The organism is Atopobacter phocae ATCC BAA-285, from assembly GCF_000526675.1.
Taxonomy (GTDB): domain Bacteria; phylum Bacillota; class Bacilli; order Lactobacillales; family Aerococcaceae; genus Atopobacter; species Atopobacter phocae.
This window is the reverse complement of the sequence record NZ_JAGN01000008.1, coordinates 1-44,284: the sequence shown is the minus strand read 5'-3', so window position 1 is coordinate 44,284 and position 44,284 is coordinate 1. Positions and strand designations below refer to the sequence as shown.

At 37.9% G+C, this 44,284-nt stretch carries 46 protein-coding genes; 8 read left to right on the top strand and 38 right to left on the bottom strand.

The genetic code is table 11. The features are described from left to right. From L866_RS08440 to pepA, 12 genes are all read right to left on the bottom strand, one after another. Positions 1-548, bottom strand: a 548-nt coding sequence (locus L866_RS08440; protein ID WP_035446010.1) for an albumin-binding GA domain-containing protein, incomplete at its 3' end; no start/stop codon positions are given. 229 nt (positions 549-777) lie between these two features. Further along, positions 778-2,712, bottom strand: a complete 1,935-nt coding sequence (gene thrS, locus L866_RS0102635) for a threonine--tRNA ligase (protein WP_025728893.1) — start codon at positions 2,710-2,712, stop codon at positions 778-780. A gap of 397 nt (positions 2,713-3,109) precedes the next feature. After that, a complete protein-coding gene (gene dnaI / locus L866_RS0102630; protein ID WP_025728891.1) occupies positions 3,110-4,039 on the bottom strand; it encodes a primosomal protein DnaI in 930 nt (309 codons plus the stop codon). After that, the gene (locus tag L866_RS0102625; protein WP_025728889.1) at positions 4,026-5,468 is read right to left on the bottom strand and encodes a DnaD domain protein; all 1,443 of its coding nucleotides are present in this window, start codon (positions 5,466-5,468) and stop codon (positions 4,026-4,028) included. The genes dnaI and L866_RS0102625 overlap by 14 nt, the downstream gene beginning before the upstream one ends. Continuing rightward, positions 5,455-5,925: a transcriptional regulator NrdR gene (nrdR, locus tag L866_RS0102620; protein ID WP_025728887.1), complete on the bottom strand. Its 471-nt coding sequence runs from the start codon at positions 5,923-5,925 to the stop codon at positions 5,455-5,457. Before nrdR ends, L866_RS0102625 begins: the two co-directional genes overlap by 14 nt. 26 nt (positions 5,926-5,951) lie before the next feature. After that, positions 5,952-6,551: a dephospho-CoA kinase gene (gene coaE / locus L866_RS0102615; RefSeq protein ID WP_025728885.1), complete on the bottom strand. Its 600-nt coding sequence runs from the start codon at positions 6,549-6,551 to the stop codon at positions 5,952-5,954. 31 nt (positions 6,552-6,582) lie between these two features. Further along, positions 6,583-7,428 (bottom strand): DNA-formamidopyrimidine glycosylase, encoded by an 846-nt coding sequence (mutM, locus tag L866_RS0102610; protein WP_025728883.1) that lies wholly within the window; start codon positions 7,426-7,428, stop codon positions 6,583-6,585. A 50-nt stretch (positions 7,429-7,478) separates the two neighbouring features. After that, positions 7,479-10,169, bottom strand: a complete 2,691-nt coding sequence (gene polA / locus L866_RS0102605; protein ID WP_025728881.1) for a DNA polymerase I — start codon at positions 10,167-10,169, stop codon at positions 7,479-7,481. Positions 10,170-10,408: 239 nt separating this feature from the next. Next, the gene (gene murC, locus L866_RS0102600; RefSeq protein WP_084030255.1) at positions 10,409-11,737 is read right to left on the bottom strand and encodes a UDP-N-acetylmuramate--L-alanine ligase; all 1,329 of its coding nucleotides are present in this window, start codon (positions 11,735-11,737) and stop codon (positions 10,409-10,411) included. Next, positions 11,737-12,147 carry a hypothetical protein gene (locus L866_RS0102595; RefSeq protein ID WP_025728877.1) on the bottom strand — a complete coding sequence of 137 codons (411 nt, stop codon included), beginning with the start codon at positions 12,145-12,147 and terminating at the stop codon, positions 11,737-11,739. Before L866_RS0102595 ends, murC begins: the two co-directional genes overlap by 1 nt. Further along, positions 12,144-12,779, bottom strand: a complete 636-nt coding sequence (gene ytpR / locus L866_RS0102590) for a YtpR family tRNA-binding protein (protein ID WP_025728874.1) — start codon at positions 12,777-12,779, stop codon at positions 12,144-12,146. The genes L866_RS0102595 and ytpR overlap by 4 nt, the downstream gene beginning before the upstream one ends. A 43-nt stretch (positions 12,780-12,822) precedes the next feature. Then, positions 12,823-13,911 carry a glutamyl aminopeptidase gene (gene pepA, locus L866_RS0102585; protein ID WP_025728872.1) on the bottom strand — a complete coding sequence of 363 codons (1,089 nt, stop codon included), beginning with the start codon at positions 13,909-13,911 and terminating at the stop codon, positions 12,823-12,825. A 382-nt stretch (positions 13,912-14,293) separates the two neighbouring features. Between pepA and L866_RS0102580 the strand changes: the two genes are divergently transcribed. Then, positions 14,294-14,689 carry a hypothetical protein gene (locus L866_RS0102580; protein ID WP_025728870.1) on the top strand — a complete coding sequence of 132 codons (396 nt, stop codon included), beginning with the start codon at positions 14,294-14,296 and terminating at the stop codon, positions 14,687-14,689. A 73-nt stretch (positions 14,690-14,762) separates the two neighbouring features. Here L866_RS0102580 and trmB read toward each other — a convergent pair whose 3' ends face one another. Genes trmB through L866_RS0102560 form a run of 4 tightly spaced genes read right to left on the bottom strand, consistent with a single transcriptional unit; the run spans position 14,763 to position 18,122 of the window. Then, positions 14,763-15,413, bottom strand: a complete 651-nt coding sequence (trmB, locus tag L866_RS0102575) for a tRNA (guanosine(46)-N7)-methyltransferase TrmB (protein WP_025728868.1) — start codon at positions 15,411-15,413, stop codon at positions 14,763-14,765. A 45-nt stretch (positions 15,414-15,458) separates the two neighbouring features. Then, positions 15,459-16,256: a phosphotransferase family protein gene (locus L866_RS0102570; RefSeq protein WP_025728866.1), complete on the bottom strand. Its 798-nt coding sequence runs from the start codon at positions 16,254-16,256 to the stop codon at positions 15,459-15,461. A 36-nt stretch (positions 16,257-16,292) separates the two neighbouring features. Then, the gene (locus L866_RS0102565) at positions 16,293-17,360 is read right to left on the bottom strand and encodes an ABC transporter permease (RefSeq protein WP_025728865.1); all 1,068 of its coding nucleotides are present in this window, start codon (positions 17,358-17,360) and stop codon (positions 16,293-16,295) included. A gap of 12 nt (positions 17,361-17,372) precedes the next feature. Further along, the gene (locus tag L866_RS0102560) at positions 17,373-18,122 is read right to left on the bottom strand and encodes an ABC transporter ATP-binding protein (protein ID WP_025728863.1); all 750 of its coding nucleotides are present in this window, start codon (positions 18,120-18,122) and stop codon (positions 17,373-17,375) included. A 225-nt stretch (positions 18,123-18,347) separates the two neighbouring features. Here L866_RS0102560 and L866_RS0102555 point away from each other — a divergent pair, with 225 nt between their 5' ends. The 4 genes from L866_RS0102555 to brnQ all read left to right on the top strand — a co-directional run bounded on the left by L866_RS0102555 (position 18,348) and on the right by brnQ (position 21,854). Beyond that, positions 18,348-19,334: an alpha/beta hydrolase gene (locus L866_RS0102555; protein WP_051452844.1), complete on the top strand. Its 987-nt coding sequence runs from the start codon at positions 18,348-18,350 to the stop codon at positions 19,332-19,334. A 128-nt stretch (positions 19,335-19,462) separates the two neighbouring features. Further along, positions 19,463-19,894, top strand: coding sequence for an HIT family protein (locus L866_RS0102550; protein ID WP_025728859.1), 432 nt, complete (start codon positions 19,463-19,465; stop codon positions 19,892-19,894). 2 nt (positions 19,895-19,896) lie between these two features. Beyond that, positions 19,897-20,259, top strand: coding sequence for a YtxH domain-containing protein (locus tag L866_RS0102545; RefSeq protein WP_025728857.1), 363 nt, complete (start codon positions 19,897-19,899; stop codon positions 20,257-20,259). Between the two features lie 230 nt (positions 20,260-20,489). Continuing rightward, positions 20,490-21,854, top strand: a complete 1,365-nt coding sequence (gene brnQ, locus L866_RS0102540) for a branched-chain amino acid transport system II carrier protein (RefSeq protein WP_025728855.1) — start codon at positions 20,490-20,492, stop codon at positions 21,852-21,854. A 68-nt stretch (positions 21,855-21,922) separates the two neighbouring features. On the opposite strand, the gene L866_RS0102535 is transcribed toward brnQ, so the two are convergent. From L866_RS0102535 to L866_RS0102525, 3 genes are read right to left on the bottom strand one after another with little or no spacing between them, the layout of a single operon-like run. Further along, the gene (locus L866_RS0102535) at positions 21,923-22,729 is read right to left on the bottom strand and encodes an ABC transporter ATP-binding protein (RefSeq protein WP_025728853.1); all 807 of its coding nucleotides are present in this window, start codon (positions 22,727-22,729) and stop codon (positions 21,923-21,925) included. Positions 22,730-22,738: 9 nt separating this feature from the next. Then, entirely contained in the window at positions 22,739-23,638 is a 900-nt protein-coding gene (locus L866_RS0102530; RefSeq protein ID WP_025728851.1) for an ABC transporter permease, read from the bottom strand. Between the two features lie 55 nt (positions 23,639-23,693). Further along, positions 23,694-24,863, bottom strand: coding sequence for an ABC transporter substrate-binding protein (locus L866_RS0102525; RefSeq protein WP_025728849.1), 1,170 nt, complete (start codon positions 24,861-24,863; stop codon positions 23,694-23,696). A 319-nt stretch (positions 24,864-25,182) separates the two neighbouring features. Here L866_RS0102525 and L866_RS0102520 point away from each other — a divergent pair, with 319 nt between their 5' ends. Together L866_RS0102520 and L866_RS0102515 are read left to right on the top strand one after the other, a co-directional pair. Next, the gene (locus tag L866_RS0102520) at positions 25,183-25,665 is read left to right on the top strand and encodes a nucleoside 2-deoxyribosyltransferase (RefSeq protein ID WP_025728847.1); all 483 of its coding nucleotides are present in this window, start codon (positions 25,183-25,185) and stop codon (positions 25,663-25,665) included. A gap of 18 nt (positions 25,666-25,683) precedes the next feature. Then, the gene (locus L866_RS0102515; protein ID WP_025728846.1) at positions 25,684-26,118 is read left to right on the top strand and encodes a NusG domain II-containing protein; all 435 of its coding nucleotides are present in this window, start codon (positions 25,684-25,686) and stop codon (positions 26,116-26,118) included. Between the two features lie 338 nt (positions 26,119-26,456). On the opposite strand, the gene L866_RS0102510 is transcribed toward L866_RS0102515, so the two are convergent. From L866_RS0102510 to L866_RS0102425, 18 genes are all read right to left on the bottom strand, one after another. After that, positions 26,457-27,488, bottom strand: coding sequence for a 1,4-dihydroxy-2-naphthoate polyprenyltransferase (locus L866_RS0102510; RefSeq protein ID WP_245578425.1), 1,032 nt, complete (start codon positions 27,486-27,488; stop codon positions 26,457-26,459). Continuing rightward, entirely contained in the window at positions 27,442-28,530 is a 1,089-nt protein-coding gene (locus tag L866_RS0102505) for an FAD:protein FMN transferase (RefSeq protein ID WP_025728842.1), read from the bottom strand. The genes L866_RS0102510 and L866_RS0102505 overlap by 47 nt, the downstream gene beginning before the upstream one ends. Before the next feature lie 152 nt (positions 28,531-28,682). Next, positions 28,683-29,234, bottom strand: coding sequence for an FMN-binding protein (locus L866_RS0102500; protein WP_035446007.1), 552 nt, complete (start codon positions 29,232-29,234; stop codon positions 28,683-28,685). Positions 29,235-29,371: 137 nt separating this feature from the next. Then, positions 29,372-30,340: a polyprenyl synthetase family protein gene (locus L866_RS08435; protein ID WP_025728840.1), complete on the bottom strand. Its 969-nt coding sequence runs from the start codon at positions 30,338-30,340 to the stop codon at positions 29,372-29,374. Between the two features lie 162 nt (positions 30,341-30,502). Further along, a complete protein-coding gene (locus tag L866_RS0102490; RefSeq protein WP_025728839.1) occupies positions 30,503-32,356 on the bottom strand; it encodes an FAD-dependent oxidoreductase in 1,854 nt (617 codons plus the stop codon). Positions 32,357-32,603: 247 nt separating this feature from the next. Next, on the bottom strand, positions 32,604-33,158 hold the full coding sequence (locus tag L866_RS0102485; RefSeq protein WP_211236676.1) for a Gx transporter family protein: 555 nt from the start codon (positions 33,156-33,158) through the stop codon (positions 32,604-32,606). Between the two features lie 52 nt (positions 33,159-33,210). After that, complete coding sequence (locus L866_RS0102480; protein WP_156919500.1) at positions 33,211-33,618, bottom strand: arsenate reductase ArsC; 408 nt, start codon at positions 33,616-33,618, stop codon at positions 33,211-33,213. A gap of 208 nt (positions 33,619-33,826) precedes the next feature. Beyond that, positions 33,827-34,957 carry a sodium ion-translocating decarboxylase subunit beta gene (locus L866_RS0102475; RefSeq protein ID WP_025728835.1) on the bottom strand — a complete coding sequence of 377 codons (1,131 nt, stop codon included), beginning with the start codon at positions 34,955-34,957 and terminating at the stop codon, positions 33,827-33,829. 10 nt (positions 34,958-34,967) lie between these two features. Next, complete coding sequence (locus L866_RS0102470) at positions 34,968-35,312, bottom strand: biotin/lipoyl-containing protein (protein ID WP_025728833.1); 345 nt, start codon at positions 35,310-35,312, stop codon at positions 34,968-34,970. Positions 35,313-35,363: 51 nt separating this feature from the next. Next, on the bottom strand, positions 35,364-35,645 hold the full coding sequence (locus L866_RS0102465; protein ID WP_025728831.1) for an OadG family protein: 282 nt from the start codon (positions 35,643-35,645) through the stop codon (positions 35,364-35,366). Further along, on the bottom strand, positions 35,646-37,058 hold the full coding sequence (locus tag L866_RS0102460) for an oxaloacetate decarboxylase subunit alpha (RefSeq protein ID WP_025728829.1): 1,413 nt from the start codon (positions 37,056-37,058) through the stop codon (positions 35,646-35,648). It lies immediately after the preceding gene. A 187-nt stretch (positions 37,059-37,245) separates the two neighbouring features. After that, positions 37,246-38,061, bottom strand: a complete 816-nt coding sequence (locus tag L866_RS09010) for an SH3 domain-containing protein (protein WP_025728827.1) — start codon at positions 38,059-38,061, stop codon at positions 37,246-37,248. 82 nt (positions 38,062-38,143) lie between these two features. Beyond that, positions 38,144-38,362: a DUF2922 domain-containing protein gene (locus L866_RS0102450; RefSeq protein WP_025728825.1), complete on the bottom strand. Its 219-nt coding sequence runs from the start codon at positions 38,360-38,362 to the stop codon at positions 38,144-38,146. Between the two features lie 55 nt (positions 38,363-38,417). Beyond that, on the bottom strand, positions 38,418-38,630 hold the full coding sequence (locus L866_RS0102445; RefSeq protein ID WP_025728823.1) for a DUF1659 domain-containing protein: 213 nt from the start codon (positions 38,628-38,630) through the stop codon (positions 38,418-38,420). Between the two features lie 71 nt (positions 38,631-38,701). Further along, positions 38,702-39,199: a sigma-70 family RNA polymerase sigma factor gene (locus L866_RS0102440; RefSeq protein WP_025728821.1), complete on the bottom strand. Its 498-nt coding sequence runs from the start codon at positions 39,197-39,199 to the stop codon at positions 38,702-38,704. Positions 39,200-39,641: 442 nt separating this feature from the next. Further along, the gene (locus L866_RS0102435; protein WP_025728819.1) at positions 39,642-41,594 is read right to left on the bottom strand and encodes a PTS fructose transporter subunit IIABC; all 1,953 of its coding nucleotides are present in this window, start codon (positions 41,592-41,594) and stop codon (positions 39,642-39,644) included. A 22-nt stretch (positions 41,595-41,616) separates the two neighbouring features. Continuing rightward, positions 41,617-42,537 (bottom strand): 1-phosphofructokinase, encoded by a 921-nt coding sequence (pfkB, locus tag L866_RS0102430; RefSeq protein ID WP_245578424.1) that lies wholly within the window; start codon positions 42,535-42,537, stop codon positions 41,617-41,619. Next, positions 42,534-43,283 (bottom strand): DeoR/GlpR family DNA-binding transcription regulator, encoded by a 750-nt coding sequence (locus tag L866_RS0102425; protein WP_025728816.1) that lies wholly within the window; start codon positions 43,281-43,283, stop codon positions 42,534-42,536. Before L866_RS0102425 ends, pfkB begins: the two co-directional genes overlap by 4 nt. A gap of 169 nt (positions 43,284-43,452) precedes the next feature. Here L866_RS0102425 and gloA point away from each other — a divergent pair, with 169 nt between their 5' ends. Then, entirely contained in the window at positions 43,453-43,845 is a 393-nt protein-coding gene (gene gloA / locus L866_RS0102420) for a lactoylglutathione lyase (RefSeq protein WP_025728815.1), read from the top strand. A gap of 111 nt (positions 43,846-43,956) precedes the next feature. On the opposite strand, the gene L866_RS0102415 is transcribed toward gloA, so the two are convergent. Beyond that, positions 43,957-44,157, bottom strand: coding sequence for a cold-shock protein (locus L866_RS0102415; protein ID WP_025728813.1), 201 nt, complete (start codon positions 44,155-44,157; stop codon positions 43,957-43,959). Between the last annotated feature and the right edge of the window lie 127 nt (positions 44,158-44,284).

Below are 44,284 nucleotides of genomic sequence, written 5' to 3'. Positions count from 1 at the left end.
ATTGTTTTAGCTTCGTTAATTAAATCTGTATAGAATTCAGACATAACGCCTGCTTCTTGAATTTTCTTGATTGCTGCTTCTTTTGCTTCTTTTAAATCTTGAGCTTCACGTGTAGAAATTACTTCTTCAGCTAACATATTAACCGCATCAATTGTATTAGCTTCGTTAATTAAATCAGTGAAGAATTCAGCTGTAACGCCTGCTTGTTTCATTTTTTCAATAGCTATTTCTTTTTGAGCTTGTAATTTTTCAGCAGCTTCAGCTTTTTTAGGGTTGTCATTTTTAAATGACGCTATAACTTCAGTAGATAAATTTTGAATTCCTTGAACCGAATTAGACGCTTTAATTAAGTCAAAGTAGTATTTGTTAGTAATTCCAGCTATTTCCATATCTTTAATAGCTTTATCTTGAGCAGATTTAACCTCTGGGCTAACTTCCGCTACTGTTGCATTGCTGTTTTCTTCAGCTGCATGCACAGAATGAGCATTTGAGAAGGCAAAACCTGTCAAGGCAACGGCACTTAATGTTAATAATTTTTTAGTTTTCATTTTCAATCTCCTTATTTTTTATGATTGTAGTATAATTTTACTATATCTTAAATAAAAAACAACCTTTATACACTCTTTTAAAACAAATATGTTATTTTGTAATATTAACGAAACATTACTGTAATTATTGTTTAATATGTAAATTTATTTTTTCAAAAAAGTATTATTATTCTATAAACTTTTCCTTTTTAAATGTTATTTAATAATTAAACTCATGATAAATAGATAATTAGTTACGGCTCTTAGTTGCTATATCTTCTTGAATCATTTGTAAGAAAGATTCGATGCTTAGCGTTTCTGTTTCTTTTGATCCATAGCGACGAACATTCACTGCTTGTTCTTCTATTTCTTTGTCCCCTACTACTAATTGATACGGTACTTTTTCTTTTTGTGCTTGGCGGATTTTGTATCCTAATTTTTCATTTCGTCCATCAACTACAACGCGTAAGCCGTGACGAGCTAATTTTTCTTTCAATTCATAGGCGAAGTCACCATGTGCATCTAAGTTTACTGGAATCACTGTTGCTTGCACTGGCGCTAACCAAGTTGGGAAGGCTCCTTTATATTCTTCGATTAAATAAGCTGTAAAACGTTCCATTGTCGATACAACTCCACGGTGAATTACCACTGGACGATGTGTATTCTCTCCATCTTCTCCTACGTAAGTTAATTCAAAACGTTCTGGTAATAAGAAGTCTAATTGGATTGTAGACATTGTTTCTTCAATACCAATCGCCGTTTTAAATTGAATATCTAATTTTGGTCCGTAGAATGCTGCTTCTCCACGTGCTTCGAAGTATTCTAAGCCTAATTCATCCATCGCTTCTTTTAACATACGTTCTGCACGTTCCCACATGGCATCGTCATCATAATATTTTTCTTTATCTTCTGGATCACGATAGCTTAAGCGGAAGCGATAATCATTAATGTTAAAGTCATGGTAAACAGCTTTCACTAATTCGATTGTTCGTTTGAATTCGTCTTTAATTTGATCTGGACGTACGAAAATGTGCGCATCATTTAACGTCATTTCACGTACACGTTGTAATCCGGATAGTGCACCACTCTTTTCATAACGGTGCATCATGCCCAATTCAGCAATACGTAATGGCAATTCACGGTAACTACGTACACGGTCTTTATAAATCATCATGTGATGTGGGCAGTTCATCGGACGTAAGACTAACATTTCACCATCACCCATATCCATTGGTGGGAACATGTCATCTTGATAATGCGCCCAGTGTCCACTTGTTTTGTATAAGTTCACATCGGCCATAATTGGTGTATAAACATGTTCATAGCCTAACTCCACTTCTTTATCGACAATATATCGTTCAATCGTGCGACGAATGGTTGCACCTTTTGGTAGCCAAATTGGTAAGCCACTACCCACTTCTTGACTTGTAATAAATAAGTCGAGTTCTTTTCCTAATTTACGGTGGTCACGTTCTCTTGCTTCTTGGCGACGTGTCAATTCTGCTTGTAAGTCTTTCTTATTGAAGAAAGCTGTTCCGTAAACCCGTTGCATCATTTTATTGTCAGAGTTACCGCGCCAATAGGCTCCTGCTAGTGACAATAATTTAAACACTTGAACGTAGCCCGTACTTGGTACGTGAATGCCACGACATAAATCGACAAATTCACCTTGTTTATAAATCGTTAATTGCTCGTCTTCTGGTAAGTCTGAAATAATTTCTACCTTATAAGGATCCTCTTTAAATAATTCTAACGCTTCTGCACGTGACACTTCTTGACGTTCAAATGGTAAATTTTCTTTAACGATTTTCATCATTTCAGCTTCTACTAATGGCAATTGTTCTTCTGTCAATTGTTTTTCCATATCGGTATCATAATAGAAGCCATTTTCAATCGCTGGTCCAACGCCTAAATGAATATTAGGGAATAAGCGTTTTAATGCTTGCGCCATTACGTGAGCAGCAGAGTGACGAACGATGGATAACGCACGCTCGTCATCTTTTGTAATGATTTCCAAAGACCCGTCAACCATTAATGGCTGAGTAAAGTCCACCATTTCTCCATTAAAGACACCGGCGATACTTTGTTTCATTAACCCTTTACTAATTGATTCTGCTACTGATTTAGTTGTCACGCCTGCCTCGTATTGACGCTGAGCGCCATCTGGTAATGTAATTGTAATCATAATCTTCTCTCCTTTATCTTTTGTCCGTTAGTTGTTCCATCATGGCATAAAAAAAAGCCCATAATAGTCCAATGCAACTATTATGGGACGTGTTCACGTGGTTCCACCCATTATTTCCGATGCGAATATCGGCTTTCGTCTTCGATAACGGGAAGTCCGGACTTGTTTCCAAGTCGTACTCTAACAGTGGTCAATGAACAAGGTTGCCGAAGCGTTGCACCACCCGCTTCTCGCTGAAGACAATTCCTTACTATTGTATGCAGTTAGATATGTAACAATTAACGTTTCCATTCATTGTCAATATTTTAAGTAAAAATGAATCACCTGTCAACTGTTTCTAAGAAAAACATTATTTTATCAAACAATTGATTGTTTCACTTTAATAAATGTATCGTCATTACTCACTTGAGCGATAATTTTTCCCTGTGACATGACACTCTTCCGTTAGAAATTTAATGCGTTCCATTAAACGAAGAGCTTTTAACGGTTCTTTCTCACCGCGTTGCGTGACGGTAAAATGTCGTTCCAATTCACTCCACGTTAAATTACTAGAGAAACAAGTTAGCAACTCTTCTTGCATACGATGTTGTAAAATAACCGATAAAATATCATCACGTACCCAGCTCGAGTTGCTTTCCGCACCAATATCGTCAATCATCAGTACTTCCACCGTTTTCATTGTATCGAGGAGCTGACTCATCGATCCATCGGTTGTGCCGATTGTTTGCTTCACTTCATTCACTAACGTTGGATAATGAACTAAAGTCACTTCAAATCCACTCAACGTTAATTCATGCGCTAATGTGGCTAACAAATACGTTTTCCCTGTACCGAAAGGACCGGTTAAATACACACCTTTTTCAAATAAATGACCATCTGTCATACCGTTATAGACGCGCGTTAACGCTTGGATGGCTTGTGCGCGTTCAGCTTCTGGATAAATCGCCTCAAAACTCGCTTGCTTTAAAGATTTCGGTAAATATAATAAACGCAGTCGCTTCGCATCTTTTTGACGTTTCATCTGCTGTTTGTATTGTGTCGTTAAACGATATTCACAATCGATGAATTGACCCGTCCACTTGAGCACGGGTTCTAAATGCGGATTGGCCACTGGTTCATTATGTTGTCGTTTCATGTCTTCAGACATAAATTCATATAAGCGCGAAGAACTAGAACGAATAATTGCATCGGTTAAAACGTCTTCATGATCAGCTAAGAATGCTTTAATCTTAGGATAGTTCAACGTCTCTTTTAATTTTTGTTCCAAACGCTGCGATAAGTCACTTTTGTCAAGATGTGATTGCATCACTTTACTAATCGGTTCCATGCGCGCCTCCTTTATCTTTATCCTTACGTTTCTTCCGTTGAATCGACTGAATATGCTGTTCTAATTGTTGTTTTTCTTCAGGCGACACTTCTTTTGGCTGGTAGGCTTCTTTCGCCCAATCCGGCAATTTCTCTTCTCGTACAAATCGCTTATTAGATTGGCGCGCCGGTTTTACATCCGGGGTACTTTGAGCCTTTTTGAAATGAATTGTTGCTTCAATGGCTTCTTCTGCACTACTAATTTTTTCCATGCGCCACGTATTTAAAATGGCATCAAAGAAATTTTGATGAATTTTTTTGTTTTGATAGATGACTAAAATATAGTAAATCAAAACATTGATCACTTCGCTTGGAATATCTTCGTATCCTAATGCATTTCGAACTAACGATTCTTCGCTTGATTCCACAATGCCGTTCATTTGATTTTTTAAAGTACTTAAAAACAGTTGCGGCGGAATTTCTTTAAAGGCTTTTAACAATTCCGTACTCACTGCAATAGCTTGCTTCTTTTTAGCAGGTTGTTTGGCTATTTGAGATGGCACCACCGCTGGAGTTGTTTCCGCTTGTTGGCGATATTGTTCAAAGTCCTCGCTCATCCGTTGTCGAATGACTTGTTGATTAACATCATTGACTGGATGTGCGGCAATAATGACGTTTTTTAATTTAGAGACATCCACCTCATCTTCTTCTTCGTCAAAGCTAGCTAATAAATAATGCGGAATATCAATGGCATTTAAGCGATAATAACGATGCAATACGTTCAATGTTTGACGCACCTCATTCGTGAGATGATTCACTGTCATTCCATAAGGTACTAATCCTTGCAAGATGAAACCCCAATCAATCGGTTCTTCTAACTGACTTGTCTTCAAAAAACGCATACCCGTTGGCGCTTCTTCTCCGCCACGATTCGCTTGAATACTAACCGGCAACGAAAAGATTGATTCAAAAGGTCGTGTTACTTCCACGACATGGCTCGGTAAATCAGTAATCGTACAGCGTGCTTTTAATTGGTGAAAATGTTCATGCGACAAAGTATCTTTTAATAAACTCACGAGTAACTCATCTTTAAAGAAAACTTCTGGTGCAAGTGGTCCTTGCAGTTCAATCCAATATTGTTCAATTTGTTGATCCCAATAGACTTTCACTAAGCGAAGGGACTCCAGACGATTTAAGGCACGCGAAAAATGAGCTAATGACATATCACATTGTTCCAACCAAAAAGAGACACTCATCACTTCGCTTTCCCACATTTCTTCATAAATCCATGCACAGAAAGAATGATAAAGCTGTGTCGATACGACCCCTAAAAACGGTTGATAGAGCAACGTCAACCATTTCAAATGAAGTGGCGTAATCCACTCGACCTGTCGTAATTGAATCGGGGTCATCGGTGTAATACGAAGGTCTTCTACTTTAATTTTCGTCATGTTTCTTACTTGCCTCCATACGCTCCAATTCTTGAATAAACATCGTACGGTCGGTAAATTGACGATACACACTTGCAAAACGGATGTATGCCACATCGTCAATTAATGCTAAGCGTTCCATTACTAAATCTCCAATTTGGGCCGTTTCCATCTCGCCTTCACCACTTTGACGAATTTGATGTTCTACTTCTTGGACGACTTGCTCCAAACGTTCCAATGTAATGGGGCGTTTCTCCGCCGAACGAATCAATCCTTGTAATAATTTTTTTCGATTAAATGCTTCACGCACCCCACTTCGCTTAATGACGACAAGAGGGGGTTGTTCGAGTCGTTCAAATGTCGTGAAACGAAACTCACACGATTCACATACGCGACGACGGCGAATAGTACGACCGTCTTCACTTTGTCTGGAATCGATGACACGTGTACCAATTTGTTGACATTTCGGACATAGCATGGCGTTCTTCCTTTCCGATTTATGGATTAACGGGATGAGACGCTTTCTAACCACGCTTCGACTTGCGCTTTTGTCTCTTCTCTCGTTTTCGAATTATCAATTACTACATCGGCCAAGGTTGCTTTATAACTTAGTGGCAATTGACTTTTTATTTTTAATTGTGCGAGTTCTTGATCAATCTGATCACGAGCCATTAGACGTTGAACTTGAATCGCTTGATCCACAAAAACGAGCACGATTTGATCCACCTGTTGATCATAATTCGTTTCAAATAACAATGGGACATCCATGACAATCAAGTGCGCCCCTTGCTTTTTATAGCGTTCAATTTCATTGAGCATGCGTCGTTTTATTTCAGGATGGGTAATTCGATTCAATTCATAGCGTTTGTCATCATTATGAAAGACAATCGCTCCCAATTTTGAGCGATCGATGGCTCCTGTCTCTGTAAACACTTCTGCCCCAAACATGGCGCGAATTTGTTTTAAAACTGCTTCATCATCCACTAACACTTGATGACTAATTCGATCGGCGTCAACCACCGGAATCTGTTTTTCTTTTAATAGCGTCGCTACATATGATTTCCCCGAAGCAATGCCGCCAGTAAGTCCAATAATACGTGCCATTTTATCTCTCCTTAATTGATATCGCTGTTTGTCACTCATTTACTGTAGAGTGCTCGATTTGACAAGTGGGACAATAGTGTGTCCCGCGTTGTGCTACTTTTATTTTTTGTATAGGGGTTTGACAGCGAACGCACGGCTGTCCCGCTCGTTGATAGACTTTTAATAATTCTTGAAACGTCCCTGCTTCCCCCATTGTGTTCTTATACGTTCGTATCGTGCTTCCTTTTCGTTCGACTGCTTCTTTCAAAATTCGCCGAATTGAATCGAATAATCGTTCAGCTTCAGTGGCTGTCACACAATTAGTTAATGTTTGCGGATGCAACTGCGCATCAAACAATACTTCGTCACAATAAATGTTGCCAATGCCAACCACAGCACGCTGATCCAATAAAAAAGGTTTGAGCATGCGTTGACTTTGATTTAATGCCGCTCGGAAATCATCTAATTTAAAACATTCTGTGAGTGGTTCCGGACCTAAATGTTTTTGGATAAAAAATTCCGGCATGCTCGGTAATGGAACAAGTGTCATTCGTCCAAACTTACGCACATCTAAATACCGCAAGTCGCGACCATCCGCTAAATGGAAAATGACGTGTGTATGTTTAGCATGTGGGGCATCCGTATCAACTACTTGATACTTACCTTCCATTCGTAAATGTGAAATGATTGCCCAATCATCCAGTAAAAAGATTAAATACTTTCCGCGTCGTAACACATCATGAATCGTTTGATTCATTAATGTTTTTGCGAACTTTTCACTTGAAAAAGGCGGAGTAATAATTCGTTCCCAATAGATGCTAACGCCAACTATTGTCGCCTCTTTAACGAGTTCCACTAAACCACGTCGAACCGTTTCAACTTCTGGTAATTCTGGCATCTCATCACCTCCATTGCATTCTTTCCCTATCGTCGTCACAACGTCATGCTTTATTTAGCGTCATACCACGTTGCTCCGTAACTTGTATCACTAATTAACGGAATGGCTAATTCGACTGCGGATTGCATCCATTGTGGAATGAGACGTTGCATCTCTTCTAATTCATCTTCTGGCACATTAAATACGAGCTCATCGTGCACTTGCAGTAACATCGTCGTTTTGTAATTTTGTTCGGTTAAATGACGATCAATTTGAATCATTGCTATTTTAATGATATCGGCTGCCGTTCCTTGAATTGGTGAATTCATCGCTGTTCGTTCTGCGAAGGAACGCACGTTGAAATTCGATGAGTGCAAATCAGGTAAGTAGCGTCGACGATTAAAGAGCGTTTCTACATACCCTTTTTCACGCGCTTCAACAACTACATCTTTCATGAATTGTTCGACTTGTGGATAAGTTTTCAAATAATTATCGATAAATGTTTTTGCTGTTTTGCGCGGAATGTTTAAGTTTTGTGACAAGCCGTAATCGCTAATACCATAGACAATTCCAAAGTTAACAGCTTTCGCTTGACGACGTTCTAATGCCGTCACTTCACTTAACGATTCTTTGTGGAAAACTTTCATCGCCGTTAGCGTATGAATATCATCGCCATGCATAAAAGCCGCTTGCATTGCTTGGTCTTGACTAATATGCGCCAGTACGCGTAACTCAATTTGTGAATAGTCACTGGCTAGTAATACACTGTCCGGTTCATTCGGTTCGAGTGCTTGACGAATCAAACGTCCTTCTGCCGTTCGGATAGGTATATTTTGTAAGTTAGGATCAGCTGAACTTAAACGACCTGTTTGAGTTAACGTTTGAATGAAACGAGTATGAATACGTCCATCACTTTGTTGCGCCTCTTTTAAACCGGCAACATACGTTGATTGCAGTTTACTTAACATGCGATACGTTAAAATTGAATCGATAATTGGATGCTCACCTTGTAGTTTCTCCAATACATCTGCTGCCGTAGAATATCCCGTTTTTGTCTTTTTAATCACAGGTAATTTTAATTGTTCGAATAGCACTTCACCTAATTGTTTCGTAGATTTAACATTGAATGGTTCCGTTGCATACGATTGAATGGTTGCTTCTAGCTCGTCCAATCGCTCACCGAAAGTTGCTTCCAAATCACTTAGTGTTGCTTCGTTTAATTTGATACCTTCGATTTCCATTTTCGCTAGTACACGGGCTAACGGAAGTTCCATATTGTGGACTAAATCCCATTGCTCTAACTGCTCTAATTGTGCTGGTAAGAAACTTAATAATTCAGCAATCACGTGCATCTTTTGAGCTAAAAATGCGCCCCACTTGTCTCGATCAGCAGGAATCTTTTGTTTCGCTCCTTTTCCATAGAAGCTTTCATTCGTTTCATAATGTTCATCTTTTAATTGATTTAACGTCACGTTTGGATCAAAATGCGCCGAATCGGTATGAGTAATATAAGCTTCTAATAATGCATCACGTTCAATCGTTAAAACCGGCCATCCCATGAATCGTTCAGCTAGGACCCAGTGTCGTTTCGCATCGAAAGTTTGAATAGTAACATCTTCCAACCACTTTTTAACGGGTTCACTTTGCGCTAATTCAATGGATAATCCATACGTTTCTTTTGTCGCTACATCATAAAAACAAACAGCTTCTAATGCTCCGGTTTGATAATTTTCATTTAATGATTCAATCCATAGTACGACTTCTTCTAATGCAGTCAATCGATTGAGATCACCGGCTTCAAGCCATGTAAAGGGATTATTCACGGTTGTATTAGCAGCTGAACTAGCGGCCATCGCTTCTGATTGCCACAATTGTAAAGTAGTCTCAGGCATCTGTTGTAAAAACTGATTAAAATTCAATTGTCGATATAATTCAATTAATTTGCTTGTTGACTGGTCCACCAATTGTAAGCGATCTACTGTTATCATTTCATCTAGTGGTGCATCTATTCGGATTCGAGCTAAGTCTTGCGCGAGAAAAGCAACTTCTTTTTCATTTTGTAAGTTTTCTTTTCGCTTACTCTTCTTCATATCGTCGACGTGTTCATATAAGTTTTCTAACGTTTCGTATGTTTGAATCAATTGTAATGCTGTTTTAGGACCAATACCGGTGACCCCTTTATAATTATCAGATGAATCACCTTGTAAAGCTTTCACATCGATTAATTGTTCAGGGCGTAAGCCCATCGTTTCTTTTAACGAAGCTACCGTATGCGTTTCAAGTTCGGACACACCCGATTTCGTAATATCCACGCGTACATACTCATTGACTAATTGAATTAAATCACGGTCTCCCGTTAAAATGACTGTCTCCATTTGCATCGCATTCGCTTGGTGAGCCAATGTACCAATAATGTCGTCCGCTTCGTACTGGTCTAAACGATAATGGACAATTCCCATTGCATCTAACAGCTGACTGAAATAGGGCAACTGTTCGCGCATTTCATCGGGCATACTTTTACGTCCGCCTTTATATTCGGCGTACTTTTCTGTTCGGAAGGTTGTCCGTCCCGCATCAAATGCCACTAAGACGTGTGTCGGTTGCTCAATTTGCATGACCGTCTGTAACATACGAACGAACCCAAATAAGGCATTCGTATGTAAACCTGAACTTGTTTTAAAACTTTGAATATTCATAATGGCATAAAACGCCCGGAACATTAAACTTGATCCATCGACTAATAATAATTTTTTCTTTGACATATTGTCTTCCTCTCTTTTGGTCCATGCCGCTTGTTAGGTTGACATGACTTTTCATTGTGCTATATCATACGTCCCTTGCATCATCTCTAATGATTTGAATAGTTTAAGTATATCATAGAAAAGGAGTTGACCATAGAACTAGGCGATGAGTTTCCACGTATAAAAAAAGTCCAAGTGAGGTCTCCGAATGATCTGATTACACAGAGCATTTGGCGCCTACTTAGACTAATCATTTTATTTTATAGTTGATTTGGCGTTGTTTCGCTTAATATTTTTTCATAAGCACGTTCGAATTTTTGAACATCGCCGGCTCCCATAAAGATACATACCGCATCTTTGAAATCAAGTAACGGACTCATATCGTCTAATGTTAAGACATTGGAGCCTTCAATTAAACGAGCTAAGTCAAAGATTGTAACATCACCTTTGTCTTCACGAACTGAACCAAAAATATCACATAAAAAGACGTGATCGGCTGTTTTTAAAGCATCAGCGAAATCACTCATTAAAGCCACTGTTCGAGTAAACGTGTGCGGTTGGAACACGGCAACGATTTCTTTATCTGGATATTTTTGATGTGCTGCATCTAGTGTCGCCCGAATTTCTTGTGGGTGATGTGCATAGTCATCAATAATAATCATATCGTTCACACGTTTTTCGCTAAAACGTCGTTTTACTCCTTTAAATGTGAGCAATTGTTCTTTAACAGCCTGTTTATCTACCCCCTCTAAATACGTAATAGCAATGACTGCTGTCGCATTTAAAATGTTATGCGTACCAAATGTTGGAATCGTAAAACGATCATATAAAGCACCGTCTACATATAAATCAAAGGCAGAACCTGTTGTCATTTTTTCAACGTTTTTAATTTGGAAATGGTTCGTCTCATTAAAACCATAATGATATACTGGTAAATCACTTTGAATTCGACTCGCATAAGGGTCATCTCCTGCAACGACTAGCGCCTTCTTCACTTGATGACTGAAACTTTGGAAGGCATCAAATACATCTTCGATATCTAAGTAATAATCAGGATGATCGAAGTCAACATTCGTAATAATCGCATAATCAGGATGATAAGACATAAATGTCCGTTTATATTCACAAGCTTCTAAAATAAAGTAATTGGAATTCAATGCCCCAAATCCGGTCCCGTCTCCGATTAAATAGCTGGTTTGATCCAAGCCTTTTAATACATGAGCGAGTAAGCCAGTGGTACTTGTTTTCCCATGTGACCCAGTGATAGCTACACTCGTATGGTGACTCAATAAGCCACTTAAAAATTCTGGATAGCGTGTAATTGATAACCCAAGCTCCATCGCACGCATCACTTCTTCGTGTGTATCTGGAAAAGCGTTACCGACAATTAACGTTAATCCGGGCTGGATATTGTTCGCATCAAAGGGATAAATCGGAATGTTGGCGTCGTCTAATCCTTTTTGTGTAAAGAAATAATTATCTAAATCGGATCCTTGAACGTTGTATCCCATTCCCGCCAAAATTAAGGCAAGTGCGCTCATTCCAGAACCTTTAATCCCAACAAAATGATAGGTTGTATCACGATTCATTATTTTTCCTCCTCATTAGCGACAAAATAAATAAGAGCTTCTTTTGGACGTGTCAAATAGTCAATATATGGTTGATAGTTGATTGTGTCCAATTTAGCTGGTCCAATGCCGCTTCGTGGTTTTGGTAATGGAGTTACTTGAAACGGTTGACGCTGATACTTTTTAAAGGAATCAGCTGCAACATACGTATCGAACTCTTTTTGAAATGGTTGATCGTCTTCATAACGGACTAACGTTGGTTGTTCTTCTCTTTTATGATGATTCGTTTCAATCAATGGTTGATCCGGCAATTTATGATGTTGATCTAATTGTCGCGGGATACCACGATGCGTTTGAACCGGTTGTTGACTCATATAATTCGGAAAAGTTACCCGTTTCGTTTCATCAAAAGATTCACGTTCGTCAATCATTGCTCAAGCTCTTCTTTTATGGCAGCCATCGCTGACATGCCTGGTTGATAAGCTTTATTAAAGACATATATCCCACGTTCTGTTGATGCTTGTTTAATTCCTAATTCACGCAGCGAACAAATCATTCCCTCACTTTTTACTCCGCGTAATTCACCGGTGTAGATTTCAACACCGTTAGGCATAACTGTACCAGGTGTTGCAACAATCACTGTTTGCTCCGCATCAATATTAGGTGCGCCACACACAACTTGTAAGTCACGTTCACCTCCAACATTAACGGTTGTCACGTGTAAATGATCACTATCTTCATGATCACGACAGCTTGTCACGTATCCAACGACTAAAGCTGATTCAAAACGTAAACTAATTGGTTCAAAGCCTTGTTCGCTTAATAATTGATTAATGACCGCTTCGTCTTGTTCAGTCAATGTCACATGTCCTGCCCCTTCAATCGTTAAATAATCCGAAATCGATTGAATATTATAACCAACAATTGTATCATCTGATACACGTTTTAATTGTGTAACTGAACCTTTTGTTTGAATAGCTACGTCATCTCGATGACCTTGTCCACTCGATAAAAGGAGTACGTCACCGATACCATTTGAATTGTAAAATGTATTAAATTTCATTTTTTTCTCTCCATTCGTTTATTAACATCCGTTATTTTTGAAGTTATTTAGCTGGGTTCAAACGGATGTTACTAATTGTGTCTTTATCTAATGTTTTAATCACTTCAATGATCATACTTAATGCCGCTTGATAATCTGCAATTGAAAATAACGTTTGATGTGTATGAATGTAACGACCAGGAACACCAATCACTGCACTTGGAATACCGTTACCTACTAAATGCGCTGCTCCTGCGTCCGTTCCACCTTTTGAAATAAAGTCTTGATATTTAATACCGTGCGCATCCGCTGTTTCTCTAAGGAATTGAACCATTTGTGGTAAAGTAATCATTCGTGGATCTTGAATACGCATTAAGAATCCATCATCTAAACGCCCTTGCACATTCTCTTTACCTGTTAAATCATTAGCGGGTGAACAATCCACTGCAAAGAATAAATCAGGTTGGAATTGATGTGTTGATACTCGCGCACCACGTAGTCCAACTTCCTCTTGCACGTTTGCCCCAATGACTAATGTATAAGGTAATTCGATGTCTTTAATAGCATGTAACGTTTCAATTAATGCAATACAACCATAACGATTGTCCCATGCTTTACTAATAATTCGTTTCTTATTAGCAGTTAAAACTGTTTCAGATTGCGGTACAATTGCATCGCCAATTCGTACGCCATATTCATGCGCTTCTTCAGCCGATTCAAAACCAGCGTCAAACAAAATGTCATCAACCGTAATATCTTTCTTCCCGCTTGTGCCACGTAATAGGTGAGGTGGAACAGAACTTGAAATACATGGATATGTCCCTTTTTGAGTAAATAAGGTAAAGCGTTGGCTACTCACCACGTGTGGATTCCACCCGCCAAGTGGTGCAACATTAAACAATCCTTGTTTATTGATGTTTGTCACCATGAAGCCGACTTCGTCCATATGACTCGCAAACATAACAACCGGCGTGTCTTCGTTATGATTTTTAGCTCGTTTAATACCAAAAATCCCACCTAACCCATCTTGTTGAATTTCATCTACAAATGGTTCCATAGCTTCACGCATCATTTCACGAATCGGTTTCTCAAAGCCACTCGTTCCTTGTGCCTCTGTAAAAGTTTTAATTAGTTGCCAAGATGTGTCACTCAATTCCATCTGTCTTCCTCCTTATTTTTACTTTTGTAAATCCTTCATTTTTGACTAAAAAATAGCGTCCATCTATTTGCTTTTTTTATTCGTATAATTCGCTAACTTATTATAGCGAATTTCAAGTAAAATCGCAAAGTCCTAAGAGTTTTTCTTTACAAGCGACTTCGCGATATATCTTGATATGACTACAAAATTGAGTATGACTAGCTATATTTTCCTTTTCAACTGTCTAAAAAAATTCTTAAAAATAAAATTTTAATGAAAAGCCTTTTTTTAATTTATTTTTTGTTATAATAATTTTACAGGTGTTATGTATTTTCAGCTTTAATATCCACCGTTTACACCCACTATTTGATGAAATTCGTATAGAAAGGATGTTTATATGCCGAAATCTCAAAGAAAAGAACTCTCACCTCTTGGTCTAGGAATTACCGCAGCGTTATCTGTTTTAACTGTTATTGGATCAATTAGTTATTACTTTTACAATAAACGAATTGACCCTGAAGATGCGCTAGAACGGGTTATGGCTTATTGCAAGCATTCCCCTTGTATTGTTGGCTCATGGATTAGTCACATTCCGCAAGATTTACCTGGTCGATTTAGTAATTTGGAAGTCTATCATGGCGCTATTCAAATTAAAGATTCAACTGACGATAGCGTTTTGAACTATCACTTTACCGTTGATACGCACACTGGACGCATTTGTTCTTTCCAGCTGACTGCGGTTGAAGCGTCTGAAAATAACACAACTTTATTAACTAAAAATAAAAAGAGTTGAGTAATTACTCAACTCCATTTTTTATAAGCACTCATTCGAACTTGATTCGACATGAGTTTTTTTATACTTATTTTTAGTCTAATTCAACGGGTTTAAATTGATAACGCGCACGATAAATCGGCCCGTTTGGACTAAATTTTTGTTCATACTCAGTCATGACATTGTCTGGGTCTTGATCACGATGTAAGTCAAGCGACACTTCTGTTAAGTGCAAACCTGTTGCATTAAATGAAACGAGTGAATATTCAAATAATTTACGGTTGTCCGTTTTTAATTGAAGCTGCCCATTCTCGTTTAATATTTTTTTGTAAGTTTTGATGAAAAGCGGGTGTGTTAAACGACGTTTCGCATGACGTTTTTTAGGCCACGGATCCGAAAAGTTTAAATAAATTTGGTCCACTTCACCATCATTAAAATATTGCGTTAATTCACTACCATTTGAATGTAATAAACGCACATTTGGCAATGGATCGTCTAATAATTTTTGTAGTACAACCACTAATACACTTTCTTGTAATTCCACACCGACAAAATTAATTGTTGGATGCAAGCGAGCCATTTCTACTATAAATTGCCCTTTACCCGTTCCAATTTCTACATGAAGAGGCTGCTCGTTACCGAATAACTCATGCCACTTACCACGCCATTCAACCGGATGATCTAATACCCATTCCGGATGGCTATCCATTAAATCTTTCGCCCACGGTTTATGTCTTAAACGCATTTCTATTCTCCTTTACTTTCATGAAAAAACAAAGCAATCTTGGCTTTATACGTCCATGATTGCTCGCTCATTATAGATGTGTTTCATTAAAATAATTTTTTCATTGACTTCTCTTAACCGTCCTTCAAAATGTCCCTGTTTAATAAATAAAAGTAAATTCATCAAACAAAACCATTCAAAACGTTGGTATAAACTGTTCGTCATTTCTAATCCGTATTGTTCAAACCAAGCTTCCCATTGGTTTAATGGAACATAATTCGTTACCACATACGCCACGTCATACATGGGATCAGAGATACGGACTTTCTCCCAATCCACTAAATAAAGTGATTGGTTATCTGTCTCAATAAAGTTTTTGCGATTCAAATCACCATGACATACTGTCTTATGATAACAAGTAATCACATCTTGTGTTTCAATTAAGTAATCGAGCACCCGATTCACCCATTGATGGGTTTGTAAATCACGATGCAAATTTTCTTTAAATTCCACTACAAAATCTCGCGGTTCGTAAACTCTTCCTTGAAGCTGTTCTAACATACTCAGCAATCGAGTACTCAGATGAACGTTCTTAATAATATCAACGACATCTGGGCGACTCATATCTTCTGGTTCTAACGTTCGCCCTTCTAACCATTCTTGGGCAGTCAAAATGTCGCCATTATGTGCTCGTCTCGTCCAGATTAAGCGAGCTGTAATCCCTTCGTTCGACAAAGCCGCTAAGAAAGGTGAAGAGTTTTTCTTCAAAAAAATTCGTTGGTTTTCTTTTGTTCCCATGTAAGCTTGTCCCGTATCGCCACCAACAGGATGTAGTTGCCAACCCGAGTCCATATTGTAATCCATAACTGTTCCACCTTAACTCACTTAAAATTTATTCGCTTATTGTCCGTGTTTTTTTATCTTCATGCGCGAAGATAAGATGCCAATAATAATGACACCTCCACAATAAATAGCTAGTTGTTCGATTGATAAATGTTTCAAATGAATGACTCTATTAACTATACCTAAAATTATCGCCTGTGACAACAAAACAATCCAAATCATTCGTTTAAAATCGAGTCGAAATGATTCTACATGATCCAATCGACTCAAAATAGATGATTTATTAAGTTCTAAATCCTTTAATTGACGCCATTTTAAACTTAATATAACTAAACTCGTCCACGCAATTAATCCATTCAACCAAATTGATGAAATGGTTGCGCTGATCACTATACTACCAAATAAAACGCCTAATGAAAACAGAACATAGCCTCTTTCACGAAAAGCATGGGTTAAAACGTACCATCCTTTAATACTTGCCATTCGCTTTCTTATCGGAATAAGTATCGAATTCAAGCCGTTAAACGGTTCGGTCATTTGCCGTTGATATTCCCGAACGGTTGTAAATTGACTGAAAAATAATAGCACACGTTGCATGCGCTCATTTTCTTCTTGCACCCAGTCTGGCCATGTTTGTTGTTGGAATCGTTTATTTTTCCACATGTACCGTCCAATTAAAAGAAGTCCGCTCACTAATACGGCAACTATTAATTCCATCGTATACACTTTGAACAACCCGCTCAATACGAGCCAATATACGCCCCACATTAGAATTCGTGTCCATAATGTTTGTCGCTTAGCTCGCTCAAAATAATTAGCCCAAAGCTTTTCATCTGCTCGCATAAAAAACATGTCCGCTGGTTTAATTAATAATACGAATGAAAAAGCTAAGGTTATGAATAGACTACCTAAGAAAAAAAATAACAGTAACATACGTCCGACAAACGTTGGCTCATTTAAAAACGGTTGAGCAAAATAAACAAAACCACCAAGTAAAAAGAATAACATCAACATGGAATGATCATTCAATACATACTTTAAATAGTGCGACATTTGCTTTACATACTTCTTTTGTCGTGCCGCATAAAGTTGCCGACCGCGCTCCTTTTGATTCAATGTATCCATTAGTCACTCACCTCACACTTCTCGTAATAAGTCAGTCGCTACGCGTTGACTTTGACCGACTAAGTGGAAGTAAGCGTCGGATAGGTTGTGGGTATGAGTAGTTGCTAATAATTCATCAAGTGTGCCTGTATTAATAACTTGGCCTGCATCAATAATAATAAAGTGATCACAAAAGCGCTCCGCTGTATCTAACACATGCGTTGAAAGTAAAACTGCACGCCCTTCTTGTTTCTTTATCGTAATGATTTCTAATAACGTTTGAATGCCCAACGGATCTAACCCGAGAAACGGCTCATCAATAACGTAAAGTGGAACGTCTAGCATTAAAGCGCAAACTAACATCACTTTTTGTTGCATGCCTTTTGAAAAGTATGCCGGATAAGAAGTCCACTCATGTTCTAGACGAAATGCTTTTAAATAATTTAGCGCACGCTTTTTAATACGTTCTTTGTCGTCAACGTGATATGATGTAAGCACAAGTTCCACGTGCTCTTGTACGGTTAACTCTTGATAAAGCATTGGCATCTCTGGTACATAAGCTAGTTGCTTTAAATAATTAGGCGCATTTAATGATAGCCCATGATTTATAATTTGTCCTTGACGCAATGGTAATAAACCCAAAATGTGTTTAATCGTCGTTGATTTCCCCGCTCCGTTTAACCCAATGAGGGCTGTAATACTAGCGGTTGGCACTTGAAACGATACATCATGAAGTACCTCTTTATTTAAATATCCACCACTAACATGCTGTAGCTCTAACATTCGTTCACCTCATTCAATTGCTCAATAAATAGTGTAATTATTGTATCACAAATTAATTGGAAGCTAAAACATGAACATCAACTTTTCATTAATTTATTTTTTTACTTTTTTATAATATTTTTACTTGTAATTATACAATATTTAAAATTATAATTGACATTTTATTGAATATAAGTATGATTAAATTATCAAAAATCAAATAAATACTAGGAGGAACCCTCGCTTTTGAAAACAAAACGAAAAAAAATTATCAAGCGTATTTCGCTTTCTGTTATTGCTATTATTTCTTTAACAGTCGTCATTGGACTAGGTTATGGGACAGTTTATTTACATAATTATGCCATAAAAACTTCCCCTGGATCATTCGAATCAGACAAACGTTTACCTAATGATGAAGAAAAAAGTACTATCGAACAGTTTGACTTAGGCCCCCACCAATTGGAGTGGCTAACACAGATGAGTCAAGATAACCTTAAACTTTCAGCTGCGTTGTTTACCCACCCACATAAAAAAAGTACACCGAATCGTCTAGTGATTATAGCACACGGTTATGCAAGAAGCCCTGCTGCTATGGAACGATATGCTAAATTATTCTACAAAATGGGCTATGACGTATTATTACCCGCTGCTCGTGGACATGGATTGAGTGAAGGCGAATATCGTGGTATGGGGTGGATGGATCGATTAGACTACAAGCAATGGATCGATAACATTACCAGTCAATATGCTTCAAAGCATCCTGAACAAAAAACGGTAGAAATTGGACTATTTGGATTAAGTATGGGAGCAGCAACTGTAATGATGACAAGTGGTGAGGATTTACCTGACAATGTAAAATTAATTATTGAAGACTGTGGTTATACAAGTATTGATGACGAATTCACTTATCAATTAAAAGAAACTTATAATTTACCACGTCTTCCGATGATTCCTCTCACTTCCTTCTATACACAGTTTGTCGAAGGATTTAATTTTAAAGAAGGTAGCGCAACTAACCAATTACGCAACAATCGTCGCCCCATTCTGTTCATTCATGGTGATACGGATGACTTCGTTCCTACAAAAATGGTAAATGAGTTATATGAGGCCACACAAGGACCAAAAGATATTTGGATTACAAAAGGCGTTGGCCATGCTAAATCATTAGAAACTTATCCAAAAGAATACGAAGAACGTGTCGCGCAATTTTTAACAAACTATTGGCCGGAATAATATAATTATAATAAGGAAGAAGTCCAACGTTTAATCGAGGGCTTCTTTTTTTCTAACCATCTCACTCTCAGTCGTGTACGATAATATGTTATAATTGATTTAGTTAACCGTTTAAAGGAGGAACGCTCATGAGTGAAACTATTTTTGAAAAGATTATAAAAAAAGAAATACCTGCACATATTGTTTATGAAGATGATGAAGTGTTAGCTTTCCTTGATATTACTCAAGTGACAAAAGGCCATACTTTAGTCATTCCTAAAGAACATGTTGCTACTATTTTTGACTATTCGGATGAACTAGCTGCGACGGTATTCAGCCGTGTTCCTAAAATTGCACGCGCATTACAACGCGCCTTTCCAGAAATGGTCGGATTAAATATTTTGAATAACAACGGCGAACAAGCGTATCAAAGTGTCTTTCACTCACACCTTCATCTCATTCCACGTTATGGAGCGACTGATGATTTCGGATTAAAATGGGGCACTAACAACGATCACTATACAGCGGAGGACTTAAAAGCATTAGCTGAAACTATCCGCGCCGCACACGAGGAGGCTTAATGATGTTGAAACAGTTTATGAAAGGGATTATCTTTGGTAGCTTATCAGGTAGTATTATTGCGTTACTATTGAATCCTAATGATGGCGAAACAAACCGTAAGCAACTCAAAGAAAAATTAGATGAGTTAAGTGGTGATGTACAAGAAGTTACGAATAGTACGAAACAATTAACGCAATCACTTGAGCAATTACAAAACGAAGGTCTACGTGGTGTTAAAGATTTTACTGAAGAAGTACAATACAAAGCACTTAACTTCGAGAAAGAAATTGAACCGCGTATTCAACGTATTCAAGAAGCGATTATGCGCTTAAAAGGTAACGTTGAAGAAGCAACTGAAAAAATTGCATCATCTGACAAATCTTAATTCAAAAGATCAACTGCACCTCGACTAGACTTTGTCGGCTGGTGCAGTTTTTTATTTGGAATGACTTATATTTTTTATTGGAAATGTTTCATTTTTCTTGTTGTAATTTCCACTCATTAAATTTTAATTTTTTAAACAAATTCTCATTTTTTACTTGATTTTTCACCCTATCTGTTTTAAATTAACAGTAATTCAAATTTGTTCGAAGGAAAGAAAGGAGCGTTTGTTTCATGACAAACACTACAAAAAAGTTTTCTTTTTTGGACTATGTCGGCATCGCCTCGATGTTGTTTGGTCTATTTTTCGGAGCAGGTAATTTAATCTTTCCTATTTTTTTAGGGAAGCAAGCCGGCTCATTAGTTTCGATTAGTATTTTAGGATTTCTTGTCTCTTCCGTTGGATTTCCTCTTTTAGGGGTGATTGCAATTGCGATGACTAGAAGTAATGGATTATTTGACTTAACGTCTAAAGTTCATCCCGCTTATGCCTATTTTGTAACGATATTGCTGTATTTAACGATTGGACCACTTTTTGTTGTACCACGTTTAGCAACAGTTTCTTATGAAGTAGGATTAAGTCAAGTGTTTGATTCTCCCTCGCCATTATATTTAATGTTATTTACCATTATATTTTTTGTGCTTGTTTTAATTTTTTCATTGAAACCGGGAAATATTTTAGACATTGTGGGTAAATTTTTAAACCCGCTCTTTTTATTCTTTTTAAGTTTCTTAATTATTGCTTCCTTTGTCTTTCCGATGAGTAGTTTAGATCAAGCCATCCCTACACCTGTTTATGCGAGCACCCCTTTCTTAAAAGGATTTTTAGATGGGTATAACACTGTAGATGCATTAGCAGCATTAGCCTTTGGTATTATAGTTGTAAATACAGTGAAAGCAAAAGGTGTGACGCATCCAAAAGACGTTTCTTCACACGTTATTAAATCAGGCGCATTGGCCGTTGTCGTAATGGGTATCATTTATGTTGCTCTAGCGTATATCGGTGCGTTCACTGCCCCCGTATATGGTGATACGCAAAATGGCGGTCAAATTTTAAGTTTAGTGGCGAGTCATTATTTTGGTCGTTTTGGTCAAGTTATACTCTTCCTAACCGTTGCATTAGCCTGTTTAAAAACTGGTATTGGTTTAATTACTGCTTTTTCTGAAACTTTTATTGATATGTTTCCTAATGGACCAAGTTATAAAACGTACGTTATTTTAACAACAAGTTTTTCATGTGTAGTAGCTAACATTGGTTTAACGCAGTTAATTCAATTAAGTGTCCCATTACTCATGTTCCTTTATCCATTAGTCATTGTTTTAATTTTTCTATCGATTTTATCGCCACTATTTAATCATGCGCCGTCTGTCTTTTTATTGACGTCATTATTTACATTGCCGGTCGCTATTATCGATGGGTTAGCACAAACACCTGAACACATTCAACAAATGATTGGCTTCGTTCGTTTTTACGATCAAGCAAAAGAAACGGTACCGTTCTTATCGGTTGGAATGGGTTGGATTATTCCATCACTGATTGGCTTTATTTTCAGTTTCATTCTCTACCGCATCAGACAAAATCGTTCAGTCTCTCCGTAACATTGTTAAATCCTTCATACAATAAAATTTGAACAAAAAAAACACGACATTATGTCGTGTTTTTTATTTTATGCTAACAATAAACTGTCATCAGATAACCGCTCGCCTACACTTTGATAAAATAAGTCAAGTAATTGCGGCATCGTCAAGTTGGCTTTATCCGCTTGATTCAAATCTAAGGCGATACGTCCTTTGTGGAGCATAATTAAACGATTACCGTATTTAAGCGCATCACTCATATCATGTGTAATCATTAAAGTTGTTAATTGATGTTTTTGGACCACGCGATTCGTCAATTCCATAACAATTGCGCTCATGCGCGGATCTAAAGCAGCTGTATGCTCATCTAGTAGAAGCAACTCAGGCGTTTGTAAGACGGCCATCATTAAGGTGACGACTTGGCGTTGCCCTCCGGATAAAAAGCCCGCATCCGTCTCTAAACGATCTTCTAAGCCCATATTTAATTCCGCTAGCTGCTCACGAAACATATTACGCATCGCTGGTGTCACACTTTTACGAAGTGTATGACGTTTGCCTCGACTTAATGCAATGGCTAGATTTTCTTCGATTTTTAAGTTTCGCGCTGTACCGAAATTAGGATCTTGAAACACCCGTCCTAACCATTTCGCTCGTTGCGTGGCATTCGTGCGTGTTATAGGTTCGCCTTTTAACAGTAATTCTCCTGCATCAGGAAATAACGTACCCGCTATCATATTCATTAGCGTTGACTTACCCGCACCGTTCCCACCAATTACTGTAATAAAATCGCCTCGTCGAATATCAATGCTTAGTCCCTTTAACACGTGATTCTCATTAATCGTTCCAGCACCAAAAGTTTTTTGTATGTTAGTTAAACTTAATATATTTTCAGTCATCGCTTTCTCCTATCTATTATTTCGCTTGATGTTACGATTCGTTTGAAAGGCTTTCGTGGCATGAGGCGCCCATAAAATAATTGCTAAGGCGATGGCAGAGAGCCCTTTTATATCGCTTGGTGTAATCGGAATAAATGCTTGTTGCATGACAAAATCAATCACTAATCGATAAATAATTGAACCAGCGACAATTGTTAAGAATCGTTGCCCAATCGTTAAATTGTGGAACAATACTTCCGCAATAATGACTGAAGCTAATCCAATCACAATCGTTCCAATCCCCATACTAATATCCGCATAACCGTTATTTTGAGCCAGTAATGCACCCGATAAAGCAATTAATCCATTACTAATCATATACGCTAATACCATCATTTTTTTCACGTTAATGCCATTAGCCGTACTCATCATTTGATTATCACCAGTTGCTCGTAATGCCAAACCAAAAGATGTATTTAAAAACCAAACTAATACGCTAATGACTAAAATAACCATTAATAGTCCGACGATAAAACCGGCCCATTCATCCGAAATTCCTAATGATTGCACTTTTAAAATTAAAGTCGGTGTAGTCATTAAAGGAATATTCGCCCGTCCCATTAATCGTAAGTTAAAAGAATACAAACCGGTCAACACTAAAATTCCTGTTAATAAAGAAGGAATGTGCATCTTCGTATGAAGAAATCCGGCCACTCCACCCGCTAACATCCCACCAATAAAACTAGCTAATGTGGCGACAATTGGTGAATAACCATGTACGAGTAATTGCGCACAAATGGCTGCCCCCAATGGAAAACTTCCTTCTGCTGATAAATCAGCAATATCTAACAATCGAAACGTCATATACACCCCGATTGCCATTAATGACCAGAAAAACCCTTGTGATACACTTGAAATTATAATATCCATTCCATCCCTCTTCCCTTTATCTTTTTCATTTATTTTGTCTTATCATGCGTCGTTATTATTTGAGTTGATCCGTCACTTCTGTTGGAATATTCAATTGATTCGCAATCGATTGATTAATATGTAAATCAAAAGTTGCGGGGGCTTCAACTGGTAAATCTTGAATCGTTGCTTTACCTTGATAAAGTTGAACCGCCATTTCTCCCGTTTGATACCCTAATTGATAGTAATCTACACCATACGTCGCTAATACATAATCAAACATCGCATAATCTGCGCCGACAGTTGGCAATTGATACCGTGTTAAGATTGGTCCAATCGTTGCGATTGATGATGTAATCGTATTATCTGTCGGTAAATACATGCCATCGACTTGTCGCGCTAAATTAATAGTAGCTTGTTGCACGTCATTCGTTGAACTCACACTCATTGCTTTCACTTGAATTCCTTTTTGCTTAGCCACTGATAATAGTTCGTTCAATTGTTGGATGGAGTTTTGCTCTCCTCCGTTGTAAATAAATCCAATCGTCTTTAAAGTCGGTTTCACTTGTAATAAAGTATTGACACTACGTTCAACAGGAATCGCATCTTTTGTCCCAGTTATATTTGCCTCTGGATGCTTTTCATCTTGAATTAATTGAGACGAAACTGGATCAGTCACCGCTGTAAATAAAATAGGTGTTTCTTTTTCATTCATCGCCATCGCTTGTGCTGCAGGTGTTGCAATAGCAAAAATTAAATCTTGCCGACCTTTAAATTGCTGACCAATACTTTGTAAGTTAGCTTGATCTCCTTCAGAACTTTTGTAATCAATTTGAATCGTGTCACCATCTACCAGTCCATTATCGGATAATGCTTGCTCAAATCCCTCTACTGCAGCATTGAGTGAAGCATGATCCATAAATTTAGCAATTCCTATACGGTAACCGGTCGTCTCGGTTGAACGCTTTTGATTGGATACATAGTGGCCAGCCAATATAATTAAAATGAGCCCCCCTACTATGACAAACATTTTTGTCATCAATTGTATATATTGTTTCAACATATCATTCATCCTTTCATTTCGGTTATAAAAAAAGACACCTATTAAAAAATAGGCGTCACTATCAATGGTTTGATTGGTGCGTTCGCCTTTATTGAATTGATCTACAAGGCAAACAGAATTCATCATATCAACCACATAGATACAAACCGATTCAATTCGTTTGTATCCATGTTTTGAAAACATTTTTACAAACTGTATCTCATGTAGTAATAATAAGAAAGTAACTCGAATGACGGAATAACATTTAATTGAATACTTCTTTTATTAAAAATTCTCATCATTTATCATCCTTTCTTATTTGTATGCTCATTATTTTATAATAGTTTTCTCATTTTGTCAAGACGACTTTCATTTTCAAAGATGACTCATAAGTATCGATGAATACTCTTTAACGCAAGATTTCTTTCTCTTCTCTTTTTGATACGCTAACAAAACATTAGAAAATAAAGAATGAATTCGGTATACTAAGTTCAAAATGATTAATACTCAAGGAGGAAAATGAATGAAGATTTATTTTGCTGCACCGCTTTTTTCAGAATCTGAACAACTTTACAACGCAACAGTTGTCGAAAAAATTCGTGCAACTTACCCAGAAGTAGCTGTTTACTTACCACAGGAAGCAGTCGCCATTAATGACAAGAATTCATTCGCGAATAGTCAACAAATTGCACAATATGATACCGACGAACTACTCGCTTCACAGTTAGTAATTGCTGTGCTAGACGGAATTACGATTGATGCAGGTGTTGCGAGTGAGATTGGCGTGGCTTTCCAAGCAGGAATTCCGATTTTAGGATTATTTACCGATGTGCGTCAAAACGGGGCAACGAACCAACAAAAGCTTGATGCATTACAAGAGGTAGCAGAATCACAATTCCCTTATGTTAACTTATATACAGCGGGACTAATCAAGAAAAATGGAAAAATTTTATCAAGCAGTTCTGACCTAATTGCAGAAATCCAACAATATTTACCTTCACATTAAACACAAGGAGTGGAATAAATGACTCGATTCAAAACGGCATATCAACGCATGCGCCAATTGTTAAGACCTTTTGACTACGTAGTTATTGGGTTAATTATCGCCTTGTCTTTTGTTCCACACGTCATTTTTGCGTATCAACATGCACAAATGCCTGAAGGAACAGAACGGATCGCCATTGTCAAAATACGCGGTGAAATTGTTGATCGATTCTCATTAGAAGAAGACTTACATATCGAAAAAACGTATCATCCAAGTAAAAGTCAATGGAATACCATTCAAATCGACGGCAACCGTGCTCGTGTCAAAGAAGATAATTCCCCCCATCAAATCGCGGTGAAAACTGGTTGGATTGATCGCCCCGGCCAAGTAGCTCTCTGCTTACCACATGACCTTATTTTAATTATCGAAGGCCAAGCAGAAGCAGAAGCAGACGAATTGATTACACCACTTTAAAAGATACCCATCAATAAAAAGGATGCCCTCTTTTCATTATAAGGAGGCATCCTTTTTTGTTGTGTTTTCAAATGCTAAACGTCCACCTATTTATACTTATCTCCCACTCCCTTTTCACTTCACATAGGTGGCGACTCCTGCGGGATAAGCAAGTGCTGAAAATCCTTAGGGTGAACCTTCTGTGAACACTAAGAGTTGAAGCCTTGCCCGCGGAAAGCGTCCACCTATTTATACTTATCTTCCACTCCCTTTTCACTTCGCATAGGTGGCGACTCTGAATACCCTTTTTCCCAACAAAAAAAGCATAGCCTAAAACTAGACTACGCTCATTTAATCATTTAAAAGAAAATCGATAAAACCAATAACACAATCCATGCTACATTAAAGAGCACAAACGTTTTAATCGTCTCAATAAACGTTTCCGACTTACTCGGATAAGCCGTCAACTTTCTCACCTTCTTAAAGTATATTGGAAGAAGGAAATACATCAATAAAGCAAAAATCGGATAATATCCTACTAATATCTCTACCGTTAAATAGAACCACGGAATACTTGCTAAAAACCAATATAACATTTTAGCCTGCGGAACACCTATATAATAAACTAACGTAAACCGCTCATTCCGAATATCCGTATCCACATCCGATAAATTATTTGCTAACATAATGTTAGAAATTTGTGCGACTAACGGAATACTATGCCAAAAAATACGTAACGTTGGTAAAAAAGCGAAAAAGACCGTTACACTTCCGCGTTCCCAATCAAATTGTGACGTTAATAACTCTGGATAATAAGACATATATACTGCTAAAAAGAAAATACCGAACCCCATCGTGACTCCTGAAAAAATTTCGCCTAAAGGCATACGTGATAAAGGCAGCGGCCCAAACGTATAGAAAATCCCAACAATATAACAGAGTCCACCAAGAACTAATAGTAAAAAGTCCGTCCGATAAACTAAAATTAATGAAAAAATGACTGACACACCAATTAATCCAAAAATAATTTGATGAGCTATTCGAGGATTTAGATGCGCACGCCCAATCACATTTTCTTCGTACTTATACGTCATATCAAGTGCTTTATGATAATCCATCGTATTATTAATCGCTGTTGTTGCCATATCAAACATTAACATCGCTAAGAAGAAAATAAATAAATTCAATCCATTCAACGTATGATAAGTTAAATAACTAAACAACACCCCAATAATAAATGGAAAAAGACTCGCTAATTTTGTTTTGATTTCAACTAATTCTAAAAAAACCGGCAAAGTCATCGGCTGATAACTCACTGCTTGAGTGGGTGTCTCACCGTAATCACTAATTCCCACGATATGCATTAATTGTTTCCATCTTGTATTGATCATTGGTTAATTGAAACCTCCCTTCTAATCCTGAGCTTGTTATCACGCGATGATCTTTTAAAACAAAGACTGCTTCTACTTCATCTAGTGATTCGATTAAAGCGAGTCCGTCTTTCACTCCTAAAGCGAATAACGTCGTTGAAAGTGCGTCGCCATCTACTGATTCTTTCGTAAAGACACTCACACCCGAAATATCATTATCGACTGGGTAACCTGTTTTTGGATTTAAAATATGATGGTACATTTTTCCGTCTTGTTCAAAAAAACGTTCATAAATACCACTCGTTACAATCGAACTGTCTTTAATAATTACACTCCCAACGACTTCTCCACGTGTTTCGTCAGGATCTTGAACACCAACATTCCACCCATCTTCTCGGCTTGGCGATTGTCCCATCACTACCACGTTACCACCTAAGTTGATAATAGCTGTTGTAATACCTTTCGATTCAAACAATTCTTTTAATCGATCGGCAATATACCCTTTCGCAATCGAACCGATTTGAACACCCATTCCCTTTTGAGGTAAATAAACCGTTTGCTCATCTGGCTTAATTTCAATTTGTTGATAATCAATTAAAGGTAAGGCTGCTTTAATTTCTGATTCTTCTGGTACACGTGCTTGATCCGTCCCAATTTGCCATAAACGAACGATTGGATCCACCGTTAAGTCGAAGTAGCCTTGGCTTTTTTCTTCATACGGTTGTCCGTCTAATAAGACGTCAATCGTATCTTTTGAAACTTTAACCGGATGATCTCCTGCCGCTTGATTAATTTGTTTCACTTCACTTTTAGTTCCATTGGGTGACCAAATATCATCAAAATGCCTTACTAAGTCAAACGCTTCTTCCATCACTTTTTCTTGTCCATCATGATAAATCTTTAACTGAACGACTGTATCTAAATAGGTCTCTGTTTCAGTCAATGGTGTTTTTGACACCGCTAATTCTTTCGTTTGTGTCGACTGATTCGTACAACCGATAAAAATCATCAGACTTAACAAACAAAGGAACCATCTACTTTTATATTTGAATATTTTATTCATTCGTTCACCTCCGTTGTATTACGTATATTATATATAAACCGAGTGAATAAAAAAAGAGACAAGATCGAATTGAAAAAACCCCGCCATCCGGTTCACCAGATTTTGGGGTTCGTTTCAACTACATATCTAATTCTAAGCGCTCATGCTTAAAATTATTTTGCTTTAATAGTGTCTGTCTTACCTTCTTGAGCTGCTTTAATTAGTTGCATTGCATAGTCTTTGAATGATTCAGATGTATGAGTCGCACCTGAAACTACTTCAACTTCCATTGGATTTTGTTTTTCAACTAATTCAGCGTTTAATTTTTCCATTGCTTCTTTAACTGATGTACCTGTTTTTTCTTTCATTGACTTATTGTACTCTTCGTCTTCTGATTTTAACTCGCCTTTTTCATTTTTGTAGTCATAGTTTGAAGCAACGATTTTACCGTCTTTTACTTCCATTGTGAAGTCTACCATCCAACCATGTTCGTCAAGATCAGTTTCTAATTTGTACATACCATCTTGTAATGGCTCATCTGACATGTCCATGTCTTTATCCATTTCCATGTTTTCGTCAACTTTTTTGTCCATATCTTTTTCTACTTGTTCTGTTTTAGCTGCTGTATCTTCTTTTTTATCATCGTTAGAGCTACCACATGCTGCTAATACAAAAACAGATGATAGTAATAATGAACTTTTAATTAATTTTGATTGAATTGTCATAGTGACATCCTCCTAATATATGTTTTACGTTATATAAAAATATAACGGTTACAATAAATTCATTATAACAAATTCATTGATTATTTCCAAACCATACCCTTTTTTTCACAATTGTAAAGTATGCAACAAATATTTTATTAATAATTACGTTGACAAATGACTGCGCTCAAACGTCGGATATCTTCAGGGACATTAGGCCCTAATTTATTTAATAGCACATCTGCTCTTTTTTGATATAAATCAATTAAGCGACGAGTAGCGTCAAATCCCCCAGCCCGTTCAATCGCTTCTGATAGATGCGTTAAATCACCTGCTGAAAAGGTGCGTCTATCCTTAAGCCAATCTTTAAGAGCGGGATCATTTTCAATGGCGAACAGTAATGGCGCTGTAAAAATTCCATTTTGAACATCTTGTCCAGCTGCTTTTCCCATGGCTGAAGCAGTCGATTGATAGTCCATTAAATCATCCACCAATTGAAAGACCATACCAATTAATTCACCATATTGAAAAGCTAGCCGTAACGTTCGTCTAGACGCTTGCTCGTCATACCGTCCAGCGAAACAAGCTGCACCAAAGAGCCGTGCGGTTTTCCCTTTAATCTGATGCAAATAATCACGAATGGTCATTTTAACGTTAAATTGATTATCCAATTGACGTAACTCACTCGTTAAAATTTTGTTAGGTTGCGGTATGCGATAAGGACTTTTATCCCAAGCAACGTCTGTTTGATGCAACAGTTTAAACATTAAACCAAATAAATAATCACCGCTATAAATTGCTACCCGATTCGAATGGGTCACATGCATAGCAGGTACATGACGACGTGTATCGGATTGATCAATAACATCATCATGAATTAAAGTAGCCAGATGAAATGTTTCAAGCGCACAAGCTGTGTAAATAATGGACGATTCTGTTCGATCGGCCATTTTTGAAAATAAATAACAATAACTAGCTCGTAAATATTTTCCTGAGCTATTCACATACTCTTTTATTTTATTTTCCATATCTGGAATAGGCAGATGAATTTCATGGAGTAAAGTTTGTTGAACGGTTAAACGAAAGGAATCCAGCTCTTCAAAGTTTTCAAATATTTTATCCGTCATCGTAATCTCCTTTCTCCTTTAAGCGAGCTCATCTACTCGCCTCATTCGGTATTTTTTTATCGTTTGATACAAAATGAGACCTATTCAATCCCCCGATTGAAATAGGTCTCGGTCGATTCAATTATTAACTCATAATGAATCGATTGTTATTTATGAAATCAATTATTTAGTTGGATAAATATGATTGGTTTTACCATACCACCACTGACTGAGACGTTTGCCAATCCATGGCATCACGTAGTAGTCTAGACCAAATGTACGTCCTGCGCCAGCCATTAATGCGATGGCAACTGGTACAAACCAAACGTTTGCCCAATAGAACATACCTGATAAACTAAACATTACAACAAATCCAACTGTAGCAGCTGATGTTAACCATACGAATAGACCAACGATTAAACATAAACCAATACCAATTTCAACTAATGTCATGAATTTTTGCATGAATAGCGCCATATCTTGGTGAGGCATCATCACTTTCATAATAGCTTCAAACCATTTTGGCATTTTACTGAATACCATCATTGGTTCTTCACCGTAAGCATAACTTAAACCAAAGATTGGTTTACCCGCTTCTTGAACCGCTTCAGATGCACCACTTGTTGGATCTTGTAACCATTCGAATGGCATCATAACATCTTTACCAAACCATGATGTCGTTCCAAACCAACCGAACATTTTCTTCAATCCTTCGAACAACCACATTGATCCGTAGTATAAACGAAGTGGAATTAACCATAGACGGTTACCATGTGAAGCTAAATGACCGCGGAAGATATTCCGTTTTTCTTTAATTTCAAAGAACTCATGTTGGACATATTTAACCATATAATAGCCTGAACGAATCGTGAAGAAGTACAACAAGTTCACCATATGTTTCATAAACATTGTGATGAAACCTGATAGATGATATTTATTCATTAAGTAAGCAACACCATAGCGTGAGCCAATCGATACCATGAATCCATCATATTTTCCTTTATAAGCTTCTTTTTCTGTTCCCTTAATTGAAGCAATGATGTTATGTGCCGCTGTTTCACCTGTTTGTTCCGCTGCTTGAACGATTTGAGGTGTTGGGCTGCCGCCTTTATCTTGTTCTTCGTAATAAACTAAGTCCCCAATAACGTAAACATCTTCTTCGCCTTTTGCTTGTAAATACTCATTAGCTACTAAACGATTGGCACGTGCTTTTTCTAAACCTAAGTGCGCCGCATCAGAAGTTGCGCGAACCCCTGCTGTCCAAATACATGTGTAAGTTGGTAAGATAGCACCATCACCTAATACTACATGGTCTTTTGTAACTTCTGTAATACCGTTTCCGATGATTGTTTGAATACCTACTTTATGCATGTATTTCATCGCTTTTTCGCGTTCTTTTTCAGTCACCATGTTTAAGATTTGAGGTGCAGCTTCTACAAGAATAACAGAAAACTCGTTTAAATCTAATTTGTATTCACGTGCTAATGTTTCTGTCCATTCATATAATTCACCAATCATTTCTACACCAGTGAATCCGGCCCCACAAACCACAAATGTTAATAACGCACGACGACGATCTGCATCATGTTCGTTTTGTGCTTCTTGACACATTCTTAAAACGTGATCATGAATTGCTTCAGCATCTTCAATAGACCATAAAGTAAAACCTTCTGTCGTTACACCTGGTACGCCAAAGTCGTTAGGCTCGCCACCCATACCTAAAATTAAATAGTCATAGTTAAATGTTCCATTTTTTGCGACAACTTGTTTTTTCTCACGGTCCACATTAACAACTTCATCGGTCACTAAGTTAATGTTTTTTAAACGCGCAAAAATACGTTGTAAATCATATTTAATGGCATGACGATCTACACGTCCACCTGCTACTTCGTGTAACTCGGTCATATAAGTGTGGTATGATTTTTTATCAATTAATGTAATATTAACTGATTGGTCTTTCTTGAATTCTTTTGACAATTTTCGCGCCGCTGCAATTCCACTGAAACCAGCGCCGACAATTACGATTTCTTTTGTCATTATATCTCTCCTTCTATTTTGCTGACTTCATTTACTCAGAAATAATAGCATGATGTGTTGCATAAAATAATAAGTTTGTTCAATTCTGCACTTGTTAACGTATAAAAAAAACAATAAGCAAATGAAAATCATAGTCATTATAACAAAGTTTACCTCAAACTTCCAAAGATAGACTTGTGAAATGGAAAAATAAAAAACATGCACATGATGTCTATTTAGCTCACGTACATGTTTTATATCATTTATTTTAAGTCCAACTGTCTTTTTTCTGGCGCTGTACCATCGATTGATGCATAATACGTAATTTAGGAATACGCGCTAATAAATAATTGCCACAGACACCAACCAATATACCACTCACTAAGCCGGTCACTGATAACACCGGTAAATAAAGTAAGACGGTAAAGCTACGTGCAATTAAACTGGCAACTACTAATTGCCCGAAATTGTGCATGAAGCCACCTAAAGTCGAGACACCAATCACACTGATCCAACGTGGTCCTAGTTGTTTCGCTAGTAACATCGCAAAATAACTTAAAAACGCCCCCGCAAAACTATACAAAAAGGTAGAAAGCGTCCCACCGAGTAATGTCCCGACTAACAAGCGTAACCAGACGACTTTCAGACTGTCACGAACATCTAAAGTAAAGAGCGCGATAATGGTGACTAAGTTAGCTAATCCTAATTTGGATCCGGGTGCAAAACTAATAACAATCGGAATCATCTGTTCGAGTAACCCAATCACAATGCCGTATGCTGCTAAAAGCGCTATATACATGATGATTCGTTGTCTTGAAACCATTACACCTCTCCTTTCTGATTATTCGTTTTTTACATCGTTTTAATATCTTTCACTAACGTTGCGCTTGTTTCACTTGTTCAATTAAATATTTTACTTTTTGTTCAATCGTTTGAATCGTTTCAATAAATACTTCATCCGGTTGACCTGTAGGATCATCTAATCCCCAATCTTCCATTTCATACACGTAAGGTAAAGTCGGACAAGTCACGTTGCAACCCATTGTTACAACTTGTTCAACGGCCGGAATATCCGTCATCAGTTTAGATGATTGCGTTTCTTCCATATCGATTTGATGCAACTCTTTCATTAAACGCACCGCATCTTGATTAATTTGTGGCTTTAACGCCGTTCCCGCTGAATACACTTCTAGTACGTCTGATCCGTATTTTTTTGCTAATGCTTCAGCTATTTGACTGCGACATGAATTATGTACACAAACAAAGGCTACTTTCTTCTTCATAATGTCCTCCTCTGAACAATCACTTCTTCCACTTATCTGTCGAATAAAGGGTAGATACTCATTTTATAGGGTTTAAGTCAATAATTCAAATGCCACGCCAGTTTATAGTTACGGCAATTAATCAGCATAATTGTTGCATAAAAAAAGGCCTTTAAGAAATGACGAATCACACTTCTTAAATGACCTTTTCTTTTAAGCTATATTTTAATTAACCAAAGAAGGCTAATAACACACCAGCTGCAACAGCTGATCCGATTACACCCGCAACGTTTGGTCCCATTGCGTGCATTAATAAATAGTTAGAAGGATTATATTTTTGTCCTTCTTTTTGAACAACACGTGCTGCCATTGGTACAGCAGAAACACCGGCCGCTCCAATCATTGGATTAACTTTACCTTTTGTTAATTTATACATTAATTTACCCATTAGAACACCTGAAGCTGTTCCAACAGAGAATGCTAATAACCCTAAAATAATAATTTTTAAAGTAGTTGGTGATAAGAATAAGTCACCGTCTGCTTTCGCACCAACTGTTAATCCTAGTAAAATCGTAACAATATACATTAATGAGTTTTGAAGTGTTTCAGTTAATTTAGGGACAATTTTAATTTCACGAATTAAGTTTCCTAACATTAAACACCCAATTAAAGTCGTTGCGCTCGGTACAATTAAACTAACAAAAATAACAGTAGCAATCGGGAAAATAATTTTTTCCTTTTGAGACACGGCCCGTTGCTGTGTCATCACGACTTGACGTTCTTTTTCAGTAGTTAATGCACGAATGATTGGCGGTTGAATAATTGGAACAAGTGCCATATATGAATAAGCCGCTAATGCAATCGCTGATAACAAGTGTGGTGCTAGACGAGTCGTTGTAAAGATTGCTGTTGGACCATCTGCTCCACCGATAATCCCAACGGAAGCTGCTTCATTTGGTGCCATTCCTAATAAAATAGCTAGGAAATATGCGGCGAAGATACCAAACTGTGCAGCACCACCTAGTAAAATCGTCTTTGGATTAGCAATTAACGGACCAAAGTCAGTTGATGCACCCAAACATAAGAAAATTAATGGTGGATAAATTCCTAAGTTCGTTCCTAAATATAAGTAATAGAGCAAGCCCCCTGGGTTGCCATCAGATGCATGATTCATTAATCCAGCAAGTGGTAAGTTGACTAATAACATACCGAATGCGATCGGTACCATTAAGTATGGTTCATATTGCTTTTTAATTCCTAAATATAAGAATCCAAGCGATAAGACGATCATAATGACATTATTAAGTGTTAAGTTCATCAACCCACTTGTTTGAATCATTTGTTGAATGGTTTCAAACATATTACCCCTCCTATAATGTCACTAATAATTCGTTAGATTCAACCGTTTGTCCTTTTGCTACGTGAACAGCTGATACAACTCCATCTTGCGGCGCAATAATTTCATTTTCCATTTTCATTGCTTCTAATAAGACTAATGTGTCGCCTTGTTTTACTTGTTGTCCAGCAGTTACTAAAACATTTAATACGTTTCCTGCCATTGGTGCATTAACAGTCACACCACTACCTGATGAAGCTGGTGCCGGTGCTGGCGTTGCTGCTGGAGTTGGCGCTGCTGGTGCTTGTTCAAATGCGTCTACTTCTTTTAGTGTGACTTGATAAACTTTACCATCCACATTTACTTCATACTTTTTCATTCGATTTCCCTCTCTTTTCAAATATTTTTCATTTATCTTATTTTTTTGTGATTAACTTAAGCGTTCGATGGATTCAACGACAAAATGACGGTCACTCATCTCTTCACTCGCTACCGCTAATGCGACAAGCGCTGCAACGCGACGATACTCGTCATCTGCTTCTGTTGTTGGTTGACTAGTCGGTTGTGCAACTGGTGTTGGTGCGGGTGCCGGTTTCTCCATAGTGGCAAACTTTTTGAAAGTTTCCATCATAAACATTAAACCGACTAAGACGATGAACACCATCAACATCGCAACAATTAATAATTGAAATGCATCAGCAATTGGATTCATCTATTTCCCTCCCATCTGTGCATATACGCGCACTACTTCATCAGACAATGTTGCTTGTTCTTCTACAACTGGATTCCGACGTTTCGTTAAATAGTCTTTTCCTACTTGTGCAAACAATGCGTAGATTAAGACATCTTCATCATTTTCAGCTAATTCACCAATTTCTTGTGTCAGTGATTCAAATTCTGGTTCAATATGATTTGCTGGGCGATCATGAATAACGACATCATCATGAATAATAGAACGACGGAACTCTTCGTCAACTGGAACTGGTGATTTACCGTATTCTCCACGTAAGTAACCTTTCACTTCATTCGGAACCATTTTGTAACGTTGGCCACTTAACACGTTCATGGCAGCTTGTGTTCCAACCATTTGACTCAATGGTGTAACAAGTGGTGGGAAGCCTAAATCTTCACGCACAAGTGGTACTTCTTTCAATACTTCTTCGTATCGGTTCGTTGCACCAGCTTGTTTTAATTGAGAATACATGTTGGATAACATACCGCCTGGCACTTGATAAATGATGGCACGTGGATCAGGTGATAACATTTTCGGATCAAGTAATCCTTCTTCAATATATTTCTCTTTTAATGGACGGAAGTAATCAGCAATTTGTTCTAAAATGCGGACATCCACACCACAATCATAACCTGCTTCATTTAAAGCAATAACCATCGATTCTGTCGCTGGTTGACTAGTTCCTTCACTCATTGGTGAAATCGCGCAATCCACACGGTTAGCCCCTGCTTCAACAACTTTTAAGTAAGTCATATAAGCGACACCACTTGTCGCGTGTGTATGCACAATAATAGGCACATCAATGGCTTGACGTAAACGACTCACCAATTCAGCTCCACGTGTTGGCGTCAAAATACCGGCCATATCTTTCACGCAGATTGAGTCTGCTCCCATGTCTACCATTTCTTTCGCTAACGCTTCGTAATATTCTAACGTGTGCGCTTCACTAATGGTATAACAAATAGTTAATTGTGCTTCTTTTCCTGTTTTCTTAACGGCACGTAGCGCTGTTTCTAAGTTACGCACATCATTTAGCGCGTCAAAAATACGGAAAATATCAATCCCATTTTCTGCAGATAATTGAACAAAGCGTTCAACTACATCATCTGCATAGTGACGATACCCTAATAAGTTTTGTCCACGAAGAAGCATTTGAAACGGCGTATTCGGCGCTAATTTCTTCATTTCGCGCAGCCGCTCCCATGGATTTTCGTTTAAAAAACGAATACATGCATCAAACGTCGCACCACCCCAACACTCAAGCGATGCATAACCCGCTTGATCCATTAAAGGTAAAATAGGTGCCATATCTTCAAACGGCATCCGTGTCGCCATCAAACTTTGATGCGCATCACGCAACACTGTTTCTGTAATTCCTACTTTTCTTTGCATACGAACTCCTCTCCCTTTTGTAAAGCGTTTTCAACACTCTTATTCTATCATGTTTCATTTATCATAACACGACTTTACTATGAAATGTTCAATGAATATGTTTTTTGGGTGTACTTTGTTTACTTTAACACAAACAAAAAGAAAGTGATGAAAAGATTCTTTCATCACTTTCTTGATTTCTCTAACTTTATTGAATATATCCCCACATTGGCTGTGTCTGTCCATTTTTGCGTTCACGAATTACCATCCATCGTCTTTTGCCACTTGCTCCAATCCAACTAATCCAGACATACCCGTCAATCGGATCCACTTGCACGCGATCATAATGAACATGCTCGCCACGAACGTACTGTCCGACGATATCACTTGTTACACTAGGTGCTGAACGAATATTAATCGTAGTCGATGGATAAAACGTACCACGTTCTTCATATTGCTTCACTTGATTCACTGCTTGTTGTTGTCGAGAAGATTCAGTTATATGAGTGATGGATTGCTCTGAATGATTTTGCCCTGCCGTTTGAATGAGTCGTCTTAATGCCTGCATATCGCGGCCCGGACAACTATTAGATTCATGTCCACGAAACTCTCGATGCCCTAAAACGCGATGCGGTGGAATATTCAAATTACGACACCAATATTGAATGACCGCCACTAATACTTCATTTTGCCTTGAAGTAAACGATCCATTTCCCGCCACACTAATATGAAATACATAATGATTGTGGTTGCCCACACCATTTGTAATTTGGTCAGGTTGATAATTCCATTCCACTTGACTGGTTCGCCGAATATAGACGTGGTATCCTCCTGTTCCCCAACCATGAGCGGTCCGCCAATAATGTTCCAGCCGCTCGGACGGTTGATCGACGGATACCCCCGTATGATGAATACCTAGATGGGTCACTTGATTCACCGAACGTTTCGGATTTGAAAATGGTGCAATGTTTCTTCGATCAATCACCGTAATGCCTAATTCTTTCATTGCTCGCACAAAATTCATCACTAGTTCCTCCCTTTTTTCATTTAGTATTTGAAAAAAAGCCAAGTAGACGTGAATCTACCTGGCTTGGTCGCTTTGTTTTTTAAAAGACTGATTTAACTTCACGTTCAACGTAACGTGCGCCGACTACTTGTGCATACATTAATTCGCCATCACGTTTATAGATTGCCGCGTCCACAATCGCTTGCATAACCGGCTGTACTTCTTCTTCTGTTAAGTCAGGTTTCGGGAAACGAATCACGATTTGTGTGGCCTTCCCTACTTCATTTTTAAATTGTAATTGTAATTCATTTGTTTTCATTGAATAGCCTCCTTTTATTAAATCAGGTTGTTACTTTTATTTGATTATTGACGGATTAACTTAATTCCGTATCGACAAATTCGACTTCTTCCACACTAAATACTTGATCTAATGGATATTTCACGAGTGTATCTAACTGCTTAGCTAATTGAAGCGCTTGATCTTCTGTTACCTCATCAATAACGTGTTGTAACGTCAGACGCTGTTTCTTTCCTTCTTCTCCGATAAACTCCATGCGTAAAGTGCCCTTCTTAAATAAACGTTTCATGTGACGTCCTCCTTTTATTGTGGTTGTCTAACCGGTTGACACTAATACATACGTTTCAGTCATTCAAAGTGTTACCTCAAATCTTCTAAAGCAGAGCGTATGGCATAAATACGTTGATACAATGTCTTTCTCGATATACCAAATTCTTTTGCTAAGACTGTTTTAGTTGGCTGATCCCAATACAAGCGCAAAAATAATTCGTGTAACTCACTTGGTAACCGTTCAAGACACTCATCGACAAAACTTTGTTCGTAACAATCGACTGCTCCTTCACCCTCCATACTAGACGGATCATCCATTAACCAGCGTTGACGATCGTGCAATCGAAACAAATCAAGCAAATGCCATCTAAAGCGTCGTTTAAAATAAGCAACAAATTGATAGCGTTCATCACCTAACGGATCCCCTTTAAATTCTTCTCCTATCGTTAGCAATAAGATGAAGCCATTTTGAACATAATCTTCATAATCAGCCGTCTTTGGATTCACTTGTAATTCCTTTAATACACTATAAACTGCTCCGGCCATTTCGTTAACTAACATCGTAGCATCTATTTGAACTGTTTTCATAAGATAGTCCTTCAGCTTTGATCAAAGCAAGTTGTCAAGCACTTGCACCTTTAAAATAGCTCGGTTTATATTGCTACACTACAAGCAATTTTCACTCTTAAACGTCAAAATAACAAACGCAATTAAAAACATATGTATTTCTACATGCGTTTTCTTCTATTTCACTTATGAACAACAAATGAGTTGGTATCTCTAAAAAAATGTCTTATATCACGCACAAAATTGACAAGCTAATGCATAAAAATCCAATTGTTCTTTTTTTGCGTATACGCTATTTTTAAATATTAGGGTGCATTTAAATTTTTTGCACAAAAAAAGCAACAACTCTTTCGAATTGCTGCTTTTATTAAATGGTTATTCATGTTGTACAGTTGTTATAAGTTGTTATATATTTTATAAGTTGTTATATGTTGTTATAAATTCTTAAACAAGGATCATCTTTTTAAATTCGTTCATTCAAGTTTTTGTGACGTAATGTAATATTTAATAAAATACCACCCAATACTCCACCAATGAACCAAGCTAATAAATACATGAACGGATGGGTTACCCCATTGGCCATAACGGCAAAAATACCACCGTGAGGCACTTTACTTACGACACCAAACGCCATACTTAACGCACCAGATACGCCTGCTGAAAACGCTAGGGCAGGAATCACTTGTAATGGTGCAGATGCTGCAAAAGGGATCGCTCCTTCTGTTATAAATGCCGCACCCATAATAGTGTTAACGTACGCACTATTACGTTGTGCTTCTGGCCATAAGTTTTTATTCATAAATGCTGACATAGCAATTGCTAATGGCGGAACCATTCCACCAACCATGACAGCTGCCATTACATTCGATCCTGCTCCATTGGAAGAAGCGACTAATGCAGTAGCTGTTACATAAGCGGCTTTATTAATTGGACCACCCATATCAATTGACATCATGGCGGCTACAACAAAGCCCAATACGATACTCCATTCAGGTGGAATAGATTGGATGAAACTCATTAAGCCGTTCATCACCGCACCCATTGGACCGTTGATGACGAATAACATCAACACTCCCATCAAGGCAACCCCAAAGACAGGAAAAATAAAGATTGGCTTCATACCTTCTAATGATTTTGGCAACCAGCTAAATGCTCGTTTTAAGACCCAAACAATACCTCCCGCTAAGAAACCAGCGATTAAAGCGCCTAAAAAGCCACTTGGTACAGTGTTTTCAAAAACACCTGTTGCACTAAAATCAGAAATAACACCAGGATTCGCAAAAATCCCACCCATTAAACCAATCACTAGCCCTGGACGATCAGCAATCGACTGGCCGATAAATCCAGCTAAAATTGGTAACATCATCGCAAATGATAATTTCCCTAGTGTCATTAACACTTGTGCGAATTGGTTATATTCTGGACTTTCTGGATTAAACGAGTTAATTCCCCAGAAGAATGACAAAGCGATTAACAAACCACCAGCAACGACGAATGGTAACATGTGTGACACGCCATTCATCAAATACTTATAAAATTGACGCCCTAATGATTCATTTCCACTTAAATCGTCCATTAATTGTTCACCAGCTTTCGCATGATAAATTGGCGCTGATTGACTTAACGCTCGATCGATCAACTCACCTGGTTTATTAATGCCGTCCGCTACTTTTGTGACAATGACAGGTTTGCCATCGAAACGAGCCATCTCTACTTGTTTATCTGCTGCAACAATAATTCCATCAGCACGCTTAATATCTTCACGCGTTAAACGATTGCCTACACCCGTTTGTCCATTGGTTTCTACTTTTATTTCAAAGCCTCGTTCATGAGCAGTTTGTTTTAATTTTTCTTCTGCCATGTACGTATGCGCAATACCCGTTGGACATGCTGTAACGGCTAATAAATAAGGGACGTGATCCGTTGTCTCTTCGGCATCTTTTACTGATACAGATGTTTCACGTTCCGTTTCATGCGATTCAAAAACCGCCATGACTTCATCCGGTGTTTGTGCTTGACGCAACGCTTGTTTCGCTTGTGGTTGCATCAACACTTGCGATAAACGTGCCAACGCTTCTAAATGTTCGCCGCCTCCTACTGGTGCTGCAATCATAAAAATTAATTCCGCCGGCTGTTGATCAAATGAATCCCATTCAATCCCTGCTTGTGATCGTCCAAAAATAATGGCTGCCTGTTTAATTGAAGCATCTTGTGCATGAGGAATCGCAATCCCTTCACCAACACCAGTTGTTGATTGCGCTTCACGTGCTTCTAACGCTTGAACAAAGCGCGCTGTATCTTCAATACCGCCAACTTGTTTAAATTGTTCCGCTAAGTATTGCAACGTCGCTACTTTGCTCGTTGTTTGTAGATCCAAATCCATCGCGCGATACACGAGTAAATCTGTTAATTTCATATCAACCTTCCCCTTTTTACTATTATCTTTCTTCGACTTGAATCATTGGTAGTAACGCTTCAATTTTTTCGCGTGTCGCAATACCCACAGAATACGCTGTAGCACTACCTGTTGCCGCACCTCGTTTTAAGCTATAAAGTGGATCAGATGTTTCCATATAAGCTGAAACAAATCCAGCTAACATCGAATCCCCTGCCCCAACAGAATTTACGACTTCTCCATCCGGTACATTCGAATGATAAACACGTCCATCTTCCGTTAGTAGAAGCGCCCCGTCGCCTCCTCGTGAAACAAGGACGTGACGTGCACCCATTTGTTGCAATTCTTTCGCATAACGTAAAATATCTGATTCATTTGTTAATGTAACATTGAATATTTCACCTAATTCATGGTGATTCGGTTTGATGATGAATGGTTGATACGGTAAACAAGCTACTAGTAACTTTTGGTTCGTATCCAATACAAGATGTGCCCCTACCTTTTGACATACTTGTGCGATTTGCACGTAATGTTCAGCAGTTAACCCTGGTGCATTGTTGCCGGCTAAAAAGACATAATCTGACGCAACTAATTGATTCGTCAAATAAGCGATTAACTGTTCAAAGGATTCACTTGAAATAGTAGGTCCTAAAGCATTAATCTCCGTCTCTTCAGTCGCTTTCAACTTCACGTTAATTCGAGTTGTACCATCAATCGGAATAAAGTTTGTCATTACTCCTTCAGAAACTAAAACGGATTCGATTAACGCTCCTGTAAAACCACCTAAAAAACCGGTTGCTACATTTGTATGCCCTAGCCGTTGCAAAATAATGGAGGCATTAATCCCCTTACCACCTGCAACATAGTCATCTTTTTTCGTACGATTCAACGTTCCAGGTTCAAACTGTTCAACTTGTAAGACGACATCTACTGCTGGATTTAATGTCACCGTATAGATCATCATTCAACCTCCTTTATGGTTGTTGATTTCCCGTACAATTCCCGTTGATCATTCGTTAGCTTCGTTGTCAAAATGACTGCATCCGATAATGGCGCCACTTGGCAAAAACTAACTTGTCCAAATTTACTCGGATCGACCAACACATAACGTGCATCACCTTGATGCAATGCAAATCGTTTAATTGCTCCTTCTTCTTCATTAGGTGTTGTCCATCCGTAAAAAGGATCAACCCCATTCATTCCAAGAAAGACACGATCAAAGCGATAACGTCGCATTTGTTCTTGCGCCGCTATTCCTACAACAGCTAAAGTCGAGGCTCTAACATGTCCCCCAATCAATGTCGTTTCAATGCCCAACTGCGTCAGTTGCTGTGCATGCTGAACGCCATTAGTAACGACGTGAACAGAACGACCGGCTAAATAAGGAATCATTTGTTGTGTTGAAGTTCCTGCATCTAAATAAATGACATCATGATCACTTACTAACGTACAGGCTAATTGTGCGATTGCCTTTTTATCTTCATGATGTGCTTGTTCTTTTTCTGATAATGCTATTTCTTTACTTAATTGATATGTAATTCTCGCCCCTCCATGGACACGAACGAGTTTGCCTTGTTCTTCTAATTGCGTTAAGTCACGTCGAATCGTCGATTCCGATACATCTAAAGCTTCAACTAAATCGATTAACTTAACCATTTGATCCGTTACCAAACAATTCAAAATACGTTCGTGTCGTTCTTCTGTTAACATTTGTTCTCACCTCATGACATGATTATAACCTTTTATTATGAATGTTTCAATCACATTCGATCAAAAACGTTCACTTTTTTAAAAAAATTGACCGATTTGTGTCTGACTAGGTCTTTCATTTTGTTTTTGTTATAATAGTAACACATTCAAAATATAGGAGGAACTACAGATGACAGATAAATTTCTACACACGTGTATTCGTGTTCAAGACTTAGAAGCATCATTAAAATTCTATCATGAGGCTTTTCAATATGAAGAAAGTCGTCGCAAAGATTTTCCGGAACACAAATTCACTCTTGTATATCTATCCTTACCTGGTGAAAAAATCGAATTAGAATTAACTTATAACTATGATCACGGTCCATACGAAATCGGTGACGGATACGGTCATATTGCCATTCAAGTGGACGATTTGGAAGCGCGTCACGCAGAACATGTGGCAGCTGGCTTTGACGTCACTGAATTAAAAGGACTTCCAGGAACAAAACCAAGTTACTACTTCGTTAAAGATCCTGATGGATATAAAATTGAAGTAATGCGTCCTAAATATTTGGAAGCTTAATTTAATGACTCGAAACGATCCAGAAATGGCTCGTTTTTATTTTTGCAGTCTTATTTAACATAGTAATAAACAAAAAAACCACTCCTAAGAGTGGTTTGTCATATTTTTAAATTAGTCTTTATAAATATTAACTGCTTGTAAGCCACGTTGACCTTCTTCAATGTCATACGTTACGCCTTGGCCTTCATCTAATGATTTGAAACCGTCGCCTTGGATTGCTGAGAAGTGAGCGAATAAATCGTTGCCGTCTTCACCAGTAATAAAACCAAAACCTTTGTCTGCGTTGAACCATTTCACTGTACCTTTATTCATATATAATTCCTCCTGTTGTGCCATCTAGGACACGATTTGTTGCAATAAACGTTGATTGTAATACCAGAGGAATGTTTTATGTTTCTCTTGTTACTTCACAATATTGATTACTATGTTAGTATAACAT

Excerpts from the sequence above, each read along its gene's own strand:
- L866_RS0102560 (WP_025728863.1), bottom strand. The coding sequence starts at position 18,122 with ATGTTAGAGCTACAGCATGTTAGTGGTGGATATTTAAATAAAGAGGTA.
- nrdR (WP_025728887.1), bottom strand. The coding sequence starts at position 5,925 with ATGCTATGTCCGAAATGTCAACAAATTGGTACACGTGTCATCGATTCC.
- coaE (WP_025728885.1), bottom strand. The coding sequence starts at position 6,551 with ATGGCACGTATTATTGGACTTACTGGCGGCATTGCTTCGGGGAAATCA.
- L866_RS09010 (WP_025728827.1), bottom strand. The coding sequence starts at position 38,061 with ATGAATTTTGTGCGAGCAATGAAAGAATTAGGCATTACGGTGATTGAT.
- L866_RS0102505 (WP_025728842.1), bottom strand. The coding sequence starts at position 28,530 with ATGAATAAAATATTCAAATATAAAAGTAGATGGTTCCTTTGTTTGTTA.
- L866_RS0102565 (WP_025728865.1), bottom strand. The coding sequence starts at position 17,360 with ATGGATACATTGAATCAAAAGGAGCGCGGTCGGCAACTTTATGCGGCA.
- dnaI (WP_025728891.1), bottom strand. The coding sequence starts at position 4,039 with ATGGAACCGATTAGTAAAGTGATGCAATCACATCTTGACAAAAGTGAC.
- L866_RS0102415 (WP_025728813.1), bottom strand. The coding sequence starts at position 44,157 with ATGAATAAAGGTACAGTGAAATGGTTCAACGCAGACAAAGGTTTTGGT.
- L866_RS0102550 (WP_025728859.1), top strand. The coding sequence starts at position 19,463 with ATGAGTGAAACTATTTTTGAAAAGATTATAAAAAAAGAAATACCTGCA.
- L866_RS0102485 (WP_211236676.1), bottom strand. The coding sequence starts at position 33,158 with ATGGTTTCAAGACAACGAATCATCATGTATATAGCGCTTTTAGCAGCA.
- L866_RS0102445 (WP_025728823.1), bottom strand. The coding sequence starts at position 38,630 with ATGAAACGTTTATTTAAGAAGGGCACTTTACGCATGGAGTTTATCGGA.
- trmB (WP_025728868.1), bottom strand. The coding sequence starts at position 15,413 with ATGCGTTTAAGACATAAACCGTGGGCGAAAGATTTAATGGATAGCCAT.
- L866_RS0102530 (WP_025728851.1), bottom strand. The coding sequence starts at position 23,638 with ATGGATATTATAATTTCAAGTGTATCACAAGGGTTTTTCTGGTCATTA.
- L866_RS0102475 (WP_025728835.1), bottom strand. The coding sequence starts at position 34,957 with ATGTTTGAAACCATTCAACAAATGATTCAAACAAGTGGGTTGATGAAC.
- gloA (WP_025728815.1), top strand. The coding sequence starts at position 43,453 with ATGACAGATAAATTTCTACACACGTGTATTCGTGTTCAAGACTTAGAA.
- L866_RS0102490 (WP_025728839.1), bottom strand. The coding sequence starts at position 32,356 with ATGACAAAAGAAATCGTAATTGTCGGCGCTGGTTTCAGTGGAATTGCA.
- L866_RS0102465 (WP_025728831.1), bottom strand. The coding sequence starts at position 35,645 with ATGAATCCAATTGCTGATGCATTTCAATTATTAATTGTTGCGATGTTG.
- L866_RS08435 (WP_025728840.1), bottom strand. The coding sequence starts at position 30,340 with ATGACGGATAAAATATTTGAAAACTTTGAAGAGCTGGATTCCTTTCGT.
- ytpR (WP_025728874.1), bottom strand. The coding sequence starts at position 12,779 with ATGAAATTTAATACATTTTACAATTCAAATGGTATCGGTGACGTACTC.
- L866_RS0102535 (WP_025728853.1), bottom strand. The coding sequence starts at position 22,729 with ATGACTGAAAATATATTAAGTTTAACTAACATACAAAAAACTTTTGGT.
- thrS (WP_025728893.1), bottom strand. The coding sequence starts at position 2,712 with ATGATTACAATTACATTACCAGATGGCGCTCAGCGTCAATACGAGGCA.
- L866_RS0102515 (WP_025728846.1), top strand. The coding sequence starts at position 25,684 with ATGACTCGATTCAAAACGGCATATCAACGCATGCGCCAATTGTTAAGA.
- brnQ (WP_025728855.1), top strand. The coding sequence starts at position 20,490 with ATGACAAACACTACAAAAAAGTTTTCTTTTTTGGACTATGTCGGCATC.
- L866_RS0102625 (WP_025728889.1), bottom strand. The coding sequence starts at position 5,468 with ATGACGAAAATTAAAGTAGAAGACCTTCGTATTACACCGATGACCCCG.
- mutM (WP_025728883.1), bottom strand. The coding sequence starts at position 7,428 with ATGCCAGAATTACCAGAAGTTGAAACGGTTCGACGTGGTTTAGTGGAA.
- L866_RS0102595 (WP_025728877.1), bottom strand. The coding sequence starts at position 12,147 with ATGATTGACGAACGTGAATCTTTTGATGAAACGAAACGGGTAACTTTT.
- polA (WP_025728881.1), bottom strand. The coding sequence starts at position 10,169 with ATGTCAAAGAAAAAATTATTATTAGTCGATGGATCAAGTTTAATGTTC.
- L866_RS0102570 (WP_025728866.1), bottom strand. The coding sequence starts at position 16,256 with ATGGATTACAATATGGACTCGGGTTGGCAACTACATCCTGTTGGTGGC.
- L866_RS0102435 (WP_025728819.1), bottom strand. The coding sequence starts at position 41,594 with ATGAAATTAACAGATTTACTCGTGTATCGCGCGATGGATTTGGATCTA.
- L866_RS0102425 (WP_025728816.1), bottom strand. The coding sequence starts at position 43,283 with ATGTTAACAGAAGAACGACACGAACGTATTTTGAATTGTTTGGTAACG.
- murC (WP_084030255.1), bottom strand. The coding sequence starts at position 11,737 with ATGAATCGTGATACAACCTATCATTTTGTTGGGATTAAAGGTTCTGGA.
- L866_RS0102450 (WP_025728825.1), bottom strand. The coding sequence starts at position 38,362 with ATGAAAACAAATGAATTACAATTACAATTTAAAAATGAAGTAGGGAAG.
- pfkB (WP_245578424.1), bottom strand. The coding sequence starts at position 42,537 with ATGATGATCTATACGGTGACATTAAATCCAGCAGTAGATGTCGTCTTA.
- L866_RS0102545 (WP_025728857.1), top strand. The coding sequence starts at position 19,897 with ATGTTGAAACAGTTTATGAAAGGGATTATCTTTGGTAGCTTATCAGGT.
- L866_RS0102500 (WP_035446007.1), bottom strand. The coding sequence starts at position 29,234 with ATGACAATTCAATCAAAATTAATTAAAAGTTCATTATTACTATCATCT.
- L866_RS0102460 (WP_025728829.1), bottom strand. The coding sequence starts at position 37,058 with ATGCAAAGAAAAGTAGGAATTACAGAAACAGTGTTGCGTGATGCGCAT.
- L866_RS0102580 (WP_025728870.1), top strand. The coding sequence starts at position 14,294 with ATGCCGAAATCTCAAAGAAAAGAACTCTCACCTCTTGGTCTAGGAATT.
- L866_RS0102480 (WP_156919500.1), bottom strand. The coding sequence starts at position 33,618 with ATGAAGAAGAAAGTAGCCTTTGTTTGTGTACATAATTCATGTCGCAGT.
- L866_RS0102510 (WP_245578425.1), bottom strand. The coding sequence starts at position 27,488 with ATGATCAATACAAGATGGAAACAATTAATGCATATCGTGGGAATTAGT.
- L866_RS0102440 (WP_025728821.1), bottom strand. The coding sequence starts at position 39,199 with ATGAAAACAGTTCAAATAGATGCTACGATGTTAGTTAACGAAATGGCC.
- L866_RS0102470 (WP_025728833.1), bottom strand. The coding sequence starts at position 35,312 with ATGAAAAAGTATGAAGTAAATGTGGATGGTAAAGTTTATCAAGTCACA.
- L866_RS0102520 (WP_025728847.1), top strand. The coding sequence starts at position 25,183 with ATGAAGATTTATTTTGCTGCACCGCTTTTTTCAGAATCTGAACAACTT.
- L866_RS0102525 (WP_025728849.1), bottom strand. The coding sequence starts at position 24,863 with ATGTTTTCAAAACATGGATACAAACGAATTGAATCGGTTTGTATCTAT.